Annotated in this window: 45 protein-coding genes and 2 tRNA genes (2 of these 47 running past the window's edge); 35 read left to right on the top strand and 12 right to left on the bottom strand. The window is 65.7% G+C overall.

The features are described 5' to 3' along the window. The 4 genes from C0541_RS10010 to herA form a co-directional block, all read left to right on the top strand. Nucleotides 1-468, top strand: partial view of a hypothetical protein gene (locus C0541_RS10010; RefSeq protein ID WP_115048203.1) — the 3' portion only. It extends 255 nt beyond the left edge of the window; 468 of the gene's 723 nt are visible here — the last part of the coding sequence; its start codon lies beyond the left edge, outside the window; the stop codon is at nt 466-468. Further along, nucleotides 461-1873 (top strand): XVIPCD domain-containing protein, encoded by a 1413-nt coding sequence (locus C0541_RS21680; protein WP_115048004.1) that lies wholly within the window; start codon nt 461-463, stop codon nt 1871-1873. The genes C0541_RS10010 and C0541_RS21680 overlap by 8 nt, the downstream gene beginning before the upstream one ends. Nucleotides 1874-1953: 80 nt before the next feature. Beyond that, the gene (locus C0541_RS10000) at nt 1954-3252 is read left to right on the top strand and encodes an SIR2 family anti-phage-associated protein (RefSeq protein WP_115048002.1); all 1299 of its coding nucleotides are present in this window, start codon (nt 1954-1956) and stop codon (nt 3250-3252) included. Further along, nucleotides 3249-5015 (top strand): anti-phage-associated helicase HerA, encoded by a 1767-nt coding sequence (gene herA / locus C0541_RS09995; RefSeq protein WP_104605737.1) that lies wholly within the window; start codon nt 3249-3251, stop codon nt 5013-5015. Before C0541_RS10000 ends, herA begins: the two co-directional genes overlap by 4 nt. On the opposite strand, the gene C0541_RS09990 is transcribed toward herA, so the two are convergent. Beyond that, nucleotides 5012-5308: a hypothetical protein gene (locus tag C0541_RS09990; RefSeq protein ID WP_115048000.1), complete on the bottom strand. Its 297-nt coding sequence runs from the start codon at nt 5306-5308 to the stop codon at nt 5012-5014. The genes herA and C0541_RS09990 overlap by 4 nt on opposite strands. Nucleotides 5309-5574: 266 nt before the next feature. On the opposite strand from C0541_RS09990, the gene C0541_RS09985 reads away from it, so the two are divergent. Then, complete coding sequence (locus C0541_RS09985; RefSeq protein WP_115047998.1) at nt 5575-7170, top strand: MobA/MobL family protein; 1596 nt, start codon at nt 5575-5577, stop codon at nt 7168-7170. Between the two features lie 50 nt (nt 7171-7220). On the opposite strand, the gene C0541_RS09980 is transcribed toward C0541_RS09985, so the two are convergent. From C0541_RS09980 to C0541_RS09965, 4 genes are all read right to left on the bottom strand, one after another. Continuing rightward, nucleotides 7221-7562: a hypothetical protein gene (locus tag C0541_RS09980; protein WP_115047996.1), complete on the bottom strand. Its 342-nt coding sequence runs from the start codon at nt 7560-7562 to the stop codon at nt 7221-7223. Between the two features lie 589 nt (nt 7563-8151). After that, nucleotides 8152-8892, bottom strand: a complete 741-nt coding sequence (locus tag C0541_RS09975) for a hypothetical protein (protein WP_065466149.1) — start codon at nt 8890-8892, stop codon at nt 8152-8154. Nucleotides 8893-9073: 181 nt separating this feature from the next. Continuing rightward, nucleotides 9074-10582 (bottom strand): site-specific integrase, encoded by a 1509-nt coding sequence (locus C0541_RS20885; RefSeq protein WP_161959993.1) that lies wholly within the window; start codon nt 10580-10582, stop codon nt 9074-9076. Between the two features lie 85 nt (nt 10583-10667). Further along, nucleotides 10668-10760 (bottom strand) — tRNA-Ser (locus C0541_RS09965). 235 nt (nt 10761-10995) lie between these two features. On the opposite strand from C0541_RS09965, the gene dnaX reads away from it, so the two are divergent. The 4 genes from dnaX to C0541_RS09945 all read left to right on the top strand — a co-directional run bounded on the left by dnaX (nt 10996) and on the right by C0541_RS09945 (nt 14529). After that, complete coding sequence (gene dnaX / locus C0541_RS09960; RefSeq protein WP_115047994.1) at nt 10996-13050, top strand: DNA polymerase III subunit gamma/tau; 2055 nt, start codon at nt 10996-10998, stop codon at nt 13048-13050. A gap of 6 nt (nt 13051-13056) precedes the next feature. Then, the gene (locus C0541_RS09955; protein WP_005913896.1) at nt 13057-13377 is read left to right on the top strand and encodes a YbaB/EbfC family nucleoid-associated protein; all 321 of its coding nucleotides are present in this window, start codon (nt 13057-13059) and stop codon (nt 13375-13377) included. A 101-nt stretch (nt 13378-13478) separates the two neighbouring features. After that, the gene (gene recR / locus C0541_RS09950) at nt 13479-14072 is read left to right on the top strand and encodes a recombination mediator RecR (RefSeq protein WP_047130396.1); all 594 of its coding nucleotides are present in this window, start codon (nt 13479-13481) and stop codon (nt 14070-14072) included. A gap of 106 nt (nt 14073-14178) precedes the next feature. Then, complete coding sequence (locus C0541_RS09945) at nt 14179-14529, top strand: histidine triad nucleotide-binding protein (protein WP_115047992.1); 351 nt, start codon at nt 14179-14181, stop codon at nt 14527-14529. A 107-nt stretch (nt 14530-14636) separates the two neighbouring features. Here the strand turns inward: C0541_RS09945 and C0541_RS09940 are convergent, their stop codons facing one another. From C0541_RS09940 to C0541_RS09925, 4 genes are read right to left on the bottom strand one after another with little or no spacing between them, the layout of a single operon-like run. Then, complete coding sequence (locus tag C0541_RS09940) at nt 14637-15170, bottom strand: Slp family lipoprotein (protein WP_115047990.1); 534 nt, start codon at nt 15168-15170, stop codon at nt 14637-14639. After that, nucleotides 15167-17119: a transglutaminaseTgpA domain-containing protein gene (locus C0541_RS09935; protein ID WP_115047988.1), complete on the bottom strand. Its 1953-nt coding sequence runs from the start codon at nt 17117-17119 to the stop codon at nt 15167-15169. Before C0541_RS09935 ends, C0541_RS09940 begins: the two co-directional genes overlap by 4 nt. After that, complete coding sequence (locus C0541_RS09930; RefSeq protein WP_115047986.1) at nt 17112-18068, bottom strand: DUF58 domain-containing protein; 957 nt, start codon at nt 18066-18068, stop codon at nt 17112-17114. Before C0541_RS09930 ends, C0541_RS09935 begins: the two co-directional genes overlap by 8 nt. 5 nt (nt 18069-18073) lie before the next feature. Further along, entirely contained in the window at nt 18074-19027 is a 954-nt protein-coding gene (locus tag C0541_RS09925; RefSeq protein ID WP_115047984.1) for an AAA family ATPase, read from the bottom strand. A 36-nt stretch (nt 19028-19063) separates the two neighbouring features. On the opposite strand from C0541_RS09925, the gene C0541_RS09920 reads away from it, so the two are divergent. The 3 genes from C0541_RS09920 to C0541_RS09910 are packed head-to-tail and all read left to right on the top strand — an operon-like array spanning nt 19064 to nt 23741. Then, nucleotides 19064-20905 carry a glycosyltransferase family 39 protein gene (locus C0541_RS09920; RefSeq protein ID WP_161959992.1) on the top strand — a complete coding sequence of 614 codons (1842 nt, stop codon included), beginning with the start codon at nt 19064-19066 and terminating at the stop codon, nt 20903-20905. An 8-nt stretch (nt 20906-20913) separates the two neighbouring features. Next, a complete protein-coding gene (locus tag C0541_RS09915; protein WP_161959991.1) occupies nt 20914-21909 on the top strand; it encodes a glycosyltransferase family 2 protein in 996 nt (331 codons plus the stop codon). Next, on the top strand, nt 21909-23741 hold the full coding sequence (locus tag C0541_RS09910; protein ID WP_115047980.1) for a hypothetical protein: 1833 nt from the start codon (nt 21909-21911) through the stop codon (nt 23739-23741). The genes C0541_RS09915 and C0541_RS09910 overlap by 1 nt, the downstream gene beginning before the upstream one ends. A gap of 106 nt (nt 23742-23847) precedes the next feature. Here C0541_RS09910 and C0541_RS09905 read toward each other — a convergent pair whose 3' ends face one another. Then, a complete protein-coding gene (locus C0541_RS09905) occupies nt 23848-24423 on the bottom strand; it encodes a Maf family protein (protein ID WP_115047978.1) in 576 nt (191 codons plus the stop codon). 108 nt (nt 24424-24531) lie between these two features. Between C0541_RS09905 and C0541_RS09900 the strand changes: the two genes are divergently transcribed. The 14 genes from C0541_RS09900 to C0541_RS09835 all read left to right on the top strand — a co-directional run bounded on the left by C0541_RS09900 (nt 24532) and on the right by C0541_RS09835 (nt 35800). Continuing rightward, on the top strand, nt 24532-25041 hold the full coding sequence (locus C0541_RS09900) for a YceD family protein (protein ID WP_047130404.1): 510 nt from the start codon (nt 24532-24534) through the stop codon (nt 25039-25041). Nucleotides 25042-25138: 97 nt separating this feature from the next. Then, nucleotides 25139-25333 carry a 50S ribosomal protein L32 gene (gene rpmF / locus C0541_RS09895; RefSeq protein ID WP_003483870.1) on the top strand — a complete coding sequence of 65 codons (195 nt, stop codon included), beginning with the start codon at nt 25139-25141 and terminating at the stop codon, nt 25331-25333. A 90-nt stretch (nt 25334-25423) separates the two neighbouring features. Then, a complete protein-coding gene (locus tag C0541_RS09890; protein ID WP_115047976.1) occupies nt 25424-26401 on the top strand; it encodes a beta-ketoacyl-ACP synthase III in 978 nt (325 codons plus the stop codon). A gap of 60 nt (nt 26402-26461) precedes the next feature. Next, nucleotides 26462-27244 carry a serine/threonine protein phosphatase gene (locus tag C0541_RS09885; RefSeq protein WP_115047974.1) on the top strand — a complete coding sequence of 261 codons (783 nt, stop codon included), beginning with the start codon at nt 26462-26464 and terminating at the stop codon, nt 27242-27244. Nucleotides 27245-27348: 104 nt separating this feature from the next. After that, nucleotides 27349-28293 (top strand): ACP S-malonyltransferase, encoded by a 945-nt coding sequence (gene fabD / locus C0541_RS09880; protein ID WP_115047973.1) that lies wholly within the window; start codon nt 27349-27351, stop codon nt 28291-28293. 82 nt (nt 28294-28375) lie between these two features. Then, nucleotides 28376-29119: a 3-oxoacyl-ACP reductase FabG gene (fabG, locus tag C0541_RS09875; RefSeq protein WP_115047972.1), complete on the top strand. Its 744-nt coding sequence runs from the start codon at nt 28376-28378 to the stop codon at nt 29117-29119. 156 nt (nt 29120-29275) lie between these two features. Then, entirely contained in the window at nt 29276-29515 is a 240-nt protein-coding gene (gene acpP / locus C0541_RS09870; protein WP_002814322.1) for an acyl carrier protein, read from the top strand. Nucleotides 29516-29656: 141 nt separating this feature from the next. After that, nucleotides 29657-30892 carry a beta-ketoacyl-ACP synthase II gene (gene fabF, locus C0541_RS09865; RefSeq protein WP_115047970.1) on the top strand — a complete coding sequence of 412 codons (1236 nt, stop codon included), beginning with the start codon at nt 29657-29659 and terminating at the stop codon, nt 30890-30892. Nucleotides 30893-31067: 175 nt separating this feature from the next. Then, the gene (locus C0541_RS09860) at nt 31068-32423 is read left to right on the top strand and encodes an aminodeoxychorismate synthase component I (protein ID WP_115047967.1); all 1356 of its coding nucleotides are present in this window, start codon (nt 31068-31070) and stop codon (nt 32421-32423) included. A gap of 60 nt (nt 32424-32483) precedes the next feature. Then, nucleotides 32484-33548, top strand: coding sequence for an endolytic transglycosylase MltG (mltG, locus tag C0541_RS09855; RefSeq protein ID WP_115047966.1), 1065 nt, complete (start codon nt 32484-32486; stop codon nt 33546-33548). After that, nucleotides 33545-34504 (top strand): DNA polymerase III subunit delta', encoded by a 960-nt coding sequence (locus C0541_RS09850; RefSeq protein ID WP_115047964.1) that lies wholly within the window; start codon nt 33545-33547, stop codon nt 34502-34504. Before mltG ends, C0541_RS09850 begins: the two co-directional genes overlap by 4 nt. Next, nucleotides 34501-34854, top strand: coding sequence for a PilZ domain-containing protein (locus C0541_RS09845; protein ID WP_115047962.1), 354 nt, complete (start codon nt 34501-34503; stop codon nt 34852-34854). Before C0541_RS09850 ends, C0541_RS09845 begins: the two co-directional genes overlap by 4 nt. 238 nt (nt 34855-35092) lie before the next feature. Next, nucleotides 35093-35167, top strand: a tRNA-Val gene (locus tag C0541_RS09840). Nucleotides 35168-35473: 306 nt separating this feature from the next. Beyond that, nucleotides 35474-35800, top strand: a complete 327-nt coding sequence (locus C0541_RS09835) for a hypothetical protein (RefSeq protein WP_115047960.1) — start codon at nt 35474-35476, stop codon at nt 35798-35800. Between the two features lie 207 nt (nt 35801-36007). Here C0541_RS09835 and prpR read toward each other — a convergent pair whose 3' ends face one another. Further along, nucleotides 36008-37609, bottom strand: a complete 1602-nt coding sequence (gene prpR, locus C0541_RS09830) for a propionate catabolism operon regulatory protein PrpR (protein WP_115047958.1) — start codon at nt 37607-37609, stop codon at nt 36008-36010. Nucleotides 37610-37755: 146 nt separating this feature from the next. Here prpR and prpB point away from each other — a divergent pair, with 146 nt between their 5' ends. Both prpB and prpC read left to right on the top strand, forming a co-directional pair. Continuing rightward, nucleotides 37756-38652 (top strand): methylisocitrate lyase, encoded by an 897-nt coding sequence (gene prpB, locus C0541_RS09825; RefSeq protein ID WP_115047956.1) that lies wholly within the window; start codon nt 37756-37758, stop codon nt 38650-38652. 75 nt (nt 38653-38727) lie between these two features. After that, on the top strand, nt 38728-39882 hold the full coding sequence (prpC, locus tag C0541_RS09820; RefSeq protein ID WP_115047953.1) for a bifunctional 2-methylcitrate synthase/citrate synthase: 1155 nt from the start codon (nt 38728-38730) through the stop codon (nt 39880-39882). 119 nt (nt 39883-40001) lie between these two features. On the opposite strand, the gene C0541_RS21040 is transcribed toward prpC, so the two are convergent. After that, on the bottom strand, nt 40002-40208 hold the full coding sequence (locus C0541_RS21040; RefSeq protein ID WP_115047951.1) for a hypothetical protein: 207 nt from the start codon (nt 40206-40208) through the stop codon (nt 40002-40004). Between the two features lie 53 nt (nt 40209-40261). Between C0541_RS21040 and acnD the strand changes: the two genes are divergently transcribed. From acnD to C0541_RS09775, 7 genes are all read left to right on the top strand, one after another. Continuing rightward, nucleotides 40262-42904 (top strand): Fe/S-dependent 2-methylisocitrate dehydratase AcnD, encoded by a 2643-nt coding sequence (gene acnD / locus C0541_RS09810; protein WP_115047949.1) that lies wholly within the window; start codon nt 40262-40264, stop codon nt 42902-42904. Nucleotides 42905-42972: 68 nt separating this feature from the next. Beyond that, nucleotides 42973-44172, top strand: coding sequence for a 2-methylaconitate cis-trans isomerase PrpF (prpF, locus tag C0541_RS09805; protein ID WP_115047947.1), 1200 nt, complete (start codon nt 42973-42975; stop codon nt 44170-44172). Between the two features lie 458 nt (nt 44173-44630). Continuing rightward, nucleotides 44631-46847: a TonB-dependent receptor gene (locus C0541_RS09800; protein WP_115047945.1), complete on the top strand. Its 2217-nt coding sequence runs from the start codon at nt 44631-44633 to the stop codon at nt 46845-46847. Nucleotides 46848-46953: 106 nt separating this feature from the next. Further along, nucleotides 46954-47919, top strand: a complete 966-nt coding sequence (locus C0541_RS09795; protein WP_115047943.1) for a nucleoside hydrolase — start codon at nt 46954-46956, stop codon at nt 47917-47919. A gap of 622 nt (nt 47920-48541) precedes the next feature. Further along, nucleotides 48542-53419 carry an alpha-2-macroglobulin family protein gene (locus tag C0541_RS09790; RefSeq protein ID WP_429001344.1) on the top strand — a complete coding sequence of 1626 codons (4878 nt, stop codon included), beginning with the start codon at nt 48542-48544 and terminating at the stop codon, nt 53417-53419. 693 nt (nt 53420-54112) lie between these two features. Next, entirely contained in the window at nt 54113-54580 is a 468-nt protein-coding gene (locus tag C0541_RS09780; protein WP_115047936.1) for an REP-associated tyrosine transposase, read from the top strand. A gap of 854 nt (nt 54581-55434) precedes the next feature. Next, nucleotides 55435-57671, top strand: partial view of a TonB-dependent receptor gene (locus tag C0541_RS09775; RefSeq protein WP_115047934.1) — the 5' portion only. It continues 985 nt past the right edge of the window; the window shows 2237 of its 3222 coding nt (coding positions 1-2237); the start codon lies at nt 55435-55437; its stop codon lies beyond the right edge, outside the window.

Below are 57671 nucleotides of genomic sequence, written 5' to 3'. Positions count from 1 at the left end.
CAGGCGGGTCCCGCGTTGACCGCCCCCACGCTGACCAACGCGCTGGCTCAGTTGGCGCAGGCTCTTCGCTCCCAAGCCGACACGGCTCCAGGAGCTGTTGAGCAGGCCATGGGATTGAAGTTGCCTCCTGATGGCAAGGGGCGACGCTATGGGGTCAAGGGCGCATTAGGGCAGGGTGGCTATGAGTTGGCAGTCTGGAAGCCTTACGCCAAGCACCCTGGACACTTGATAGAAGTATCGGTCAACCCGCCTGGCTCATGCGAACTCACCATGGACGCGGTGCAAGCCCCATTGCTGTCGGCGGGCTTTCGGATGACCAAGCCAGGTTTTGGTGACGACCATCGGATCATGTTCGACAAGCAGGCCGGCCAGAACCTTGGGGTCTACATCGCCGTCAAGACAGACAACCGCAACGATCCCCACTGTGTTTTGAGAGTGACCTTCGAGTTGGAGCCAATCGATGGTTGATCCACGTGTCGAGCAGCTGCTCAATGAAGTAGAGAAGCAATCCGGGTTGCCGCCTTCGGCTGCTCGGGACTTTCGCGAGGCTGTCGAAACCTCTCCATATCTTGCGTCTGCGATGGCCCAGGCCATCGAGAGCGGCAGTTTGCGTCACCTGTCGGTGTCAAACCGGCCGAACGAGGGCGGGCACTACGACGCGAGCACGGGCACGGTCAACGTCAGTGCGGATGTATTCCAGAGGACCAAGCAATCGGATCGCGTGGATTTGCTGACGGGTGTGTTGGGGCATGAGACCGGGCACGCACTGATGGCCAAGTCGGCTGAGCAATCGCGATACAAGCTTGCCTACGGCATCGATCAAGCCCTTAGAGAGGGAGCCCAATACGGTGAGCCGGTGGTGGATGTCACTCCTCTAGCCAAGGAATATCTTGCCTCGGCTCGCCGGGACGAGGGTCTGGCAGAGTTGATGAGCATGAACTCTGTGGCGAGCCGGGTGATCACGACCACCGGCGAAGTCAACCAGAAAGTTCTGCTTCGTCGGCTGGACCCCACGACTGCCTGCGTCACCAACGATCAGTTGGAGCCCGGCGTCCGGCTGGATGAGCATGGGTTGCAGCGCACGCAGGGCCGTATAGAGAGTCCCGCCGTGGAGGCGGTAGCGGAATGTCATTTTGACAAGGGTGGAAGCACCTTGGGCCACAAGGGCACCTCGGCCTATCAGGCCTACTATACGGCTTACGCCATCGGTGCTGGCGCAGACATCTGGAAGGATCGTGCGAATGTCACGGCGCAGCCGATGCCTAAGTTGGGCTACAACCTGCAGGAGCTGGGGGTGAGTGCTCAGCAAGCCGAAGATGCGGGTGTTGACCTGGGTGGGGTGGGCAAGACGTTCGGATTTGCAGACACCTCCCAGGGACAAGTGCGTCCAGTGGAGGTGCAGCAGTTAGGCGCAGGTAATAGCAATCGGCCTGAGTTGAAGGCAGAAAATGATATCCAGCCGCAGCAGATTTTGGCCGACAACGCCGCTCATCCCGACCATCAGACTTATGCCCGCATCCGTGACTGGGTCAAAGGAACTGGGAACTGGAACGACGAGGAGAGCCGCAACGTGTCGGCGTCGCTCTACAAGCAGCAGACCGAAGACCCCTTGCTGAAGCGTGTGGACCAGGTCACTGGGGGGCTGGGGAAGGACGGGGCCCACAACGTCTTCGCGGTCTACGCCCCGCATGGGATGGGAGTCGCGCCAATCTTCCATGCCCATGTCGATGGACGCGATGCCTCCCAGCAGCCGGCCCAGCAGAACCTTCAGCAGGCCGAGGTCATCAAGCAAGACCAAGTGCGTCAGCAGCAGATGGAGCAGACCCAACAGCAGACAACGCAGCAGGAGCAAGGACCGCGCATGACGATTTAGCGGGAAAGCTGGATGGAACGATATGCAAGAATTTCGATTGAAGTTGTCGGTTGGCGAAGACTCAACGAACAGGGGGCGGCATGAGCATAGTTGCGTATCGCGGCGGGAAGCAGATCACTGACGAGATAGAACTTCAGGCTTATCTCGCTTCTCTGTTGAGGTTAGAAAACGTCGGTTTATTGCTCGGAGCCGGAGCCTCATGCTCTGCCGGTGGTCAGACGATGAGGATGCTGTGGACCAGCTTTTTGCTCGGCAATAAGGCCGAGGCTGATTGGCTTCTGTCCCAGAAGTTCATCAATGACGACGAAAGGAGGTTGCTGCCCCTGCCACCTCCGCCCCTGCCACCTGGAGTTACTCCAGATCCACCCGCACTGTCCAATGCGGTCCCAGTCACAAGCCTGCCAAACTTCGAAGTCCTTCTGGATAAGCTTGAGATTGCCATCCTTGAGTGGAGAAGACAGTCAAGTCCTGAACTTACGCAGGCTGAAAAGACGAGAGCAGCGCTTTTTAGAGCTGTCGTAAGCGCTGCGAAGCTAAAGGAAGATTGGTGGAAATCGCCTCTGGGTGCCGACTTGGCCAATGAGTTGGGAGCCCATCGCTCGATTCTTCAGAAGCTAGTCGCCGCGCGCCAGCCTGGCCAGCCGGCGCCATGGGTCTTCACGACCAACTATGACTTGGCCATCGAGTGGGCAGCGGAATCGGTAGACCTTCAAGTCATCAACGGCTTCTTAGGTGTGCATAGCCGCCGCTTCTCGCCCCAAAGCTTCGACCTCGGGTTCCGCAATGCCCAAGCCAAGGGAGAGGCCCGTTTCGGCGTTTACAACATCTACTTGGCCAAGCTCCACGGGTCATTGACCTGGAAGGAAGTTGACCACAGTTTGTATGAGGTATCGGCCTCCGAGGCTTGGCGCGACATCTACAAATTTTTGGAACGCGTCGATGACACGTTGAGTTACTTGGTCCTGCCACGTGCCGCGAAATATCTCCAGACCGTGGGTTATGTCATGGGCGAACTTCTGCGACGATTCGCGGAGTTTATGGCTCGCCCGCAGACGGCTCTCATCATCAGTGGCTATGGATTCGGCGACGAGCACATCAATCGGCTCATTCGTTCCGCCTTGCTCAACCCCACGCTCCAAGTGGTCGTCTACTTGCCTGAGTTCAAGGGTGACCCAGCTGATTCAGACCTCCCGCTAACCGTGCGGAGATTGCTCGCCCTGCAAACCCCGCGCTTGACTATCGTGGGTGGCGGCAGCAGGGCCTTCACCAGTGCTTTGGCGGCCGACCTTCCTGACCCCACTATCTATGACCAGGAACTGGCGGAGTTGCGTAGAAAGTTGATGCCCGAGAAGCCCGACGTGGAGGACGATGAGCTATGAGGAGCCGGCAGGCCATCGGCTACGTTGTCCAAATCGACGGCGTGGACATCACGCTGAACCTCATGGATGTCCATCGCGGCCAGTTGGCAGCCCATGCGCACGGGGTCTCGGTTGTCACTGAAGTGGGAAGTCTTCTCGGGATTGAATCCGGCGGCCGACTATTGGTGATGAAAGTTCAGTCCTTGTCGTTTGCTGAGCCCAAAGAGGTTCATCGGTTTGGGCTCTCGGGAACATCGGTTGCTTCCGAGCCATTGCGTCATCTCACCGGTTTGGTGGTGGGTCGGCTGCGGCGTGACATGGGAAAGCTGGCTTTCGTGTCGGACTCGCTTTCCTCGCCTTCGCTAGGCGCTGAGGCCTATCCGCTCACTGACGAAGAGCTGTCTTCGATCCTGCGTAGCTCTGTAGCCTCGCCGGCAGACATTCACTTGGGGGATGACCTCCGGGGGGGCGGCCGTCTGATGGTGGACCTGGAGAGTTTGGTTTCCAGGCATGTCGCGGTGCTTGGCAGTTCAGGGCAAGGCAAGAGCTGCTTTACGGCTGCGGTGCTCCAGCAGGTCGCCAAGATGCCCAAGGCGCGGGTGGTCATCTTCGATATCAATGGCGAATACGAAGACGCTTTCCCTGCTGCCAACTATCCGCCGGGAGCCATCAAAGTCACCCGCATTGGCGGGTCAGATCCGAATAGCTACCGTATCCCTTATTACGCGTTAGGTCGCTTGGGCCTGCAACGCTTACTGTTGCCCAGCGACAAGACCCAGCGGCCCGCGTTGACGTTTGCCTTGGATCATTTGAATAAGGTCAGGTGGTTCCCTACTGGTGGGGGTGCGGGCCTGGCGGCAGATACGCAAGCTTCGCTGTTCGATGACTGTCGGAGCGACCGCGTAGTCCAGGCACAGGCGATCATCGGTGACCTGCGTGCCGGAACGCCGCCCTTAGCTGCCTCATGGCCTCCCATGCAAGCGCTCGGCCCCCTGATTGCTGACAGCCACGCCATTGCTCCAAGCAACAGGGGCCCGGAGCGCAACGCGTGGAACTACGGCAACATCGCTCCGCTTATCACGCGTATCGCTCGCTTTGTTGACGATGACATGTTCAAGGATGTGGTCAAGGTAGATGGTGGGGCAGGCTGTGGTGGCCCGCTTAGCTGGCACAACGAGGCCAGTGCAGTTGTCGAACGATTGTTCGGCGGCGACGAAGTGGATTGGCGTGTGCACATCGTTGACCTCCGTCGCGTATCGCACGACCTGACGCCATTTGTCCTAGGAGCCGTCTTGGAGCTTTACGCGTTTGAGCTCTTCAGGCGCGGACAGGAGAACAAGCGGGAAACGCTGTTGGTATTGGAGGAGGCGCACCACTATCTGCGGCAGATGGGGATAGGCGATGAGGCCGTAAACAATGCTCTGGCTTATGAGCGTCTTGCCAAGGAAGGGCGGAAGTTCGGACTGGCGCTCTGGCTTAGCACCCAACGACCGTCGGAAATATCTCCGACCGTTCTTTCCCAGTGCAATACGTGGGTGTCTTTCCGGCTGTCTTCGGAGAAGGACCTTTCTGCCATCCAGTCTGCGAGTGAATGGGCGGACAAGCGGGAAGTTCGACGAATTGCTGGTCTCGCCCGACAAAATGCCTTGGCCTTCGGTGGCAGCTTGCAGATGGCGACGCTGATTAAGGCACCAACGGCGAATCCTCTACCGCGCTCAGAAGACGGTCGCTTCAATCAATGGGTTAGTGATGATGAAGATATAGACGATGACGATATCCTTTAGATGTGCGGGTTTATGGGGTGATCAGCATTCCCCGTCGTGATTGTAGATGTCATCGCACGCCTGCTCATGTGGCTGCGCAGAGCGGCTGTTATTTCGGAGTCATCCAGCGATTCAGCCCCTACAAGGAACACGAGCTCTGCGATTCGAACGCGTCGCTTGGCTTGTTCGCGCATTTCAGCTTCCTTCTTCTTCGATTCTTGCCTTTGGTTAACTAAAAGCCGCTTCGCTTGAAGCTGAGCCAGTCGTTCCGTCGCACGTTGAATTTGGCCTTGATAGTGATGGGTGGTGGTCATGCTTTTCTCCTGTCTCGTAGAAATGAGTCAAGCAGGAAAATGGCTTGCGTCAAGTTTCGGTCGGTCTCGAATTTTTCCCGGTGCGAAAATCTAAAAGATCTGAAAGACAAGACTTGAAAGAAAGAAGCAAGAGCGCACCTAGGTGTCACATGGTGACACGTGCGCAAGGGTCTTCGCCCCTTGAACCCCAAGCGCCGAGGGCGCTTGCGAAAATCCAAAGCCGAGGCATAAACCAAGCAACCCCACTGCTTCGGAGTCGCCGCCTCATGGCCATCTACCACGCCAACGTCAAGACGTTTAGTCGCGCCAAAGGACATTCGTCCATCGCAGCGGCCGCCTATCGTGCCGGCCTGCTGCTGGAGGACGCGCTCACCGGCATGCGCCACGACTACCGCCGTCGCGACGGCGTGGTCGAAACGCACTGCATCGCTCCCGAGGACGCGCCCGATTGGGCCCTGGTCCCCGCTGAGCTCTGGCCGGCGGCGGAGGCGGCAGAGCGTCGCAAAGATTCGACGGTCGCACGGGAGTTCGAGTTCGCGTTGCCGCACGAACTCGATGACCTCCAGCGCTCCGAGCTGGCCGTGGAAGTCACCCGCGCCTTGGTCGATCGCTACGGCTTCGCGGCTCAGGCCAGCATCCACAGCCCCGGCAGCAAGGACGGCTTGAACTGGCATGTCCATGTCCTGGCAACGACGCGGCGCATGGGGCCGGACGGTCTTACGGACAAAACCAAGGAACTGGACGGCGGGCCATCGGGACGTGTCGAGGTGCAGTGGGTGCGCGAACTCATCGCCTCCACCATCAACGCCCATCTCGAAAAGGCAGCGCTTGAGATTCGGGTGGACCACCGCAGTTTGGAAGCACAGGCAAGCGACGCCCTGGCGCGTGGCGACCTGGCCGCGGCTGCCATCCTGTCCCGCGAGCCCACCAAGCACGTCGGCAAGAACGGCACCGCCCTGGCCCGGCGCGGCCAGCCTTCGGAGCGGTTCGAGGCCAACCAGCTCATCGCAAAGACCAACGAGACGACGTTTATGAAGCTGGTTGCTGCGTTCGAGCAGGAGGGGCGCGCCATGCCGGTGCCCGACGGTCACAGCCAGGCTCAGGCCGAGCGCGAGGCTCGCCGACCTTCTGATGTGCTGTCCTTGCCGCTCGGGCCTGGGACAGGGCACATCGAGGTGTCCCGCAGCATGGCGACGATTGCCCGTGGGCTAGGACTGATGGAGGCGGAGGAGGCCAAGCCGTCGCGCGAGCCACGTTCGGTCTCCGAGCTCGCGGAGGAGGCCAGCGACGAATGGGGAGTGGCTGTTCAAGCGGATCCCCGCTTGGCTCAAACGCTCCAAGCAACCCAGCGCCTGTTGCAGTGGATCAGGCAACGCGTGACTGCCTTCGCTGAGGAGGCCCGGCTACGCCCGGACCTCAACGAGCTACTGCGGCGGTTGCGGCGCTTCAAGGCAGCGACCATGAAATTCGCCCGGCGGCTATTGGCCGTGCGTCGAGCGGAGAAGCTGCACCACATGGCCGAGAACTCATGGAGCGACTTCGTTGCGAACAATCCCGAGCCCGGTCCGTCGTGGATGCAGGGGGAATGGAAGCAGCGGCGCGGGCGCCGACTCGGCACCCTCGAAGCCCGAGCCACAGAGCTGGCCGATGCAAGGGCCAGGGTGACCCCGGAGGAACAAGCCCTCTGCGAGAGAGAGGCGTCGGCCAGCGCGGCGCACCTCGAGGCCTGGAGCCGGGACATGCTCCAGCGCTATCCCCTCCAGCTCGACATGGCGCCCAAGCCGGATAGGACCCGTCCAAGCCCTGCCGTCGACGCACCTCCTGTGCCTGTCTACGTTCCCAAACCGCCGCGCTTCCACTGAAACCAAAAAGCCCCGCAATGCGGGGCTCAATCTTTGCTGCGCCTTGCGAATCAGTGCAGTGTCGGGCGCTTTTTATTGCGCACTGGATCCAGCTGTGTGTCTTTGGGCGTCCGGCCTACGCGCCATTCGTCTATCGATGGGAGCTCCCGAACGATGACGGCCTCCCGCGTGCGCACGGCCTGGGATGGCTGGGGAGGGGCATGCTCCAAGGATTGGGCGGCGGCGCTCCCACCTGGCGGCTTCTTCTGGCTGTAGACAATCAGTTCGCCGGCGGACGCCCAGGCATTGCAAACATTCCGTTGGCGCACCAGCGGCTCGTCAGAGAGCGTTTGACTCATCAGCCCGGCGAGCAAGTGGCCGGCAATTTCGAGTTGTTGGGGATGGGTGGTCATGAAAACTCCTGCGTGTGGGGAAGTCCTTATCCAACCAAGAATCGCCATTTGCGCAAGAGCTCGCTTCGAGCCTTGCTTCACAAAATTGAATACGGGCAAAAATTCGATAGCTGCTATGTCATTTGACGACTAGAGGTGTTGCGAATTCGACCTGGCTTCTCGTCTTTAGCGCAGGGGGGCAGGCACGCAACTTAGGCAGAGCAAGGGAAGCAGTTCAGCCGGGTCGGTGAGCTCCGGTTTGTTCGCGATACCAACCAGCCGCCGGCCTCCTCCCGTTGCGTGGTCAGCAGGGTCATGGCTTCGACCAAGAATCTTGGATGCCGTTTGGGCAGTGGAATGGGGCTTTTGTTTTGCTCGGCGCGTCTCCAGGCTCGGGCTTCCTCGTAAGCCGAATTCGGCTCCGTAAGTTACCCCTCAAAAGAACCCAGAGGTGCCTTTCAAGGGCGCCCCTTCTTCATCCCTGGTGGCACGCTATCGAACACATGGATTGGTTCCCTTGTTGGTGGCCGGACAATCTGGGTCTGCTGCGTAGCCGGTCGCTGCTGAGGTGCTGGCTTCGGCGGCGGCGGTTGGCTGGGAGGCTTATTGCTCATAGATCATCAAGTCCAAAATCGTGATCCTTCTGCGGAAATTTCTCATTGATGACCATCGGGTCTCGGACTGGTGGGCGTTTGATGTCCTTGGCTGTCGTAGATGGCAACGATGCAGGGCTATTGGCGGGCTTCTCAGGTTTGCTGGGGGTAATCACTTTCTTAGCGTCCTTTAGCGATTTTGGTGCGACGTCATCCGCCGGCTTTGTTGGGGAAAGGCTGAAAAATACTCCAGCGAGCATGAGGGAGCCAACGCTGGCGATAAGGAATCTGTGCCCAAGCGCGATCCACTCGGCCTTCTTCTTATTTTGGATTGAGTTATTCGACGCGGATTTCGCGTAGGTCTGGTCAAGATGGTAGTAGAACTCGCGCCGCGCCTCCTGTTCGGCTCTTGATTTTGTGATGCCAAGCCCCCGCCACTTCTCCCTATACTCATGCTCGAAATGCTCACGGTCGCCCAGCCATTCAAGCATGTCCGGGGCATGGGAGTATTTGTAACGGACTAGGGACTTGGCAAGGCAGAACAGATTGCAGAGCAGCAGCACTGCCGTTACAGCCAGGGCAATAGAAAGGCCGAGCTTGGACGCTGGATGTTCGATGTCTACCGACCTTGCCATCGTAAGGGCACCGCCAGCCACAACAGTTAGGATGCCTACGGGAAGCGAAAGGCTATTATTCAGGGCGTCTCGACGCTGCAGCTCCCAGAGGTGGTGATCTTTGAACGTCGTGTCCCGGTCCATTGGTTTAGTCCTGCGAACCCGAAGCCAGCTCGAGCTCGGATAGTCTCTAAGTTGGCCTGAGTTTATACGACCATGCGGCTGATATATGCGCCCATGAGAAGGGTGCGCCCCATGATCTTCGGGTTGACGATATTGCAGTCCAGAAGAATGGCCACACGTGCCTCGTGCGGAGCAATGCTCATCAACCAGCCTTTCGTTGCTTTGAGGAGCTGGACTGCGGGGCCATCAGAGCGCGAAGGGCCGATATATTTAGCCCATAAGCAAGCACGGCTAGCCCCGGCGACACACCCCGGAGTCCGTCCAGCTTCTCCTTGGGGGTAAAGGCTCGGCTGTAGGTCACGTGGTGCTCGTCGTCCAACTCGTGGCCGACTAACTGAGCCCGGAGCTCGGACACCACGCCCGCGCCCTGCAGCTCTTGGATCAGGGTTTTGCGGAGCGAGTGGAAGCCGCGCTTGGCCGTGGGCCAGTTCTTGCCCACCTCGGTCAGGTGCCGGCTGAAGGCTTTGGAGATCCAGTTCCCCTGGCCGTTCTTGGCATCGGCTTTGGCCGCCGGGAACAAGCGCTCCTGACCTTGGTCTCGCGCCTGCTGGACCCAGTCCAGGAAACCAAGGGCCAGCAGGTCGGGATGGATAGGCACCGTCCTCAAGCTCACGTCCGTCTTTACCTTCTGATGCTCTCCCTCATCTGAAATCTGGATGCAAGGGATACCGCCGTCCTCCACCACATCGGCGGTCAGGAGTTGGCCGACCTCCGAAGCACGGGCGCCGGTATACAGACCAATGAGGGAGGCCCATCGCGCGGACAGGGGCAGGGGCTCAAAGGCCGCAGGCGCAAACAAGGCCTGGACCTGGTGGGCGTCGTAAGCCTTGAAGCCAAACTTCCGCCTGGCTCGCTTCTCCCTGGTGGAGTAGCTCACGTGCCCGGACGCAGGGTTGTCGCCCCGAGGGTAGTGGCCGGAGGCTTGGGCCCATTCGAAGAACCCGCCCTTGCCGCCGATGTAGGACTGCTTGTTGGTGAGCGTGGGTGTAGAGGCTCCCTTCTCTCGCATGTCCTGATACCAACGCGCCAGGTCTGAGCGGGTGATCGTGTGTAGCTTGGTCTTCTCGCCCAGGAAGCTGGTCAACAGCTCGATGGCGGTCCGCTTGATGGTCCAGGTCTTGGGCAAGGTGCTGCCCTTGAGGCTGTTCAGCCAGGCGTCTCGGGCCTTCCCGAGCGTGATTGATTCGATGGCGGGCTTCGTCGTCCGCCGTGGCGTCGGGAGGGGCGGCACGTGCTGATGAATCAGCTCCCCCAAGGCGCTGGGCTGAGGCGCCGTGAGCGCCATGAGTTGCTGGTAAAGCGTGACGTCCTCTGGGCTGTCGATCTGCCATTGCTCGGTGATCGACCCATCCGCCGAGCGCGTCCGATTCAGCGTCAACTCCTGTGGGCGTTCGGTGCCGGTCAGGCGCGCCAGAAGCGCGTCCAAGTCGTCGTCTTGGCTTTGCATGCGTCGGTCCCTCAACACAGTGAAGACCTGAGCATACCGGGCAGCAAGGGTCAGCGCGCGCAGTCGGGCCTCCCGCATGTCGTAAGTGTGGAGGGTGCGTTTGAAGGTTTGGCGACCCACGACGGGCTGCAAATCGACAGGCACACGCTGTCGATACGACCAGAGGCCGGAGGGGGCTCGAACGAGATGATGAGGAATGCGCATGGGCGTCGTGTGTTCCGACTTGCGCAGCTGTAGCCAGTTTTTACGCTAACAAAAAACCCCTGATTTCTCAGGGGTTTGCGTATTCTGGCGGAGAGAGGGGGATTCGAACCCCCGAAGCGCGGTTTAGACGCTTACACACTTTCCAGGCGTGCTCCTTCAACCACTCGGACACCTCTCCGTACCTGCCGTGCGACCGGGTCGTCGGCAGGAGCGGGATTCTAGCCGTCGCGGGCGCCATTAACAAGGTAAGTGATCCGTCAGGACAGGATGGCGTTGCCAATGTGGCTGCCTGGCCGGTCTTCAACGGCTCCACGGCGGCCCGCCGGTCGTGGAGACGGTGGGCACGACGGCCGCTGAACGATCCACTTGACGCGCCGTGGCACAATATCGGTTCAGAGGAAGCTGGTTGCCCGATGTCTTATCTCGTTCTTGCCCGCAAGTGGCGCCCGAAGCGTTTTGCCGAACTCGTAGGCCAGGAACACGTGGTCCGCGCGCTCAGTAACGCGCTCGACAGTGGGCGGGTGCACCACGCGTTCTTGTTCACCGGCACCCGCGGCGTGGGCAAGACCACGATTGCGCGCATTTTCGCCAAGTCGCTGAACTGCGAGACCGGCACCAGTGCCGATCCGTGCGGCCAGTGCCCGGCCTGCCTGGATATCGACGCCGGCCGCTATATCGACCTGCTGGAAATCGACGCCGCGTCCAACACCGGCGTGGACGATGTGCGCGAGGTGATCGAGAACGCGCAGTACATGCCCTCGCGCGGCAAGTTCAAGGTCTATCTGATCGACGAAGTGCACATGCTCTCCAAGGCGGCGTTCAATGCGCTGCTGAAGACGCTGGAAGAGCCGCCGGAGCACGTGAAGTTCCTGCTGGCCACCACCGATCCGCAGAAGCTGCCGGTGACCGTGCTGTCGCGCTGCCTGCAGTTCAACCTCAAGCGGCTGGACGAGGACCAGATCCAGGGCCAGATGACCCGGATCCTGGCCGCCGAGCAGATCGAATCGGATCCGTCGGCGATCGTGCAGCTGTCCAAGGCCGCCGACGGCTCGCTGCGCGATGGCCTGTCGCTGCTCGACCAGGCCATCGCCTATGCCGGCGGCGCACTGCGCGAGGACGTGGTGCGCACCATGCTCGGCACGGTCGATCGCACCCAGGTCGGGGCGATGCTGCAGTCGCTGGCCGATGGCGACGGCGCGCGGCTGATGCAGGTGGTTGCGGCGCTGGCCGAATTCTCGCCCGACTGGAGCGGCGTGCTGGAGGCGCTGGCCGAGGCCTTGCACCGCATCCAGGTGCAGCAGTTGGTGCCGTCGGTGGCCTTTGTCGGCGATGGCATCGATCCGACCGCCTATGCCGCGCAGCTGCGCCCGGAAGTGGTACAGCTGTGGTACCAGATGGCGCTCAACGGCCGTCGCGATCTGTACCTGGCGCCGAGTCCGCGCGCCGGGTTCGAGATGGCGGTGCTGCGCATGCTGGCGTTCCGTCCCGCTTCCGCGGTGCCGGCTGGCGGCGCTGACGACGGGCGCGGTGCGAATGCCGGTGGCGGTGTACGTCCGGTGCCGGCTGGTGGGCAGGTTGCCGCATCGCAGGCCCCATCTGCGGCGGTTGCGTCCGCTGCGGTGACCAGGCAGGTCGACGCGGGTGACGTCACTCCCGCCCCCGTCGCGGCAGAAGCGGTTCGCCCGGCAACGCCATCGCCCGCAGCCGCCGTGGTTGCTGCAGCGCCTGCACCGGTTGTCGTGCTTCCTGCACCGACGGCGTCTTCGGATGCATCTGCGTCAGCGGCCTCGACGCGCAACGACGACACGCCGCCCTGGGCGATGGACGATGCGCCGGTGCGCGCCAACACCGCACCCGTCGCTGCGGCGACGCCCGTGCAGGCGCCGGAGGCGGCAATGTCGCCGCCCGCAGCAGCCGATGCGGCATTGCCTGCGGTGGTCGCCCCAGAAGCTGCCGTGGCGGTTCCAGCCGCCGCCGTGGCGCCTGCACCCGCTGCACCCGTGGCGATGCCATCTGCGGCCGTACCTTCCGTACCGGCGCCGGCAACCGATTCGTCGGTCGTGCTCGACGACGGCCGCATCGCCGACGCCGAGCAGTGGCTGGAGCTGGTCACCCGCAGTGGCCTGAACGGCCCCTCGCGACAGCTCGCTGCCAATGCCGCCTTCATCGGCCATCGCGACGGCGTGCTGCGTCTGGCGCTGGCGCCGGGCTTCGAATACCTCAATTCCGAACGTTCCATCGCCAACCTTGCGCAGGCACTCGCGCCCGAGTTGGGAAACACGCCACGCATCGTCATCGAAACCGGCAATGCCGATGTCGAGACCCTGCACGAGCGGGCCAATCGCCAGAAAGGCGAGCGCCAGAGCGCGGCCGAAACAGCCTTCATGAACGACCCGAATGTGCAGCAGCTGATCCAGCAGCAAGGCGCGCGGGTCGTCCCCGATTCCATCCGCCCTTACGACGAGTAACGACACATGCGTGGGAACATTGCCCAATTGATGCAGCAGGCGCAGAAGATGCAGGAAAACCTGCAGCGCGCCCAGGAAGAACTGGCCAAGCTGGAAGTCACCGGCACCGCCGGCGGCGGCATGGTCAGCGTGACCCTGACCGGCGCCAAGGAGTGCCGCAAGGTCCGTATCGACCCGAGCATCCTCTCCGACCAGGAAATGGCCGAGGACCTGATCGCCGCCGCCTTCAACGATGCTTCCAACAAGATCGACGCCGAGTCCAAGGACCGCATGGGCTCGGCCACCGCCGGCATGCAGCTGCCGCCGGGCATGAAGTTGCCGTTCTGAGCGAGGGGATTCGGGAGTCGGGATTCGGGATTGGCTAGAAGCGGGATCTTGCTTCTGCATGTGCCAATCCCGAATCTCCAATTCCCAATCCCGGCCATCCAATGTCCTCTCTCCTCGAACAACTGATCGAGGCCTTCCGGGTGTTGCCGGGTGTGGGCCAGAAATCGGCGCAGCGCATGGCCTACCACGTGCTCGAACGCGAGCGCGAGGGTGGGCGCCGTCTGGCTGCCGCGTTGGCCAATGCGGTGGAGAAGGTCGGCCATTGCGTGCAATGCCGCGACTTCACCGAGTCGGAGATCTGCGCGATCTGTGCCAGCAGCAGTCGCGACCGGCAGCAGCTGTGCGTGGTGGAATCGCCGGCCGATCGCCTGGCGATCGAACACGCCACCGGCTACCGCGGGCTGTACTTCATCCTGCAGGGCCGGCTGTCGCCGCTGGACGGCATCGGCCCGCGCGAGCTGGGGCTGGACCGGCTCGGCGAGCGTCTGGCCGCCGGTGAAGTCACCGAAATGATCATCGCCACCAATGCCACCGTGGAAGGCGAGGCGACCGCGCATTACCTGGCGCAGCTGGCCCGCCAGCATGCGGTGCGCCCGAGCCGGCTCGCGCAGGGCATGCCGCTGGGCGGCGAGCTGGAGTACGTGGATCGCGGCACCTTGTCGCATGCCTTTGGTACCCGCAGTGAGGTGCTTTGAGCGCCGTGATTGGGGAGTCGGGATTGGGGATTGGTAAGAGCGAAAAGCGGAGGCATGCGCGGTAAGCTCTTGCCAATCCCCACTGACCAATCCCCAATCCCCTCCCATGTCCGACACCATCTTCGGCAAGATCATTCGTCGCGAAATCCCGGCCAGCATCGTCTATGAAGACGACGAGGTGCTGGGCTTTCAGGACATCGCACCGCAGGCGCCGGTGCATGTGCTGTTCATTCCCAAGCAGCACGCCATTCCCACGCTGGACGATGTGCCGCCCGAGCAGGCGTTGCTGGTGGGCAAGCTCGCACTTGCCGCAGCGTCGTACGCCCGCGCGCAGGGACTGGCGCAGGACGGCTATCGCATCGTGATGAACTGTCGCGAGCATGCCGGCCAGACCGTGTTCCATATCCACCTGCATCTGCTGGCCGGCGCGCCGCTGGGACGTTTCGGCACGCCCTGACCTCATTGCGCGTGCGGGCACGTCAGCGCCTGTTCGTGCAGCGGTCGCATACAAAGGCGCCGCTCCCTGGGAGCGGCGTCTTTGCGTGTCACTGACTCAGCAGCCGGTCACCACCAGCCGCGGCCCCAGCCCCAGCCACCGCCCCAGCGCGGACCCCACGGGTCGCCCCACGGGCCGTACGGGTAGGCCGGCACCACGTCCACTTCGCGCACGACCGGCCACAGGTAGACCACGTCGGCATTGACCTTGGGCAGCTTGTAGTCGTACTCGCCGATCTTGGTGGTTTCGTAGCCTTCGATCTTGCCGATGAAGGTCACTTCGCGGCCCGGCTCGAACACGGCCGGGTCGTAGAAGCCCGAGCGGCAGGCCAGGAAGCGGCCATCGCTGGCGTCCACGGCGTTACGGTCCGGACGGCCGCTGGCATTGAGCGGGCGCGAGATCAGCTCGAAGCAGGTCTGGCCCTGGCTCGGCGTGGTCTGAATGATCTTGCCGCCCCAGCGCACCGAGGTGCCGACCTGGGCGCTGGCGGTGGAATCGCTCGGGCTGACCGTGGGGAACTGCCCCTGCAGCGGCTTGGGCGCGGTGGCGCAGGCGGCGAGCCCGAGCACGGCGACAATGGGAAGGAGAAAGCGGGTACTCATGAGGAAGCTCCGGTTCGCGGGCGATGCTGCTGCAGATCTTTGAGGAGTGAGGCGCTGTCCGAATCAGCGCCAGCGTAGCGCGCGGCAGCGAAACGTTGGCTGAGTGCCAACAATGCCGGATCCGGGTGTGAACGGGTGACACGCTGCGCCCAGGCGAGGGCCGGTTCGTGCGGTTCGCGGGCCAGGCCGAGCTTGCCGTAGCGGCGGCCCAGGCGATGCCAGGCGCGCAGCAGCGGGTCGCGCTCACGCTCGCCGCGCGCCAGCAGCCAGCCCATCCAGGCAAGTGCGCTGGCCGCGAAGATGCCGAAGATGGCGGCCAGTTGCGAGGTGTCCAGGCGATCGATGCCGAACGGCTGCAACAGCCGCTGCTGGCGCTCGGCATCGAAGGACAGCACCAGGTCGTTCCAGCCGCGGCGCAGCAGGTCGCTGACCTGGCCGAGGCTGGCCCACATGCCGAGCTGGGCGAAATTGTTGCCGCCGCCGACCTGCACGCGGTCTTCCAGCGTGTCGTAGATGCGTTCCGGTGCCACCGCGGCGGTGGGGTCCACCCGCACCCAGCCGCGCCCGGCCAGCCAGACCTCGGCCCAGGCATGCGCATCCATGCGCCGCACCACCCAGTAATTGCCGAAGCCGTTGTAGGCGCCGCCGGCATAGCCGGTGACCACGCGCGCCGGGATGCCGGCCGCGCGCATCAGCACCACGAACGAAGAGCTGAAGTGCTCGCAGAAACCGGCCTTCTGCTGGAACAGGAATTCATCCACGCTGTTGCGGCCGAGCAGCGGGGTGTCCAGGGTGTAGGCGAACTCGCGGGTGATCCACTGCAGCGCGCGCTGCACCACGGCATCGTCGTTGCTGCCGGCCTCGCTGCGCCATTGCCGTGCCAGCGTGAGCGTGCGTGGATTGAAACCGGGCGGCAGCGCGAGTGCGCGCTTGCGCAACTGGTCGGGCAGGTCGGCGTCGAAGCGGGCCGGTGGCGCCGACTGCAGCTCCCAGCGGGTCAGTGCACTCAAGGGCCGCTGGGCGAACAGTTCGTAGTCGGGCGACAGATCGGCATTGGCCACTGCTTGCGTGGGCAGGTCCAGCGACACCAGCTGGCGACGGTCGGTGGGCTCGTAATCCAGGCGATAGCGGTAGCTCCGCGGCCCGGCGGTGACCGTGGCGGGTTGGCCGCGGCCGGTCCAGCGTGCGCGCTGCCAGGTCCGGCCGTCGAAGTCCCACATCACCGGCCCGCGCCAGTAGCGTTGTTGCGGCGGTGGCGCCGTGCCGGTGAACTGCACACGCAGCGCCGGGCTGTCGTCGGCCATCAGGTCGATCCATTCACCCGGCGCCATGCTGTCCGACAGGCCGGGCCGCGACAGCGCGCGCTCGGGCACGCCCCACAGCGGGGAGCTCAGGCGCGGCAGCAGCCAGAACGTGGCCAGCGCCAGCGGCACGCCGATGGCGACCAGCTTGCCGATGCCGCGCAACTGCATCCGCAGCGCAGGCGTGGCGGTGCGGTGTTCCTCGTCGGCCAGCCGCTGCATGCTCAGCAGCGCGCTCATCACCGCCAGCAGCGCCAGCCCCATCGTCGCCGGCCCCTGGTCGAGCAGAAACGCCGCAAACGGGGCGAACAACGCAAAGCCGAGCAGGCTGCGCGCATCGCGCAAGGTGCGCAGCTCGGAGGCCTTGATCGCCAGCATCGACGCCAGCACCGCGCAGCCGGTGTCGCGGCCGAAGCGCATGCCGATCTGCCAATACACCGCGCCCAGCATCGCCACCACCAGCAATAGCCGTACCGGTGCCATCACGGTGTTGCGCCAGCTCAGCACGCCGACCATCACGGCGGCCACGGCAATGGTGCCGGCGAGCAGTCCCGGCAACTGCAGCAGCAGCGGCGCCAGTGCCAGCCAGCTGGTGACCAGTACCCAGCCGCGGCTGGCCTGGGTGATCGGGACGGACGGCTCAGTCATGGGGAAGCAGGGCCAGGGCGCGCAGACACAGGTGATGGTGCGCCGGACCGTGCCCAGGCCCCAGCGCTGGCTGGCCGGGCAGCAGTAGCCGGTAGCGCCGGCCGTCGCGCTCGGCCAGGTTGACCCAGCGCGCCAGCCGCGCAATGCGGCGCTCGTACGGCAGCGCGTTGAGCGTGCGCCAGTCCAGCGTGACTTCGATGCCCAGGGGTTGCTCGTACTCGCGCACCAGCAGGCTGTCGCGACGCGCCGAGTGCTTCCAGGAGATCGTACGTGGCGCGTCGCCGGCGCGATACGGGCGCAGCTGGTGCAATTCCTCGCCTTGTGGGTGCAGGCGGGTCTGGTTGGGCGAACCGGCGCCCTCGGGCAATGCCGGGCCCTGTTCCTCGGGCCTGGGATAGGCCAGCAGCGGCGTTTCCGGCCAGACCCACGACCAGGCGCGCACCAGCCCCAGTGGCTGGGTGCTGGACAGGCGGATGCGTTCGAGGTCCTGCCAGCCGCGCCGCTCGGTGGGCACCGACAGGTCGACCTCGGCCATGTCGTGCGCCAGCAACGCGCAGTAGCCGCTGCTGTCCCGATGATCCAGGCGCAGCCCGCGCCGTGCGCGGGTGTCGCGACGTGCCAGCGACACCCGCATGCGCAATGGCTCGCCGGCGACCACCGGTTCGGCCGACACCGCCTCGATGCGCAGCGCCGACAGCTGCAGGTGCGCCATGATGCTGCTGGCAATCCCGGCGGTGGCCAGCAACAGGGCCAGCAGCAGGGCCGGGTTGTTGTTGTAGTTCAATGCGCCCAGCAGCATCGCCAGCAGCAAGGCGGTGACGAACAGCCCGAAGCGCGTCGGCAGCACGTAGATGCGCCGCCGGTCCAGCACGATCGGCAAGGCCTCCGCGCCGCGCGGACGCGCCAGCAGGCTGAGGCGGCGGCCGATGCCGCGCACGTGCGCACGCACCGGGATCAGTCCACCGGCACGCTGTGCAGCAGCGCCTTGGCCAGCGCCGGCCCGGACGAGGATTCGGCTTCCGGCACCAGCCGGTGGCCGGCCACGGCCACGAACAGCGCCTGCACGTCTTCCGGCAGCACGTGCTCGCGCCCGAGCAGCAGCGCATAGGCCTTGGCCGCACGCAGCAGCGCGATGCCGGCACGCGGCGACAGCCCCACGCGCACCCCGGCATGCTGGCGGCTGCGCAGCAGCAAGGCCTGCACATAGCCGATCAGCGCGTCGCTGGTATGGATCTGTCCCACCACCGTACGCAGCGCCACCACGTCGGTGTCGCTGAGTTGCGGCGCCGCCTGGGCGATCAGTTCGCGCCGGTCCACGCCCGACAGCAGCGCACGCTCGGCATCGGCGCTGGGATAGCCCAGGCTGAGCCGCAGCAGGAAGCGATCCAGTTGCGAATCCGGCAGCGGGAAGGTGCCGGACAGGTCCACCGGATTCTGCGTGGCGATCACGAAGAACGGCTCCGGCAATGCATGGGTGACGCCATCGAGGGTGACCTGCTGTTCGGCCATGGCCTCCAGCAGCGAGCTTTGCGTGCGTGGCGGGGCGCGATTGATCTCGTCGGCCAGCAGCACGTTGGTGAACACCGGGCCCGGATGGAACTGGAACTGGCGCGAGGCGGCGTCGTACACCGACACGCCCAGCACGTCTGCCGGCAGCAGGTCGGAGGTGAACTGCACGCGCTGGAAGCCCAGCCCCAGGCTGGAGGCCATGGCGTGGGCGAGGGTGGTCTTGCCCAGGCCGGGCAGGTCTTCGATCAGCAGATGTCCGCCGGACAGCAGTGCCACGAACGCCAGGCGCACTTCCTGCGCCTTGCCCAGCAGCAGCGAATTGACCTGGTCTTGTGCACGCCGCAGCGATTGGCGCAGCGCATCGGTTAGCATTTCCGTGGAACGCAGCGGTATCGACATCACAATTCCGTAGGTGGAAGAAGAGTGCACAGGGCAATGCAAGGGGACCAACGCGCACATCGCACCTTCGTGATCCTGTGGACACTGGCGACGGCCGTCAAGCTGTTGATCGCCGCGCGGCTGCCGCTGTTCGTCGACGAGGCGTTCTACTGGCAGGAAGGCCAGCATCTGGCCGCCGCGTATTCGGATCTGCCGGGCATGACCGCCTGGCTGGCGCGGCTGGGCGTGGAACTGGGCGGGCATCACCTGCTGGCCCTGCGGCTGCCGTTTCTGGCCATCGCCGCGCTGATTCCGTGGTTGATCGCGCATATCGCCACGCGCTGGTTCGGCTCCACGCTGGGCTGGCAGGCCGGCAGCCTGACCTTGCTGATGCCGCTGTCGGCCACGCTGGGCATCCTGGCGGTGCCGGATGTGCCAATGGCGCTGGCGGCGGTGCTGTGCATGGATGCCGGCGCGCGGCTGCTGCGCGAGGTCGATGCCACCAGTGCGCTCGAGCTCGCCATCGGCCTGGTGATCGGTGCGCTCAGTCACTACCGTTTTGCCGGGGTGATCGGGGTGGGCTGCATCGCGCTGCTGTGCATCCCGCAGGGGCGCGTGGTCATGCGCGACCCGCGCATCTGGATGGCGCTGACGCTGGGTGCGGTGAGCTGGCTGCCGCTGCTGTTCTGGAACACCGAGCACGACGAGGCCGGGCTGCGTTTCCAGCTGGTCGACCGGCATCCGTGGCGTTTCCAGGTCACCGGGCTGTGGTTCCTGCTGATACAGGCGGTGCTGGTGACCCCGCCGCTGGCCTGGGCGATGCTCAAGGTCGGCCTGGCCGGCACGCGTGCCGGTGGCGGTTCGCGGGCGCAATGGCGTTATTTCGGCCTGCTGGGCGGGATTTCGACGGTGGCGATCTTCGTGCTCGGCTTCTTCAGCGATGCCGAGCGGATCAGTTTCCACTGGCCGCTGCCGGGCTACCTGGCCTTGCTGGTCGCGGTGCCGGTGATCCTGATGCGTTGGCCGCATGCGCTGCGTCGCGCGGTGTGGGTGATCGCGCTGCTCGGCACCCTGGGGGCGTATGGCTATTACCTGGCGGTGTCGGTGCCGTCGGTTCGCGCGCATGCGGCCGGTGAAAAATACTATCCGCGCAACTTTGCCGGATGGCAGGATCTGGCGCGTGCGGTCAAGGCCCGGCTGGCGCAAATGCCGCCGGGCACGCGCGTGCTGGCGGAAAATTTCAAGGTCGGTGCCGAGCTGGGCTTCCAGTTGCACGATGCCAATGTCGAGGTACTGCGTGCGGAGTTGAACGACAAGCACGGGCGCAGCGCGCAGCTGCAGCAGTGGGGGCTGCTCAGCGATGGCACGCGCAATGGGCCGCGGCTGCTGGTGCTCTCGCCCAGCGATCAGCGTTATCGCGACCTGCTGAAGCGCTATCACGCCATCTGCGACATGGTCGGGCCGCTGCCGCCGCCCAGCGTGGTGTCCACCGATCACGGCTACCAGCGCTTCCTGCTGTTCGCGTTGCCGGCGCAACGCCGGCCTGGGCCATGCATCGCGCCGGCGATGGCCTGGATCGATACGCCGCTGCCGGACGTGCAGGTGTCCGGGCAGGTGCAGGTGCGTGGCTGGGCGTTCAAGGACGGCGTCGGCCTGTCGAATGTGGAGCTGCTGCTGGACGGGCGTCCGGTTGCGCAGGCCGAGTACGGCACGCTGCTGGATGTGCGCCCGTACTGGAAGATCTCCACCGACCCGCAGCATCCCAATGTCGGTTTCAGCGCCACCTTCGACACGCATGCGCTGTCGCCGGGCACGCACTGGCTGGGACTGCGCCTGCACGGCCACGACGGCAGCGTCGAGGACTGGTGGGAACAGCCCATCACCGTTTCCACACCCTAGATCACGCAATGACCGATGCCATGACTGTTGTTCCTCCCGTGCCTGTGCCCGGGATCCGAATCGCCGTGCTGGTGCCCTGCCATAACGAGGCGGCGACGGTCGCCGCGGTGGTCGGCGCGTTTGCCGCGGCCTTGCCGGGCGCGGCGATCCATGTGCTGGACAACAATTCCAGCGATGCCACCGCGACAGTCGCGGCGGCGGCGGGCGCGCAGGTGAGTCGCGTGGCCTTGCAGGGCAAGGGCAACGTGGTGCGGCGGGGCTTTGCGGATGTGGAGGCCGACATCTATGTGCTGGTCGATGGCGATGCGACGTACGATGCGGCTGCCGCACCGGTGCTGGTGCGCAAGCTGATCGACGAGCGGCTGGACATGGTGGTCGGGGCGCGCCGCGATCAGCAGCAGGCCGCGTACCGGCCCGGTCATCGCGTCGGCAACGTGTTGCTGACGCGTTGCGCGGGGCTGCTGTTCGGTCGCAGTTTCGACGACATGCTGTCCGGCTATCGCGTGTTCTCCCGGCGCTACGTCAAATCCTTCGCTGCGCATGCGCACGGATTCGAAACCGAAACCGAACTGGCCGTGCACGCATTGCAGTTGCGCATGCCGGTGGCCGAGGTCGAAACCGCCTACGGCGTGCGCCCGGAAGGCTCGCAAAGCAAGTTGAACACCTGGCGCGACGGCTGGCGCATCCTCACCACCATCGCCAAGCTGTTCAAGGCCGAGCGGCCGTTGTTGTTCTTCTCCATCGGCTTTGTGCTTAGCGCCACGTTGTCGATCGTGCTGGCGATTCCGTTGTTCGAAACCTACTTCCAGACCGGGCTGGTGCCGCGGTTTCCCACCGCGATCCTGTGCGTGGCGCTGATGCTGCTGGGTTTCCTGCTGCCGGCGTGCGGGTTGATCCTGGATACGGTCACGCGCGGGCGCGTCGAGGCCAAGCATCTGGCGTATCTGGCCGAGCCGGGCGTCGCCACTGTTGTCGCGTCGCGCGCGCGCGGAGCTGCGCGCTGATGGCATCCATCGCGACCTCGGCGTCGGTCGGCCGGCGACAGCGGCTAGTGCACTGGGCCGATCGCCATTTCGGCTTTCATTCGCCACGCCAGATCGCCGCGACGGTGGGTGTGGTGGTGTTGCTGGGGGCGCTGCTGTCGCTTGCTCTGGGGCAGGACGCCAACTGGGACCTGCGCAATTACCACCTCTATATCGGCGATGCCTGGACGCACGATCGGCTGGGCGTGGATCTGGCGCCGGCGCAGATGCAGAGTTACTTCAGCCCATTGCTCGATGGCGTGCATGCCTGGCTGATGCTGCAGCTTCCCGGGCCGGTGGCCGGGCTGCTGCTGGGTGCCTTGCACGCGGCGGTAGTCGTTCCGTTGGCGGCAGTGGCATGGCGGGTACTGGCCGGGCAGTCGCGGCGCGCCCAGTGGGCGCCGCTGCTTGCAGTGGCCGGCATGTGCAGCGCGGTGTTTCTGTCCGAACTTGGCGGCACCATGGGCGATACCGCCAGCGCGATCCCGCTGCTGGCAGCGTTGGCGCTGGTCCTGTCGACGCAAGCACGGGCGCGGCAGGGTGCGCACGCCGTGCCGCGATGGGCCATCGCCGGCGCACTGCTCGGTCTGGCCGTGTCGCTCAAGCTCACCAATGCGCTCTACGCGCTGGCCCTGGTGCCGGCGGTCCTGTGCGATGGTGGGCGGATGCGCTCGCGTGTGCTGGGTTTGGGTGTGCTGTCCGGCGTTGCGGCGCTGGTGTTGCTGCTGATCGCCGGGCCCTGGTATTGGCAGGTCTGGCAGCACCTGGGCAATCCGTTGTTTCCGCAGTTCAACGGCGTCTTCAAATCGCCGCTGGCGCAGCCGGTCTCGATCGCCGATGTACGTTGGTTGCCGCGCAGCCTGGGCGAGCAGCTGATCTGGCCGCTGCTGTTTACCTTCAAGCCGCAACGCATTGGCGATCTCGGTCTGGTGCAGGCGGGTTGGGCCGTGCTGTATGCGGTGGCGTTGGTCGCTGCAGGGCGCCGGTTGCTGCGCCGACCGGTGCGGCAAGCCGGGCTGGATCGTTCGGCCCTGGTCCTGCTGGTGTTCTTCGGCGTCGCCTATACGCTGTGGCAGGCCATTTTCAGTATCCATCGCTACCTGGTGGTGCTGGAGCTGCTTGCGCCGTTGGTGCTCTGGATCGTGTGCCGGCACGTATTCGCCGTACGCGCCGATCGCAAGGCGGCCTGGTTGATCGGGCTGTGCGCCCTGGTCGCGGTGGTCGGGTGGAAGGATTGGGGGCACGAAGCCTGGGCCCGCGACAGCTTCCAGGTGCAGCAGCCGGTGATGGATGAACCTGCTGCTTCTACCGTGTTGCTGGTCGGCGACGAGCCGCAATCCTGGCGGGTGCCGCTGCTTCCGCGGCAGGCGCGCTATATCGGTGTAGCGACGAATATCGCCGAGACCGACCAGTACCGGCAGCGCGTGCGCACGCTGATTGCCGAGCGGCCGCAGCTCTACGCCATGCTGGGCGCGGCGCGCGACAAGCAGCAGCTGCGGATCGACCGGATGAATCGCTGGGCGCAGCAGCTGGGATGGAGCGTGCAGCCACAATGCACGCGCCTGCGCTGGTTGATCGCGCGCGGCCTGCGTGCCGAGCTGGATGCATCGCAGCCGGGTCGCTGCGTGCTCACTGTTGCCAGGGGCAGGGCGCTGGACATTGCCGACGCAGACCGCGCCGTGCGCGAGGCCGCGCAGCAGCGCCTGGCCGCGTACGGGCTGACGCTGGATCCGGCCCGTTGCCGCACGCTGTCTTCGCATGTGGGGCAGGCCGCCTATCCATATCAGTTCTGCACGCTGGCTCGGCCCGATTAGGGCCGCGTGCAGCCCGAATTCGCCTGCATGGATGCCGGGATTGGGGATTTTTGTGGTGCCTGATCTCTGCGTGGGCGGCCTTTTACGCTTGGCCGCACTGCACCTCTTACGGGATCTGCAACCCTGCCTGCCGCAGCAGCCGTGCCAGCGCGATCAGTGGCAGGCCGACCAGGGCGGTGGGGTCCTGCGAGCGAATGGCGTCGAATAGGCTGATGCCGAAGCCCTCGCACTTGAAGCTGCCGGCGCAATCCAGTGCGGGCTCGGCGGCCAGGTAGCGATCAATTTCGGCGCGCGTCAGCGGGCGCACCTGCACCTCGGTCAGATCCAGCGCGTGCGTGGTGCGGCCAGGGCCGACCAGGCTCACTGCCGTATGGAAGCGCACCACGCGCCCGGACATCGCCGTCAGCTGCGCATGCGCCCGCTCCAGCGTGCCCGGTTTGCCCAGGGCCTGGCCCTCCAGGTCGGCGACCTGGTCCGAACCAATCACCCAGGCGTCGGGCGCCTGCGCGGCCACCGCCGCCGCCTTTTCCGCGGCCAGCCGACTGGCCAGCGCGTCCGGGGCCTCCCCGGGGTGCGCCTGCTCGTCGACCTCCGGCCGGGCGGTGGTGAAGTCCAGTCGCAGCCGGCCAAGCAGCTCGCGCCGATAGACCGAGGTGGAGGCAAGAATCAGGCGTGGCATCATGGGGCGCTGCGTCGGACGGGTAGGGGAGTCTGCCAGCCTTGGCGCCGCCAGGTGCGTGAATAGGGGCATTTGACAGGGCGTCGGCGGATCTTTAACATTCTGCGGCTTATGTCCGCGAACGTACCCGAAATGCTGGATGCTTGGCGGATGGTCGCAGCGCGCAGGCGCTTCGATGGCCGCATCCCGCTCTCTGCGATGACCCGCCTGCAAGGCAGCCTGGTCGATACCGAGGGCGAGTGTGTCTACTCGCTCCAGTTCGATCAGGACAGCCTGTTGAAGGTCGCCTACGTCGAGCTCAGTGTCGATGTCGAGCTTCCGCTGGCCTGCCAGCGCAGCCTGCAGCGTTTCCTGTATCCGGTGCAAATCAGGCAGCGTCTTGGTTTGATCCGTGACGAAGCCGACGAAGCGGCGTTGCCGGCCGAGTACGAGGCCTTGCTGGTGCCGGAAGATGGCATGCTGCGGGCCGCAGACCTGGTCGAGGACGAGCTGGTTCTGTCGATCCCGGTGGTGCCGATGGCGCCGGGCAGCGAGGCCGTCGAGGCCGAGTGGGTTCCGACCCAGGAAGAGCAAGACAAGGCCAGTCCGTTTGCGGCGCTGGCAGCGTTCAAAAAACAGTAACCGCCGCTGTGAAGGGCGGAAAGACAGGTCGGCGCGGGCGTGAAGCGTCCAGTTCGACTCGACAGACAAGTTATCGAACTTAAGTTGGAGCAATCCCATGGCTGTGCAGAAATCCCGAGTTACCCCGTCGCGTCGCGGCCAGCGTCGTTCGCACGATGCCCTGACCGCCAAGCAGCTGTCGACCGATCCGACCAGCGGCGAGATCCATCTGCGCCACCACATCACTGCTGACGGTTACTACCGCGGCAAGAAGGTGATTGCGACCAAGTCGTCGGCCGTCCAAGAAGATTGATTCGTGGCACCCGGTGCGTTCGACGCCGCCGGGTGACCCTCGCTTCTTCCGGAGCCGCCGACCACCGCGGCTCTTGCAACAGGGAACAGTATGAGCAAGCGGATCTATTCCAGAATCGCGGGCACGGGTAGCTATTTGCCCGAAAAGGTGTTGACCAACGACGACATGTCCAAGATCGTCGACACCAGCGATGAATGGATCTTCTCGCGCACTGGTATCCGTGAGCGTCACATCGTCGCCGACGACCAGACCACCAGCGACCTGGCGTATTTCGCCTCGCTGAAGGCGATGGAAGCGGCCGGCGTCACCGCCGACGAGATCGACTTGATCGTTGTCGGCACCACCACCCCGGACCTGATTTTCCCGTCCACTGCCTGCCTGCTGCAGGCGCGGCTGGGCAATGTCGGCTGCGGCGCCTTCGACGTCAACGCGGCGTGCTCTGGCTTTGTCTATGCGCTCAGCGTGGCCGACAAGTTCGTGCGCAGTGGCGACGCCAAGACCGTGCTGGTGGTGGGCGCAGAAACCCTGACCCGCATCGTCGACTGGACCGATCGCACCACCTGCGTGCTGTTCGGCGACGGCGCTGGCGCGGTCGTGCTCAAGGCCGACGAAGAAACCGGCATCCTCAGCACCCATCTGCATGCCGACGGCAGCAAGAAGGAGCTGCTGTGGGATCCGGTTGGCGTCTCGGTGGGCTTTGGCGAAGGCAAGAACGGCGGCGGCGCGTTGCTGATGAAGGGCAACGACGTGTTCAAGTACGCAGTCAAGGCGCTGGATTCGGTGGTCGACGAGGCCCTGGCGGCCAATGGCTACGACAAGCACGACCTGGACTGGCTGATCCCGCATCAGGCCAACCTGCGCATCATCGAGGCCACCGCCAGGCGGCTGGATCTGCCGATGGAGCAGGTGGTCGTCACCGTGGACCGCCACGGCAATACCTCCTCGGCCTCGGTGCCGCTGGCGCTGGACGAAGCGGTGCGCTCCGGCCGCGTGCAGCGTGGTCAATTGCTGCTGCTGGAAGCATTCGGCGGCGGATTTACCTGGGGCTCGGCGCTGCTGCGCTACTGAGTCCGGCAGGCAGTGCCGCGTCCGTCGGTGCTGCCTGGCAGCATCAGGGACGGGCCCGTCATGGCAGACCCCATCGTCATCGCCGGACAGCGCGTCTGGCTGAAGCAGTACCGCCGCCACAACCGCGCGGTCTCGCTTGGAGTACTCAACTTCGTCGCCTGCCGCTGGGGCCTGGACGCCTTGCGTCCACCGCCGCATCGTGGCGGCGATGCCGCGCGCGATCTGGAAGCGCGCCGGCTCGGCGAACTGCAGGCGCAAGCGGTCAATGTGCCGCGCGTGGTCGGTTGCGGGCAGGCGGCCCTGCTGCTCAGCGACAACGGTCGCTCCTTTGCCAGCTGCCTGCGCGAGGCCGACGCGCCCGGGCGCGACCGCCTGATCGCGCTGGCAGTGGCCGCCATTGCCGCTGCCCACCGCGATGGTGCGTATTTCGGCCAGCCGCTGCCGCGCAACATGACCTTCGACGGGCAGGCGGTCGGCTTCATCGATTTCGAGGAAGACCCGCTGGAAGTGATGGACCTGGCGCAGGCCCAGGCGCGCGACTGGCTGGTGTTCGGCTACGGCGTAGCCAGGTACTACCGCGGCCGCCGCGCGGTGCTGCAGCGGTTGATGACGGGCGCCTTCGATGCGGCCGGCCCGGCGGTGGCGGCGCATGCGCATGCGGTGACCGGGCGCCTGCAGCGGTTTGCGCAGCTCACCGGCCGCCTGGGCCGCCCTGCCGCGGCGCTGGCGCGCGCCATCCTGGCCATCCGCGCGGCAACCTCGCTCGGCGTCGTGCTGGTGCTGGTGATGTGCGTGGACTGGCTCGCCGATGGCGACATGGATCTGCTCGATGTCTTGCTGTAAGTGTGCCGGCGGTCGCGCTGGCCAGGCCTTGCATACGCGGCAGTACAGACGCCGGGACGATTTCGCACGTATCATCCCGGCTCGATTTTTGTAGGCAGCAACGCGTGACCGAATCCACTCTCGCCTTCGTGTTTCCCGGCCAGGGCTCGCAGTCCCTAGGCATGCTGGCCGAACTGTCCGAACTGCACCCGCAGATCCGCGAAACCTTCGCCGAAGCCTCCGAGGGCGCCGGCGTCGACCTGTGGGCCCTGTCCCAGGGCGGCCCGGAAGAGATGCTCAACCGCACCGAATACACCCAGCCGGCCCTGCTGGCTGCGGGCGTGGCGGTGTGGCGGTTGTGGAATGCGCAGCGCGGGCAGCGCCCGGCGGTGCTGGCCGGGCACAGCCTGGGCGAATACACCGCGCTGGTCGCTGCCGGCGCGCTGTCGCTGCACGACGGCGCGCACCTGGTGCGGCTGCGTGGTCAGTTCATGCAGGCCGCCGCGCCGGCCGGTGTCGGTGCGATGGCGGCGGTGCTGGGTGCCGAGGATGCGCTGGTGCTGGAGGTCTGTGCCGAGGCGGCCGGCAGCCAGGTGGTGGTGCCGGCCAATTTCAATTCGCCCGGCCAGATCGTGATCGGCGGCGATGCGGCGGCGGTGGACCGCGCGCTGGCCTTGCTGGCCGAGCGCGGCGTGCGCAAGGCAGTCAAGCTGGCGGTGAGCGTGCCCTCGCACACGCCGTTGATGCGCGATGCGGCCAACCAGCTCGCCGAAGCAATGGCCGGCCTGAGCTGGCACGCCCCGCAGATTCCGGTGGTGCAGAACGTCGATGCACGGGTGCACACCGGCAGCGAGGCGATTCGCCAGGCGCTGGCCGAGCAGCTGTACCTGCCGGTGCAATGGACCGGCTGCGTGCAGGCATTGGCCGCCCAGGGCATCACCCGGATCGCCGAATGCGGCCCCGGCAAGGTGCTGAGCGGGCTGATCAAGCGTATCGACAAGCGCCTGGACGCCCGTGCGCTGGCCACGCCTGCCGATTATGCCGGCGCGATCGAGGCGTGGACGCACTGATTCGACGCACCTGCCGGCCCTGCCGGCAGCCCTCACCGTTCGCGGCTGCGGTCGCGACCTCCCCACTCGAGGAACAGCATTCATGAGCAAGCCCCTGCAGGGCGAGATCGCCCTCGTCACCGGCGCCAGTCGCGGGATCGGCGCGGCCATCGCCGTCACGCTGGCCGCCCAGGGCGCCACCGTGATCGGCACCGCGACCTCTGCCTCCGGCGCTGCGGCGATCGGCGAGCGCCTGGCCGCCCAGGGCGGCCACGGCCGTGAGCTCGATGTCACCGACGCGGCGGCGGTCGACGGCCTGATCGATGCGATCGGCAAGGAATTCGGCCCGATCTCGATCCTGGTCAACAACGCCGGCATCACCCGCGACAACCTGTTGATGCGGATGAAGGACGACGACTGGCAGGCGATCATCGACACCAATCTGACCAGCGTGTTCCGCACCTCCAAGGCGGTGATGCGCGGCATGATGAAGGCGCGCAAGGGCCGCATCGTCAACATCGCCTCGGTGGTGGGCGTGACCGGCAATCCCGGCCAGACCAACTACGCCGCGGCCAAGGCCGGCATCATTGCGTTCTCCAAGTCGCTGGCCAAGGAGATCGGCTCGCGCGGGGTCACCGTGAATGTGGTGGCACCCGGCTTCATCGATACCGACATGACCAAGGCGCTGCCGGACGAGGCCAGGGCCGCCTTGCTGCAGCAGATCGCGCTGGGCCACCTGGGCCAGCCGGACGACATCGCCAACGCGGTGGCGTTCCTGGCCGGCCCGAGTGCCGGTTACATCACCGGTGAGACCCTGCACGTCAACGGCGGCATGTACATGCCGTGAGCGTGCGGCGCCGGGAGGCGCTAAGTGGCTGATCGGCCGGGAATTGTGATGCAATGCAAGGCTCGGTCGCTTCCACTACACTATCCAACGCGGCCATCGCAGCGGCGATGGCGTTTTTTTCGTACCACCACTACTCCATCTGGAGCGATATCCCCAATGAGCACCATCGAAGAACGCGTCAAGAAAATCGTCGTCGAACAACTCGGCGTCAAGGAAGAGGAAGTCACCACCAGCGCATCGTTCGTCGATGACCTGGGTGCCGACTCGCTGGACACCGTCGAGCTGGTGATGGCGCTGGAAGAAGAGTTCGAGTGCGAGATCCCTGACGAAGAGGCTGAGAAGATCACCTCGGTCCAGCAGGCGATCGACTACGTCAAGGCTCACGTCAAGAGCTGATGCGTTGTTCCTGGCTGCGGCGGCGTGCGTCAAGCCGTTGCTGCGTCAGACATTCCATGGGGCCGCTGATGCGGCCCTGTGTTTTTCGAGCGTCATCCGCAAACCGCAAGCACCGTCCGTTCCGTGGTGAGGAGATCTGCAATGAGTCGTCGTGTTGTCGTTACCGGCATGGGCATGGTGTCGCCGCTGGGCAATGATCTGGCCACCAGCTGGGATGGAATCATCCACGGGCGCTCAGGCATCGGCCCGATCACGCAGATCGATGCCTCGCAGTTCACCACCAAGATCGCCGGCGAGATCAAGAATTTCGATCCCACGCTTTTTGTGTCCGCCAAGGACGTCAAGAAGATGGATTCGTTCATCCATTACGGTGTCGGCGCCTCGTTCATGGCGCTGGACGATTCCGGCCTGGAAATCGACGAAAGCAATGCCGAACGCGTTGGCGCCATTCTCGGCTCCGGCATCGGCGGGCTGCTCGGTATCGAAGAGCAGACCATCAAATTCCACGAGGGCGGTGCGCGCAAGATTTCGCCGTTCTATGTGCCCAGCACCATCATCAACATGCTGCCGGGCCAGGTGAGCCTGATCAAGGGCCTCAAGGGCCCGACCTTCTCGGCGGTGTCGGCCTGCGCCACCTCCAACCATTCGATCGGCACCGCGATGCGCATGATCCAGCACGGCGACGCCGACGTGATGCTGGCCGGCGGCGCCGAGCGCGGCTCCTCGCCGAGCTCGGTCGGCGGCTTCTGTGCAATGAAGGCGATGTCCACCCGCAACGACGACCCCACCGCTGCATCGCGTCCCTGGGACAAGCAGCGCGACGGCTTCGTGCTGGGCGACGGTGCCGGCGTGCTGGTGCTGGAAGAGTACGAACACGCCAAGGCGCGTGGCGCGCGCATCTATGCCGAACTGGTCGGCTTCGGCGCCAGCTCCGATGCCTTCCACATGACCGCGCCCAGCGAGGACGGCGAGGGCGCGGCGCGCAGCATGGTCGCGGCCATGCGCGATGCCAGGCTCAACCCCGAACAGATCGGTTATCTCAACGCGCACGGCACCTCCACGCCGCTGGGCGATCTGGCCGAAACCCTGGCAATGAAGCGCGCGCTGGGCGAGCACGCCTACAAGACCATGGTCAGCTCGACCAAGTCGATGACCGGCCATCTGCTCGGCGCGGCCGGCGGCGTGGAAGCGATCTTCTCGGTGATGGCGCTGCACACCGGCATCATCCCGCCGACCATCAATCTGGAAGAGCCCGGCGAAGGCTGCGACCTGGACTACGTGCCGAACGTGGCACGCGAAGTGCAGGTGGACGCGGTGATGTCCAACGGCTTCGGCTTCGGCGGCACCAACGGCACGCTGGTGTTCAAGCGCGTCTGAGCCGGCGCGTCTGCGCTGTCGCGCGGCGCATCATGCAACAGTCCCTGGCCGCCGCATGCGCTGCGTGCGTGCGGCCAGTGGACGGTGTCGGTTCGACATATCCCTGATCCAGTCATTGCGCGCGCCGCCTTTCTCAGGGGTGGCGCGCTTTCGTATCCCACGCCACCCCGGACCGATGACGCTCACCCGATCACTGCACGCGGACATCGACCTGCTGGCGCTGCACCGGCTGGCGCCGCAGCGCTATCCGGCGCTGCTGGAATCCACCGCCTCCGGCACCGAGCACGGGCGCTGGGACGTGCTGTTGCTGGCAGACGGCGCCAGCCTACGGCTGGATCCGGACGGGCGCACGCGCGATGGCGATGGGCGGGTGATCGACAGCAATTTCCTGGACGCGCTGGACGCCGCCTGGCACGCAGAACGGGTGCCGCGCGATGCGAGCAGCGCATGGCCGTTTCGTGGCGGTTGGGCGGTGTTGCTGGATTACGAACTGGCCGCGCAGGTCGAACCAATCCTGCAGCTGCCTGTGCGCACCGACCGCCTGCCGAGCGCGCTGGCCCTGCGTGCGCCGGCGGCGGTGTTGCGTGACCGCGTGGAAGGGCGCTGCATCGCGCTGGCCGAGCCGGGCCGCGCCGATCTGCTGGCCCGCATCGTCGAGGACATTGCCGCCTGCGCCGAGTTGCCGCCGTTGCCTGCGTGGGCCGGGCCGGTGGCTGTCGAAGAAGATCCGCCGGAGCGTTTCACCGCTGCCGTGGAGCGCGTGCTCGATTATCTGCGCGCCGGCGATGTGTTCCAGGCCAATATCTCGCGCGCCTGGCACGCGGCGTTTGCCGCGGCGGTCGATCCGGCGGCGCTGCATGCGCGCCTGCGCGCGGCCAATCCCGCTCCGTTTGCCGGTCTGTTCGTCGCGGCAGGACGCGCGGTGGTGAGTTCCTCGCCGGAGCGGCTGGTGTCGGTGCAGGGCGATGTGGTGCAGACGCGCCCGATCGCCGGCACCCGCGCGCGCTTTGCCGGCGACGACGATGCCGCACGCATCCGCGAACTGGTCGGCCATCCGAAGGAGCGCGCCGAGCACGTCATGCTGATCGACCTGGAACGCAACGACCTGGGACGCATCTGCGCACCGGGCACGGTGGTGGTGGACGAGCTGATGGGCGTGGAAAGCTACGCGCATGTGCACCATATCGTCAGTAATGTACGTGGCCGTCTGCGCGACGAGGTCACCCCGGGCGAGGTGATCGCCGCGGTCTTTCCCGGCGGCACCATCACCGGTTGCCCGAAGGTGCGCTGCATGCAGATCATCGCCGAGCTGGAGCAGACCGCGCGGGGCGCCTACACCGGCGCGTTCGGCTGGCTCAATCGCGACGGCGACATGGACCTGAACATCCTGATCCGCACCGCCGAGGTGGCCGGCAACCAGGTCTGCTTCCGCACCGGGGCCGGCATCGTGGTGGACTCGGACCCGCAACGTGAGCTGGACGAAACTCGCGCCAAGGCGCGTGGCGTGCTGCGCGCGATCGAGCGGACATGAGCGCTTCAACGGGACATCACCGGTGCGCGGTATCCTGCGCGGCGATGGAGCAATGACGAGGTGGGTGTGGCGGTGACTGGCAAACGCGGATGTCTGGCCGTGCTGGGCACGGCATTGCTGCTTGCAGCGCTACTTGCGATTGCCGCGCTGGTGGCATGGCGGCATTACCTGCACTTTGCTCAGACGCCGGTGAGCGCGAGTGCGCCCAGCGTGGTGATCGCGCCCGGCGATTCGCTCAAGGCCACGCTGCGCAAGTTGCGCGCCGCCGGCGTGGCGCAGGGCACCGATCTGGAATGGCAGCTGCTCGCGCGCCAGGTCGACGCGGCCGGCAAGCTCAAGGTGGGCGAATACGCGCTGGCGCCGGCGCTGTCGCCGCGCGAGCTGCTCGAGCGCATGCGCCAGGGCCGGGTAATCCAGTACCGCTTCACCATCGTGGAAGGCTGGAATTTCCGCCAGCTGCGCGCCGCGATCGCCGCTGCCACGCCGCTGCACCAATCCATCGCTGCGCTGGACGATGCGGCGTTGATGGCGCGGCTGGGGTTCGCCAACCAGCACCCGGAAGGGCGCTTCCTGCCGGAAACCTATCTCTACCAACGCGGCGACAGCGATCTGGACGTGCTCAAGCGCGCCCACCTCGCGATGGACACCGCACTGGCCCAGGCCTGGGCGCAGCGCGCTGCCGATCTGCCGCTCAGCTCGCCGGAACAGGCGTTGATCCTGGCCTCGATCATCGAAAAGGAAACCGCGCTGGGCTCGGAGCGTCCGCTGATTGCCGGCGTGTTCCTGCGCCGCCTGCAGCTGGGCATGAAGCTGCAGACCGACCCCACCGTGATCTACGGCATCGGCAGTAGCTACGACGGCAACATCCGCCGCCGCGACCTGACCACCGATACGCCCTACAACACCTATACCCGCACCGGCCTGACCCCGACCCCGATCGCCATGCCCGGCCGCGAGGCCTTGCTGGCGGCAGTGCGTCCGGCACCAGGGAATGCCCTGTACTTCGTGGCGGTCGGCGATGGCACCGGTGCGCATGTGTTCTCGGCCACCCTGGCCGAACACAACGCGGCGGTGGCGCGTTACCTGCAGCGTCGCCGCCTGCCACAACCGGAGCCCACTCCATGACCACTGCGTTCTCGCCCTGGCAGCAGCGTGCCTACGACCAGACGCTGGCGGTGCTGGACGCCGGCCGGCTCGGCCACGGCCTGCTGATCTGCGGGCCGGATGGCCTGGGCAAGCGTGCGGTGGCCCTGGCGCTGGCCGAGCACGTGCTGGCCAGCGCGCCGGACCCGGCGCTGGCGCAGCGCAGCCGGCAGCTGATCGCCGCCGGGACCCACCCGGACCTGCAGCTGATCTCGTTCATCCCCAACCGCACCGGCGACAAGCTGCGCACCGAGATCGTGATCGAGCAGGTGCGCGAGATTTCGCAAAAGCTCTCGCTGACCCCGCAGTACGGCATCGCCCAGATCGTGATCGTCGACCCGGCCGATGCGATCAATCGCGCTGCCTGCAACGCGCTGCTCAAGACGCTGGAAGAACCCTCGCCGGGGCGCTACCTGTGGCTGATCAGCGCACAGCCGGCGCGCTTGCCGGCGACCATCCGCAGCCGCTGCCAGCGCCTGGAATTCAAGCTGCCGCCCGCGCACGAGGCGCTGGCCTGGCTGCTGTCGCAGGGCGTCGACGAGCGGGCTGCACAGGAAGCGCTGGATGCCGCACGCGGTCATCCGGGACTCGCGGCGCAGTGGCTGCGCGAGGATGGCCTGGCGGTGCGGCGTGCGGTGGCGCAGGACCTGGAACAGATCGCCAGCGGGCGCGCCAGTGCGGTAGAGGTTGCGCAGCGCTGGACCAACGACGGCCAGGGCGATCAGCGTTTGCGGCATGCGGCCGACCTGGCGTTGGCACAGGCATCGGCCGGCTTGACCGATCCATCGCGGTTGCACAAGCTGGCGACCTGGTTCGACGCCGCCAATCGCACCCGCGACCTGCTGCGCACCACCGTCCGCGCCGATCTGGCAGTGACGGAATTGTTGCTGGCCTGGCGCGAGGGAGAGCGCCAGCCACGTTCTAGGGGAACTCGATGAGTGCAATGAATGCACGCCAGGGCATTTTGTCGCTGGCGTTGAAGGACAAGCCGGCGCTCTACAGCGCCTACATGCCGTTCGTGAAGGGCGGCGGCATCTTCGTGCCCACGCCCAAGCGCTACATGCTCGGCGACGAGGTCTTCCTGTTGCTGACCCTGCCCGATTCCAGCGAACGCCTGCCGGTGGCCGGCAAGGTCGTCTGGACCACCCCGGCCGGTGCGCAGGGCAACCGCGCCGCCGGCATCGGCGTGCAATTCCCGGACGGCCAGGAAGGCGAGAGCGTGCGCAACAAGATCGAGACGCTGCTGGCGGGATTGACGACCTCGGACAAGCCGACGCATACGATGTGATGCCGGTGCCGGTGCCGGTGCCGGTGCCGGTGATCGCAGCCGTGTTGGACGCGGGGCATCGAAGCTGTGTAACGGGCGTTGGAATGGCGCCGAATCGAACGCTGCGTCATCGCTGCCAGCTCGCGGAAATGCCGCGCCCGGTCACCGGAACGGGGTTTTTTCGACCGCATCATCACCGCAGTGGATGAACCTGTTGACGATTGCCGCAGCTGCCCTATAATGTGCGGCTCGCGTCACCGGGCGGTTAGCTCAGCGGTAGAGCATTGCCTTCACACGGCAAGGGTCACAAGTTCGAACCTTGTACCGCCCACCATCGAAATCCAGCAGCAGCAAGGGTTTCAACGCGAGAAGAAGAGCCGGCCATGCGCCGGCTTTTTTGTTGTCCTGAAGGCGCTCCTGCAACCGCCTTGGGCGTCTGGCCCGGTTGAAGTGATGGGACCAGCCGATGCCGTCAAATCGCAGGTGTCGCTGCTATCCGTGCGAGTGGGATGCAGGGCCCGTTGATCCCAACGACTTGTTCAAGTCGCTGACAGGCGTGTTCATCCGGTTGTGCCTGCTTGTTGCAGGCGCAGGAACGAATCGCCATCCTGCAGTCCCCCGCGTTGAAGAAGGAGTGGCGATGAAGGCGCTGCTTGGAAATGCTCTTGTTGCGATGCTGTTGTTGGCCGGCTGTGCCCGCGATGTGGGCGAGCAGTACGTGGGCAGGTGGGTCAACATGACGTCGGAGAAGAATGTGCTCAGCATCGAGCACAACGGCGAGAGCTTCATCATCCGCGATACCACGCCGGCGCTGCTGGGTGGCGGCGTCAGGACGAAGAATCATCCGGCGATCTTGAACAAGGGTGTGCTGCAGGTGTCCGGCGTCGATGGCACCGTCAATTACGCAATCGACCAGGCGACCGGTCACCTGAGCACGGGCGATACCGAGTACACGCGGGTCAAGTGATCGTTGCGCGCTCGCTCGATGGACGAGTGCTGGGCAGCGGCGTGGCGTGTGCGGCCGGATCAGCTCGCCGACGTCGCGGCGCCCCTGGCGTGTGGATCGCATCGCATGCCCTGTTGCCGCTGGGCGCGAGTCTTGCGCCGTAAAGCGTGGCGAATCAGGTCAGCGTCTGCAGCCTGACCAGGTGAGGCCGGAACCCGCCCCTGCATCTCAATCGCGCGATGCCGACGCATGCGCCTGCATCCAGCGCCACAAGGTGGTACGCGAGACGCCGAGCGCCTGTGCGGCGAGGGCGCGGTTGCCGTTTGCGCGATCGAGCGCCGCGCGGACCGCTGCTGCGGTGAGTTGCATGCGCGAGGTTGCAAGATCGCTGTGTTCGGGCGCCGCCACGCTGTCGCCAATGCGTATGTCGAACAGCTCAGGTGCCCAGCGTTCCAATTGATCCAGGTCCAGGCTGTCGCGCGGGTGTGCCTTCCAGTGGATGCACAGGCGTTCGACCAGGTTGCGTAGTTCGCGCACGTTGCCCGGCCAGGGGTGCCGTTGCAGCCGCTGCAGCGCTGCCGGAGACAACGGCGACGGCAGCGCGCCGAGTTGATGGAAGTAATGCGCCAGCAATAGCGCGATCTCGTCGGGGCGGTTACGCAGTGGCGGCAGGCCGATGCGTAGCGCTGCCAGGCGATAGAAGAGGTCGCGACGGAAGCGTCCTTGCTCGACCAATGCCTGCAGCGGTTGCAGGCTGGCGGCGACCACGCGCACGTCGACGGCGACCGGCAGGGTGGCGCCGACCCGCAGCACTTCGCGCTCTTCCAGCACGCGTAGCAGGCGTGTCTGCAGCGGCATCGGCAGTTCGCCGATCTCGTCGAGAAACAGCGTGCCGTCCTGCGCGGCTTCGATCAGGCCGACATGGCCGCCGCGGCGTGCGCCGGTAAAGGCGCCGTCGCTGTAGCCGAACAATTCGGCTTCGAGCAGCGCCTCGCTGATGGCGCCGCAATTGATGGCGACGAAGCGGCCGCGCCGGCGGCTGCCGGCATGCAACTGGCGTGCGACCAGTTCCTTGCCGGTGCCGGTCTCGCCGCTGATCAGCACGGTGCCCGGATGCGGGGCGTACAGCTGCACCAGCTCGCGCACCTGCGCGATTGCGGCATCGTCGCCCAGCAGTGCGTCGGTGCGCCGCACCCGGCGCGTGCCGGTGCGGCTGGCAGGGCGATCGTTGCCGGGTGCGCTCCCCAGCGCGATGGCGTGTTCGAGTGCCAGGCGGACCGAATCGGCCGAATACAGCAGCACGCCCGGCAGGCCGGCCTGCTCGGCGAAATCGATCGCCATGCCGGTGCCCACGATGACCTGAATGCCGCCGGCGCGCAGGTCGGCGATGCGGTCGCGCGCGTCTTCGGCGGTGACGAAGCGGCGGTGCTCGATGTCCAGATCGAAACTGTCCTGGAATGCGCGAAACGAGGGCACGTCGGTGGCATGGGTGACCACGCCGATACGTGGGGCGATACGGCGCGCACGCGCCAACGCTTCCATCAGGTCGAAGCCGGTGGCCTGGATCGGTGCCAGCGGCAGTGCGAGCCGGCTGCGCAGGTAAGCGGCGTTGGAGCCGCCGGCGACCAGCACGTCGCAGCGCTCGCGGCGCAGGCGCTGGCCGATGACGTCCACTGCATCGGCAAAGCCGAGGTTGACCTGCTCGATGCGTGCGCGCTGGTCGAATTCGGGGATGACATCGGCCAGCAGGCCGGTCAGGCGAGAGACGCTGACGGTCCAGATAACGGGGAGAGCGGCTTCCGTCGGCTCGGTAAATCTGGGGCTGGGCATTGGTGATGTCGCGTTGCAACGGTGTTGCATCGTGTTCGATGCGTTGCAATGTTGCAACATTTACCCAGGGGTGGGCCAATCGGATCAACGGCTTGCCGTTGGCATGCCCCTTGCGCTGTATCCCCCATCCCACACCAGGAACCGCCATGACGTCATCGCCCACCGCTTCCGCCGGCACGCGCTTCCGCGCCGCGCTGGCCGCCGAATCGCCGCTGCAGGTGATCGGCGCGATCAATGCCAACCACGCGCTGCTGGCGCAGCGCGCCGGCTATCAGGCCATCTACTTGTCCGGCGGTGGCGTGGCGGCCGGTTCGCTGGGGCTGCCGGACCTGGGCATCAATACGCTGGAAGACGTGCTGATCGATGTGCGCCGCATTACCGATGTCTGCGCACTGCCGCTGCTGGTGGACGTGGACACCGGCTTCGGGCCGAGCGCGTTCAACATCGAGCGCACCATCAAGTCGCTGATCAAGGCCGGCGCGGCCGGCTGCCATATCGAAGACCAGGTCGGCGCCAAGCGCTGCGGGCATCGGCCGGGCAAGGAGATCGTCAGCCAGGCCGAGATGGTCGACCGGGTCAAGGCGGCGGCCGATGCCAAGACCGATCCGGCGTTCTTCTTGATCGCGCGGACCGACGCGATCCAGATGGAAGGCGTGGATGCGGCGATCGAGCGCGCGATCGCCTGCGTGGAGGCCGGTGCCGACGGCATCTTTGCCGAGGCCGCGTACGATCTGGAGACCTACACGCGGTTTGTCGATGCGGTACGCGTGCCGGTGCTGGCCAACATCACCGAATTCGGCAAGACGCCGCTGTTCACGCGCGACCAGCTCGCGCAGGCAGGCGTGGCGATCCAGCTGTTTCCGCTGTCGGCGTTCCGTGCGGCCAACAAGGCGGCCGAAGCGGTCTACACCGCGATCCGGCGCGATGGGCATCAGCAGGCCGTGCTGGACAGCATGCAGACGCGTGAAGAGCTGTACGAGCGCATCGGCTACCACGACTACGAGCAGCGCCTGGACGGCTTGTTTGCACGCAAAGGCGCATGATCGCGCCTTGCTGCGTGCAGGTTCGGCCATTTCATCCGTGACACCGCAACACGACACCGTTTGGGAGCGCATCGCATGAACGACACCGTCAATCCCGGCTTCAAGCCGAAGAAATCCGTCGCCCTGTCCGGCACGGCTGCAGGCAACACTGCGCTGTGCACGGTGGGTCGCAGCGGCAACGATCTGCATTACCGCGGCTACGACATCCTGGACCTGGCCACCACCAGCGAGTTCGAGGAAATCGCTTATCTGCTGGTGCATGGCAAGTTGCCCAATAGTGGCGAATTGCGTGGCTACAAGGCCAAGCTGCGCTCGCTGCGCGGCGTGCCGGCAGCGGTGAAGACAGCGCTGGAACAGCTACCGCCATCGGCGCATCCGATGGACGTGATGCGTACCGGCGTGTCGGTGCTGGGCTGCCTGCAGCCGGAAAAGGACGATCACAACCATCCGGGCGCGCGCGACATCGCCGACAAGTTGATGGCCTCGCTGGGCTCGATGCTGCTGTACTGGTACCACTACAGCCATAACGGCAAGCGCATCGAAGTGGAAACCGACGACGACTCGATCGGTGGGCACTTCCTGCATCTGCTGCACGGGTTTGCGCCGAAGGAGTCGTGGGTGCGTGCAATGCACACCAGCCTGATCCTGTACGCCGAGCACGAGTTCAACGCGTCGACGTTTGCGAGCCGCGTCATTGCCGGCACCGGCAGCGATATGTACAGCGCCATCGCCGGTGGCATCGGCGCCTTGCGTGGGCCCAAGCATGGCGGTGCCAACGAAGTGGCCTTCGAGGTGCAGAAGCGCTACGACACGCCGGATGAGGCCGAGGCCGATATCAAGGCGCGTGTGGAGCGCAAGGAAGTGGTGATCGGCTTCGGGCACCCGGTCTATACCGTGTCCGACCCGCGCAACAAGGTGATCAAGGAGGTGGCGCGCGAGCTTTCCGAGGCGCAGGGAAGCCGCAAGATGTACGACATTGCCGAGCGCCTGGAGAGCGTGATGTGGGACATCAAGAAGATGTTCCCTAACCTGGACTGGTTCAGTGCGGTCAGCTACCACATGATGGGCGTGCCGACGGCGATGTTTACGCCGCTGTTCGTGCTGGCGCGTACGGCTGGCTGGAGCGCGCACGTCATCGAGCAGCGCATGGACGGCAAGATCATTCGGCCTTCTGCGAATTACACGGGCCCGGAGGATCAGGTGTTCGTGCCGCTGGATCAGCGTTCCTGAAGGCTGCTGCCTGCGAGCGGCCCTCATCCGCCCTTCGGGCACCTTCTCCCGCGTTGCGGGAGAAGGGAGCGTGGCGAGCAGCGCGTGGTGACTAGCAATATGAGCATCTGCAATAGCGCTCACAACCACAACCACAACCACAACCACAACCACAGCCACAGCCACAGCCACAGCAACAGCCACAGCAACAGCAACAGCAACAGCAACAGCAACAGCAACAGCAACAGCAACAGCCACAGCCACAGCCACAGCCACAGCAAAAGCAACGACCACGACAGCAATAGCAGCACCAGTAACAGCACCAGTAACAGCACCAGTAATAGCACCAGTAATAGCACCAGTAACAGCAGACCCCGCCCGCTTTGTGATATCGCCAGCCATGAACAGCCAGTACCGCAAGCCCCTGCCGGGCACCTCGTTGGACTATTTCGATGCACGCGCCGCCGTGGATGCGCTGCGACCCGGCGCCTACGCAACGTTGCCGTATACCGCGCGCGTGCATGCCGAAAACCTGGTGCGGCGTGCGCAGCCACAGATGCTGGAGGCCTACCTGCGCCAGCTGATCGAGCGCAGACGCGACCTGGATTTTCCCTGGTTTCCGGCGCGCGTGGTCTGTCATGACATCCTGGGGCAGACTGCGTTGGTCGACCTGGCCGGGCTGCGCGATGCAATCGCCGAGCAGGGGGGCGATCCGGCCCAGGTCAACCCGGTGGTGCCGGTGCAGTTGATCGTCGATCACTCGCTGGCGGTGGAGTATGCCGGCTTCGACAAGCAGGCGTTCGCCAAGAACCGCAGCGTGGAAGATCGCCGCAACGCCGACCGCTTCCACTTCATCGAGTGGACCAAGCGCGCGTTCGAGAACATGGAAGTGATTCCGCCGGGCAACGGCATCATGCATCAGATCAATCTGGAGAAGATGTCGCCGGTGATCTACACACTGGACGGCGTGGCGTTTCCGGATACCTGCGTGGGCACCGACAGCCACACCCCGCACGTGGATGCGCTGGGTGTGATCGCGGTGGGCGTGGGCGGGCTGGAGGCGGAAAACGTGATGCTGGGACGTGCCTCGTGGATGCGCCTGCCCGACATCATCGGCGTGGAATTGCTGGGCCGGCCTGCGCCCGGGATTACCGCTACCGACATCGTGCTGGCCTTGACCGAGTTCCTGCGCCAGCAGCGCGTGGTCGGCGCGTACCTCGAGTTCTATGGCGCCGGCGCCAGCGCACTGACCATCGGCGACCGCGCGACCATTTCCAATATGACGCCGGAGTTCGGTGCGACGGCGGCGATGTTCTACATCGACCAGCAGACTATCGACTACCTGCGCCTGACCGGCCGCGAAGACGCGCAGATTGCGCTGGTGGAAACCTACGCGCGTCAGACCGGCCTGTGGGCGGACGATCTGGGCACCGCGCAGTACGAGCGCGTGCTGCAGTTCGATCTATCCAGCGTGGTGCGCAACATGGCCGGGCCATCCAATCCCCACAAGCGCGTGGCGACCAGTGAGTTGGCGCAGCGCGGTATCGCGGGGCAATGGGACGAGGTGCCGGGACAGATGCCCGATGGCGCGGTGATCATTGCTGCGATCACTTCCTGCACCAATACCTCCAACCCGCGCAATGTCATCGCCGCCGGCCTGCTGGCGCGCAATGCCAATGCGCGCGGGCTGACCCGCAAGCCGTGGGTGAAGAGTTCGCTGGCGCCGGGGTCAAAAGCGGTGCAGCTGTATCTGGAAGAAGCCGGCCTGTTGGGCGAGCTGGAACAATTGGGTTTCGGCATCGTCGCGTTTGCCTGCACCACCTGCAACGGCATGAGTGGCGCACTGGATCCGGCCATCCAGCAGGAGATCATCGACCGCGATCTGTACGCGACCGCGGTGCTGTCGGGCAACCGCAACTTCGACGGGCGCATCCATCCCTACGCCAAGCAGGCGTTCCTGGCCTCGCCACCGTTGGTGATCGCCTATGCCATCGCCGGCACGGTGCGCTTCGATATCGAAAAGGATGTGCTGGGCATCGACGCCGATGGCGTGGCGGTGACGCTCAAGGATCTGTGGCCCACCGATGCGGAGATCGATGCGGTGGTGGCGCGCAGCGTCAAGCCGGAGCATTTCCGCAGCGTCTACGACCCGATGTTCAAGCGTAGCGTGGGGCAGGGCAGCAGCGTCAGCCCGTTGTACGACTGGCGGCCGACCAGCACCTACATCCGTCGCCCGCCGTACTGGGAAGGCGCGCTTGCCGGTGTACGCAGCTTGCAAGGCCTGCGTCCGTTGGCGGTGCTGGGCGACAACATCACTACCGACCATCTGTCGCCGTCGAATGCGATCCTGGCCGGCAGCGCGGCTGGCGAGTATCTGGCGCAGATGGGCGTGCCGGAAGAGGACTTCAATTCCTATGCCACCCATCGCGGCGACCACCTCACCGCGCAGCGGGCCACCTTTGCCAACCCCAAGCTGGTCAACGAAATGGCGGTGGTCGATGGACAGGTGAAGGCAGGCTCGCTGGCGCGGCTGGAACCGGAAGGCCAGGTGCTGCGCATGTGGGAGGCGATCGAAACCTACATGACGCGCAAGCAACCGCTGATCATCATTGCCGGCGCCGATTACGGCCAGGGCTCCTCGCGCGACTGGGCCGCCAAGGGCGTGCGGCTGGCCGGCGTGGAAGTGATCGTGGCCGAAGGCTTCGAGCGGATCCACCGCACCAACCTGATCGGCATGGGCGTGTTGCCGCTGGAGTTCAAGCCGGGCAGCGATCGCAAGACGCTGGGCATCGACGGCAGCGAAACCTTCGATGTGGTCGGCGAGCGCACACCCGGCGCCACGCTGACGCTGTCGATCCATCGGCGCAACGGCGAGCAGGTGCAGGTGCCGGTCATCTGCCGCCTGGATACCGCCGAGGAAGTGTCCATCTACGAGGCGGGCGGCGTGCTGCAACGGTTTGCGCAGGATTTTCTTGAGAGCCGGGAATCGGGAGTCGGGAGTCGAGATTTGTTGAAAACGACATCAGCACCGCAAGCGCACTAGCGTCCATGGCCCTTGCCGTGGGTCTGCAACCCAATCCCCATTCTCCAACCCCCAATCCCGGCCCTCCCATGACCCATCTGCCCCAACTCCGCATCCCGGCCACCTACATGCGTGGCGGCACCAGCAAGGGCGTGTTTTTCCGCCAGCAGGATCTGCCCGCTGCCGCGCAGCAGCCCGGGCCGGCGCGCGATGCGTTGTTGCTGCGCGTGGTCGGCAGCCCCGATCCGTATGCCAAGCAGATCGATGGCATGGGTGGGGCGACCTCCAGCACCAGCAAGGGCGTGATCGTGTCGGCCAGTGCGCATGCCGGGCACGATGTGGACTACCTGTTCGGGCAGGTATCCATCGACAGCGCGTTCGTGGACTGGAGCGGCAACTGCGGCAACCTGTCGGCAGCGGTGGGGCCATTTGCGATCGCCAACGGCCTGGTCGATGCCGCGCGGGTGCCGCGCGACGGCGTGGCGACGGTGCGGATCTGGCAGGCCAATATCGGCAAGACCATCGTGGCGCACGTACCGATGACCGATGGCCAGGTGCAGGAAACCGGCGACTTCGAACTGGATGGAGTGACCTTTCCGGCCGCCGAGGTGCAGCTGGAATTCCTCGACCCGGCCGACGCTGCCGAAGGCGAGGGCGGCGCGATGTTCCCCACCGGCAGGCTGATCGATCAGCTGGAGGTTCCCGGCCTGGGCACGATCGCCGCGACGCTGATCAATGCCGGCATCCCGACCATCTTCGTCAATGCAGGCGACCTGGGCTACACCGGTACCGAGTTGCAGGAGGCGATCAATGGCGATGCGCGTGCACTGGCGATGTTCGAGACCTTGCGCGCGCACGGCGCGTTGCGGATGGGCCTGATTGCGCAGGTGGAAGACGCAGCAACGCGGCAGCACACCCCGAAGGTGGCGTTCGTCGCGCCACCGGCCGATTACACCGCCTCCAGCGGCAAGCCGGTGCGGGCGGCCGAGATCGACCTGCTGGTGCGCGCGCTGTCGATGGGCAAGTTGCACCACGCCATGATGGGCACCGCGGCCGTCGCCATCGGGACAGCCGCGGCCGTGCCGGGCACGCTGGTCAATCTGGCTGCCGGCGGCGTGACGCGCACGGCGGTGCGCTTCGGGCACCCGTCCGGCACCTTGCGGGTCGGCGCCGAGGCGCAATCGATCGACGGCCAGTGGCAGGTGACCAAGGCGCTGATGAGCCGCAGTGCGCGGGTGCTGATGGAAGGCTGGGTGCGGGTGCCGGGTGATGTTGCCTACGTCGAGTGAGTGATGCAGCAGGCAACGCGTGGTGATTGCCCGGATGCAGGTTGCACACGCGTCTGGTCCAGAGACGCGCCTGCGCGTTGTCTACGGAGCCTCGGTAGGTCGCCAATAGGCTGCGTGCTGCACGGAAGTCGTGAGGCCGTCGCACGTGCTTTCCGTCTCGGCGGCGCATTGGCGCTTTTTAAGCGTCAGGAGGATTGGGAACGCCTCGTCGCGCTCCTACCCAGTGAAATCCCGCCGCTCGACCTATGCAAACCGCCGCTCCGGTGAGCATCGCGCACTGAGACCAGGCACGCCCCAACGCGCAAATTGCATCGCCGTGTTGCATAAATTCGAACGCCTTTTCGAATTCCGAAAACTTTTTCGCACGCGCTCTGCCAAATTTGTGTAAATCGTGTTAATTCTGTTGCAACGCGGCATGCAGATCAGGCCGCTCCGCCAACCGAATCCGGAGTCATCCCATGTCCGCCAGCCGGTCGCTCAAGATCAGCGCGCTCGCCGTTGCCGTCGCTTCCCTTCTTCCGCTTCATGCCGCTGCCCAGCAGGCGCCCGGCGACGACGGTGTCGTGCGCCTGGACGCGGTCAAGGTCACGGTCGAGCGCCGCTCGGAAGATTCCAAGGACGTGCCGGTCTCGGCATCGGTGCTGCGTCCGGAATTTCTGGATGCCATCTCCACCAGCGGCTCGGATATCCGCGTGCTCGCCGGCAAGGCACCCAGCCTCAACATCGAATCGTCCAACGGCCGGGTGTTTCCGCGCGTGTACATCCGCGGCTACGGCAACACCGACTTCAATACCTACGCCTCGCAGCCGGTGTCGTTGATCTATGACGACGTGGTGCAGGAAAACGCATTCCTGAAGGGCTTCCCGATCTTCGATCTGGAAGGCCTGGAAGTGCTGCGCGGCCCGCAGGGCACGCTGTTCGGCCGCAATACGCCGGCCGGCGTGGTCAAGTTCAACTCGGTCAAGCCGGCCATCGGCGCCAATGACGGCTACGCCAGCCTGTCCTACGGCACCTACGGCACGATGACGCTGGAAAGCGGCCTGAGCATCGCCATGGGCGAGCATTGGGCGGCGCGTCTGTCCACGTTGGGCCAGCGTCGCGACGACTGGGTGGAAAACCGCGACGGCCGCGACCTGGAAGGCTATACCGACTCGGCCGTGCGCCTGCAGCTGCTGTACCAGGCCAGCGACGATTTCAGCGCCTTGTTCAACGCCCATGCGCGTCACCTGGACGGCACCGCACGGCTGTTCCGCGCCAACATCATCCAGCCCGGCACCAACCAGCTGGTGGACGGCTTCGACGAAGAGAAGTCCTTCATCGACGGCGCCAACACCCAGGAACTGCAGACCTACGGCGGCAGCGCCAACCTGACCTGGGATCTGGGCGACATCGCGCTGCACTCGATCACCGCCTACGAAGGCATCGGCAAGTACTACAGCCGCGGCGACATCGACGGTGGCTTCGGCGCGGTGTTCGCACCGCCGTCGGGCCCGGGCGCGATTCCGTTCCCGGTGGAAACCGCCGGCGGCATCAAGAGCCTGGACCAGTACAGCCAGGAACTGCGCGCCGAATCGCAGTACGAGGGCCCGCTCAACTGGCAGGCCGGCCTGTACTACTTCCACGACGATGTGGAAGGCGAGAACTACACCTACAACACCTTCAGCGGCGGCGACCTGGCCAGCTACCAGCTGACCCGCCAGCGCAACACCTCGTGGGCGGCGTTCGGCTCGTTGAACTATGCGGCCACCGATCGGCTGAACCTGCGCGCCGGCATCCGCTACACCTACGACAAGAAGACCTTCGACGTGCTGGCGCTGGACCGGGTCACGCTGGTCGAGCCGTCCAGTGGCGAGACCGACAACTCCAAGGTCACCGGCGACCTGGCGGCCACCTTCGCCATCAACGACGACGTCAACGTGTACGCCCGTGCGGCACGCGGCTTCCGCGGCGCCAGCTTCGGCGTGCCCTCGGGTACCGCGCCGCTGACCGTGGCCGAGCCGGAGACGGTGGATTCGTTCGAGATCGGCATCAAGTCGGATCTGTTCGACAACCGCGCGCGCCTGAGCTTCGACATCTACGATTTCCGCGTCAAGAACCAGCAGCTCACTGCGGTGGGCGGCACCTCCAACGACGTGCGTCTGCTCAACGCCGACAAGACCAAGGCGCGCGGCGCCGAGTTCGACTTCGAAGCGCTGCTCACCCAGAACCTGCGCGTCACCGCCGGCGGCGCCTACAACTGGACCCGCATCGACGACCCGTCCCTGTCGGTGGGTGTGTGCCGCACCTGCACCGTGACCGACCCGCTCAATGCCGCCGGCCGCGCGCTGATCGACGGCAACGATCTGCCGCAGGCTGCCAAGTGGATGGCCAACGCCACGCTGCGTTACGGCATCCCGATGGGCGACGACGGCGAGCTGTTCTTCTACACCGACTGGTCCTACCGCAGCGAAGTGAACTTCTTCCTGTACGACTCCCGGGAGTTCACCGGCCAGCCGCTGGTCGAAGGCGGCGCCAAGATCGGCTACAACTGGGGCGCGGGTGCGTACGAGCTGTCGGTGTTCTGCCGCAACTGCACCAACCAGATCCGCGTGACCGGTGCGATCGACTTCAACAACCTCACCGGCTTCATCAACGACCCGCGCATCGTCGGTGCGCAGTTCCGCGCCAATTTCTGATCGGCGTGGTGGTGTAGCACGATTGAACCGCCGGCTATGATGCCGGCGGTTTTTTTATGGCGGCAGGAGTAGGTGCATGCAGCGCAGATGGCGAAACATGGGGTGGATGCTGGGGCTGTGGTGCGCGTCGGCAGTGGCGTGGGCGCAGACGCCTGCCGTGGCCGCAGGGCAGGCACCGCCAACACCCACATCCACCGAGTTGCTGGTGGTCTCCACCGATATCGGCGACGACATCGACGATGCGTTTGCGCTGGGGCTGTTGCTGCGCAGCCCGCAGCTGCGCGTGCTGGGCATCGCATCGGCCTGGGGCGATACCCGCTTGCGCGCGCAGTTGCTGCAGCGCCTGTTGCAGCAGGCCGGACGCAGCGAGATTCCGTTGGCGGTGGGTGCACGCACCACCAGCGCGATTCCCTTCAGCCAGGCACGCTGGGCCGCGAAAGGGCAGCTGCCGAGCGGCTTGCCCGATGCGGCGGCGATGATCCTGCAGCAGGCGCGCCTGCATCCGGGCGAGGTGACCTTGCTGGTGCTGGGGCCGATGACCGACGCCGCACTGGCGCAGCAGCGCGACCCGGCCGGCTTTGCCAAGCTCAAGCGCATCGTGGCGATGGGCGGCTCGGTCCGCGTTGGCTATGGCAAGTCGGCGTATCGGCCGGCCAGTGCGCCGGCGCCGGAGTACAACATCCTCGCCGATGTGCCGGCGGCGCAGCGGGTGTTTGGGGCCGGCGTGCCGATCGTGCTGCTGCCGCTGGACGCCACCCAGGTTCCGCTGGAAGAGCCCGAGCGCATCGCGCTGTTTGCACACGGCGACGGACTCACCGATGCGCTCACCCAGCTGTACTACCAGTGGCGCAACACCGACCAGCCCTGGGCCAGCGCCACGCCGACCCTGTTCGACGCGGTGCCGGTGGCCTGGCTGCTGCGCCCCGACCTGTGCCCGACCACGCCATTGCATCTGGAGGTCGATGCGCAGGGGTACACCCGCGAGGGCAAAGGCACCGCGAACGTGCAGGCCTGCCTGCGCGCGGACAAGCCGGCGTTGATCGAGATGTACATGCGACAGCTGCTGCGCTGAGACCCGGGCCGCGACATTGCCGGCACGCGCCTGCGCAGGTGGCGCTGTCGGTACTATGCCGGGCCATGGTCAGGCACGGCGGCGTGAATCGTCCCTCATCCGCCTCCGGGCACCTTCTCCCGTCAACGGGAGAAGGGACGTCTTGAGCTTCGTGGTTTGACTGGTCTGGCTGGTGTGAGCGTTCGTAATGGCGTGAATCGTCCCTCATCCGCCCTTCGGGCACTTTCTCCCGTCAACGGGAGAAGGGAGCGTCATGAGCTTTTTGGGGCTGCTGGTACGGCTCAAGTGTCGAAACAGCTTCCGCGGGTGCGAGGCAGGCGAGCCGACGAACAGGGACACACGTCGCTTGCTCGAATGCAGCGACTCGACGCGCGGTGCCAAGCATTGCGCCGTCCATCCATCCATTCCTGGTACTCCTTCTCCCGCGTGCGGGAGAAGGTGCCCGAAGGGCGGATGAGGGGGCCGTTGACTGTCCGAGGCTGTCGCAAAACGCATGGCGCGATCCCTGTGCTGCCGCGCGGCGCATGCAGGTCAGGCGCGTCGCTATACTGGCCGCCTCAGTCATGGGATTGCACGAATGGACAGCCGGGAATCAGGGATGAGGGCGTCGGGCATGCGGCGCATGTTGCTGTGGGTGGTATTGCTCAGCGTGGCGATCGGCGCGGTGGCGTGCAAGCGCAACGAGAGCGGCCAGCTGCCCGCCGCCAGCGGCGAGGCGATCAAGGCCGACAGGCAGGCGATCACCGGGTTTGCGCTGGCGCGCGCCTATCCCGACCAGACCAGCGACGGGCTGTCGCTGGCGCTGGAATTCTCGCGGCCGCTGGTCGGCACCCAGGACTTCGATGCGCTGGTGCGCTTCGAGGAAAAGGTCGGCACCGGCGACAGCAGCTGGACGCTGTCCGACGACGGCAAGACGCTGCGCTACCCGTACGTGGAAGCGGCCAAGGACTACACCGTGCTGGTCGACGCCAACCTGCTGGCCGCCGACGGCAGCCGCCTGGGCAAGCCGCTCAAGCAGAAGGTCTACACCGGCGCGCTCAAGCCGGTGGCCGGGTTCGCTTCGCAAGGCAGCGTGCTGCCGGCGCGTGAAAGCCGCGGCCTGCCGGTGGTGTCGGTCAACGTGCCGGAAGTGGACGTGGAGTTCCTGCGCGTGCGCGAGAAGTCACTGCCGGCCTTTTTCCAGCAGTTCCAGCGCGGCGGCCGTCGCGGCAGCTGGGAGCTGGAGAACGACTACAACGACAAGCAGCCGCTGTCCAAGCTGGCCGAGCCGGTGTACGTCAATCGTTTCATTCTGGGCGGCAAGCAGAACGAGCGCGTGCTGACCTACCTGCCGACGCAGGACATCAAGGAACTGCAGGAACCCGGCCTGTACTTTGCGGTGATGAAGCGCGCCGGCAGCTTCGAGAACGAACAGGAGACCGCGTTCTTCACCGTCAGCGACATCGGCCTGCACACGCGCGCCTACAAGGACAAGCTGTTCGTGCACACCGCCTCGTTGCAGAGCGGCCAGCCGATCAAGAACGTGGACGTGCGCATCCTCGATGCCAAGGGCGAGCTGTTCCTCAAGGGCGCCACCGACGGCAACGGCAATGCGCTGCTCAACTACACGCTCGATGCCGGCCACGTGCTGGTGGCGCGCAGCAAGACCGATATCTCGGTGCTGCCGTTCAACCAGCCGGCGCTGGACCTGAGCGAATTCGCGGTGGCCGGGCGGCAAAGCGCATGGTTCGACGTGTTCGCCTGGGCCGGCCGCGACCTGTATCGCCCCGGCGAGACCATGCGCGTGTCGGCGATCCTGCGCGACAACGACGGCAAGCCGACCAAGCCGCAGCCGGTGTTCCTGCGGCTCAAGCAGCCGGACGGCAAGACCTTCCGCGAGACCAGGCTGCAGCCGGGCGAGCAGGGTTACTTCGAATTCGCCCAGCAGATTCCGGTCGACGCGCCCACCGGCCGCTGGCAGGTGGAATTCCGTACCGATCCGGCCAGCAAGGACGCCGTGCAGGGCATGACGGTGCGCGTGGAAGAGTTCCTGCCCGAGCGCATGAAGCTGGACCTGGATGCCGCGCAAAAGACCCTGAGCGCCGGCCAGCCGTTCAGGCTGGTCGCCAATGCCGCGTATCTGTATGGCGCGCCAGCCGATGGCAACCGCTTCACCGCCAAGCTGGCGGTCAGCGTCGAGCAGCATCCGCTTGAGTCCTTGCCGGGCTGGTTCTTCGGCGACCCCACGCTGGAGCTGCCGCGCGACGCCGGGGACGTGATCGATACCACGTTCGGCAGCGACGGCATCCTGCGCGAAGACATCGCGCTGCCCGCCGAAGCCAAGCCGGTCAGCACGATTGCCGCGGTGGTCTCGGGCAGCGTCTACGAGACCGGCGGGCGCACCGTCACCCGCACCGTCAAGCGCGTGTTGTGGCCGGCCAAGGCGCTGGTCGGCGTGCGCCCCTTGTTCGACGACAAGGACGGCACCGATGCCAACGGCACCGCGCGCTTCGAACTCACCCGCGTGGATGCCGATGGCAAGCCGCAACCGGCCAAGGGCCTGAAGGCCACGCTGGTGCGCGAGCTGCGCGACTACCACTGGAACTACACCGACGACCATTGGGATTACGACTTCACCCGCCGCTTCGAGAACAAGGACACGCGCACGCTGGATGTGGGCAGCGGCAATGCCAAGCTCGATTTCCCGGTGGAATGGGGCGAGTACCGCCTGGACGTGTTCGACCCGGCCACCGGGCTGACCACGCGTTACCCGTTCCGCGCCGGCTGGAGCTGGAACGACGAAAATCGCGGCCTGGACGCGCGCCCGGACAAGGTCAAGCTGGCCTTGGACAAGACCGCCTATCGCGCCGGCGACACGCTCACCGTCACGCTGACCCCGCCGCATGCCGGCAAGGGCGTGCTGCTGGTGGAAAGCGACAAGCTGCTGTACGTGCAGGACATCGACGTCAAGCCGGGCAGCACGTTCGACATTCCGGTCACCGAGGCCTGGGAGCGCCACGATGTGTATGTCACCGCGTTGGTGTTCCGCGGCGGCAGTGCACCGAGCAAGATCACCCCGGCGCGCGCGGTGGGCGTGGCGTATGTGCCGATGGACCGCAAGGCGCGGCGCGTGGCGGTGGGCCTGGCGGCACCCAGGCAGATGCGCCCGGAGCAGGCCTTGCCGGTGACGGTGAGCGTGCCGGAGCTGGCCGGCAAGGCCGCACACGTGACCATCTCGGCGGTGGACGTGGGCATCCTCAACATCACCCGTTTCCCGGTGCCCGATGCCAATGCGCAGTTCTTCGCGCAGCGTCGCCTCGGCACCGATGCCTACGACATCTACGGGCGGGTGATCGAAAGTTTCGAAGGCGCCAGCGGCAAGCTCAAGTTCGGCGGGGACATGGCGCTGGAAGCCTTGCCGCAAGCCAAGCGCCCGACCGCGCGCGTGCAGACCGTGGACCTGTTCTCCGGCTCGGTGAAGCTCGATGCCCGTGGCAATGCGCGCGTGCAACTGCCGGTACCGGATTTCAACGGCACCTTGCGGGTGTCGGCCTTGGTGTATTCGGAGACGCGGTTCGGCAATCAGTCCATGGAAACCGTGGTGCGCGCGCCGATCCTGGCCGAGGCCAGCATGCCGCGCGTGATGGCGCCGGGCGACCGCAGCACGGTGACGCTGGATGTGCAGAACTTCACCGGCAAGCCGGGCGAGTTCAATGTGCGCGTCGAGGGTGTTGGCCCGTTGGCCATTGCCGAGGCGGCGCGCAGCGTCAAGCTCGGTGTGGATGCCAAGCAGACGTTGAGCTTTCCGCTGAGCGCCACCGAAGGCTATAGCGTGGCCAAGGTGCGCGTGCGCGTGGACGGCAACGGCTTCAAGGCCGACCGCAGCTACGACCTGCCGGTGCGTGCCGGTTGGCCGCAGGTGTTGCGTGCGCAGACGCGCGTGCTCGATCCGCTGGCGCCGATCAGCCTGGACAGCGGCTTTGCCGATGGCCTGATGGCCGGCTCGGTGACCGCGCGCATGGTGGTCAGCCCGCTGCCGCCGATTCCATTCGCCAGCGCCCTGCAGGGTGCGTTGGACTACCCGTACGGCTGCGCCGAGCAGACCACCAGCAAGGGCTACGCCGCGCTGTTGCTCGACGACGCCACCGCCCGGGCGTTGGGCACCAAGGGGCTGGAGGCGGGCAAGCGCCGCGAGCGCATGGAAGGCGCGTTCGGTCGCCTGGCTTCGATGCAGATCGCCAGCGGGCATTTCTCGATGTGGGGCGACGACGGCTACGTCAATCCGGGCCTGACCCCGTACATCGCCGAGTTCCTGCTCGATGCCAAGGACGCCGGTTTTGCGGTGCCCGACAACGTGCTGCAGAAGGCGCTCAATCGGCTCAGCGAGGACCTGCTGTCCGGTGGCAACGAGTTCTACGGGCAGGATCGCCGCGATAGCCTGAAGTTCGCCAACCAGGCCTGGTCCGGCTACGTGCTGGCACGCGTCAACCGCGCCCCGCTGGGCACGCTGCGTGCGCTCTACGACAACCAGCGCGACAAGGCGCTGACCGGTTTGTCGCTGGTGCATCTGGGCGCGGCGTTGTCGCTGCAGGGCGACACCAAGCGTGGGCAGGCGGCGATCAAGGCCGGTTTTGCCAAGGACAGCAGCGAGCGTCCGTCGTACTTCGCCGATTACGGCAGCGCGATCCGCGACGATGCCTTGATGATGGCGCTGTTGCACGAGCGTGGCCTGTCCAGGCCCGAGTACGACACCCGCGCTGTTGCGCTGGGCCGTGCGCTGGATGCACGTCGCGCCACCGGCTGGCTGTGGCTGAGCACGCAGGAGCAGGTGGCGCTGGCGCGCTTGGGCAAGGCCTTGATGGTCGGGCAGGGCAAGCAGGTGTCCGGCACCTTGACTGTTGGCGGCGAGACGCAGGAGATCGCGCCGGCGCGCCTGTTCGGGCGCAGTTTCGACAGCGCCGCCCTGGCGCGCGGCGTGCAGTTCGCACCGCAGGGCGAGGCACCGATGTACGCCAGCCTGGAAGTGGCCGGCATCCCGCGCAGCGCGCCGGAGCCGGACACGCGCACCCTCAGCGTGGAGCGCAGCTGGTACACCACCGACGGCAAACCGTGGACGCCGCGTGCATTGAAGGAAGGCGAAGCGTTGATCGTGCGCGTGGCCATTACCGCCAACAGCAACATGCCCGACGCACTGCTGACCGACCTGTTGCCGGCCGGGCTGGAGATCGAGAACTTCAATCTCGGCGATGCCAAGCAGTGGGCCGACGTGGTGGTGGACGGCATCGGCATCAGCGAGCGTTCCAGCGCCGCCGACGTCAAGCACGAAGAGTTCCGCGACGACCGGTATGTGGCCGCGCTGGCGCTGTCCTCGGGCAGCAAGGCGCAGCTGTATTACCTGGTGCGCGCCGTCACGCCGGGCACCTACACGGTGCCGCCCTCGTTGGTGGAAGACATGTACCGCCCCGAGCTGCGTGGCGTGGGGCGCAGCACGCCGGCGACAATGACGGTGGTGCAGCCGTAAGCCATCAACGTAGGAGCGCGCTGGCGCGCGATGGGGCCTTCCCAGGAGCGCCCCATCGCGCGCCAGCGCGCTCCTACGGTTGGGAGTTTTCTCACCGAAGCGAGCGTCTCACTGCCCTGCAAGCGCTTGCGTGGGTGGGGCAGCATGCAACGATGAACAACCCCATGTCGCCAGGACATCGCGCGCGACGTCGTGGCCGGCGCTCGCTCGCACGTTGCTGCTATCTCCTCACTGTCACAACCTGCCAGCGCGCTCCTACGGTTGGGAGTTTTCNGGTGGGGCAGCATGCAACGATGAACAACCCCATGTCGCCAGGACATCGCGCGCGACGTCGTGGCCGGCGCTCGCTCGCACGTTGCTGCTATCTCCTCACTGTCACAACCTGCCAGCGGCGAACGGAGTGCAGCCGTAAGCCATCAACGTAGGAGCGCGCTGGCGCGCGATGGGGCCTTCCCAGGAGTGCCCCATCGCGCGCCAGCGCGCTCCTACGGTTGGGAGTTTTCTCACCGAAGCGAGCGTCTCACTGCCCTGCAAGCGCTTGCGTAGGTGGGGCAGCATGCAACGATGAACAACCCCATGTCGCCNGGAGTGCCCCATCGCGCGCCAGGGCGCTCCTACGGTTGGGAGTTTTCTCACCGAAGCGAGCGTCTCACTGCCCTGCAAGCGCTTGCGTAGGTGGGGCAGCATGCAACGATGAACAACCCCATGTCGCCGGGACATCGCGCGCGACGTCGTGGCCGGCGCTCGCTCGCACGTTGCTGCTATCTCCTCACTGCCACAACCTGCCAGCGGCGACGCGTGTTCGACGATTTTCAGCTGGCCGCATCAGCGTGCCGCGCCTTCATCGCCGCGGTACCGAAAGATGCCTCGTTGCTCGCCTGGGTGCTGATGCCGGACCATGTCCACTGGCTGGTGCAGTTGGGAGATGTGACGCCACTGGCGCGGACGGTGTCATGCATGAAGGCCGCGAGCACGCGTGCAGTCAATGAGCAACGCGGGGTGCGCGCTGCGGTCTGGACGCGTGCCTATCACGACCGCGCCTTGCGCAAGGATGACGATCTGCGCATCGTGGCTCGCTACCTGATCGCCAATCCGCTGCGCGCCGGGCTGGTTGACCGGGTTGGCGCCTATCCATTCTGGGATGCCATCTGGCTCCCGTAGGAGCGCGCTTGCGCGCGATGCGGCGTTACCGGGAACGCCTCATCGCGCGCAAGCGCGNCACAACGGCTCGGCGCGCATCCATTCTGGGATGCCATCTGGCCCCTGTAGGAGCGCGCTTGCGCGCGATGGGGCGTTACCTGGAAAGCCGCATCGCGCGCAAGCGCGCTCCTACGCCGGCAGAGTCGCTGCTGCGCATGTGGGGACATCGCTGCGCGCTGTCTTCGATGCGATGCGCGTGACATGCAAGGGTTGTGACTGGCCACGCTGGCGTGCTTTCCCGACGGCGCGGCGTCTTTACNATGCGATGCGCGTGACATGCAAGGGTTGTGACTGGCCACGCTGGCGTGCTTTCCCGACGGCGCGGCGTCTTTACCTCGTCGCCACTCCGCTGCGCCCCTGGCCGGCACAACGGCTCGGCACTCATCTATTCTGGAATGCCATCTGGCTCCCGTAGGAGCGCGCTTGCGCGCGATGGGGCGTTACCGGGAACGCCTCATCGCGCGCAAGCGCGCTCCTACGCCGGCAGAGCCGCTGCTGCGCATGTGGAGACATCGCTGCGCGCTGTCTTCGATGCGATGCGCGTNGGCCGGCACAACGGCTCGGCGCGCATCCATTCTGGGATGCCATCTGGCCCCTGTAGGAGCGCGCTTGCGCGCGATGGGGCGTTACCTGGAAAGCCGCATCGCGCGCAAGCGCGCTCCCACGCCGGCAGAGCCGCTGCTGCGCATGTGGAGACATCGCTGCGCGCTGTCTTTTTGATGCGGTGTGCGTGACATGCAGGGGTCATTTTGACTGGCTACGGTGGCGTGCTTTCTCACCGGCGCGGCGTCCTTGCTGCGCGACCTAGGGATTCCATGCAGCGCTCCGATTCGTACCGTTTGCACCTGTCCGTTCTTGCCGTGGCCGTTGCGGCATGCTCGCCTGCTTCGCAGGCATGGGCCACCGCGCGTGCGGGGATTCCAGTTGGCGCCCCCGCGGAGGCGTCTTTGGCGGCTATGGCCACGATCGCGAGCGCGAGCGCATTAACGAGCGCAGGTACGGCTACAGCCATCGCCATCGCCTCAGCTACAGCTGGTAACGGCGAGGCAACCAAGTCCGTTGCTGACGTTGCCACTGCAAAGCGACGTCCTGCATTGCCAGTAGATGCATCTGCAGATCCCATCGACGCTGCAGCGACAGACCCTGCCTCGGCCGCATCACCCGTATCGTTTCAAGCCGATGCAGCCAATAGCGACGCACCGGCCACCATCCGCAGGACCGATTCCATCGACGCCGCAGCGACAGCCCCCGCTTCGGCTGCATCACCTGTATCGTCGCAAGCCGATGCAGCCAATAGCGATGCACCGGCCACCACCAAAGCCGGCGTGCAGACCCTCGACGCCATGCAGGTCACCGGTGTGCGTCGTGCCAATGCCGCGGCGGTGGAAAGCAAGCGCGCGGCGACCAACATTACCGATGTGATCAGCGCCACCGATGTGCGTGCCTTGCCCGACAGCACCATCGTCGAAGCGCTGCGCCGCGTGCCCGGCCTGTCGGTACTGCCGGCCACGGATAACGAGCATCCGCGCGACGAAGCGGCCACACCGGTGCTGCGCGGCCTGGGCCCGTCCTACAACAACGTCACCATCGACGGGCTGACCATCGCCTCGCCTGGCACGCCAAACGGCACGCTCGGTTCGATCACCCGCGGCGTGCGTCTGGACCTGCTGCCGGCGTCGATGGTCAGCGAGCTGCAGGTGGTCAAGACCTTCACGCCCGATCTGGATCCCAACGCCACGGGCGGCGCGATCAACCTCAAGACGCGCAGCGCGTTCGAAAATGGCGGCAAGCCGTTCTTCAGTGCCGAAGCCGCGCTTGGCCACGCCAACGATGTCGGCAAGCCGCGCGATCAGGACGACCCGGGGTATCGCTTGAACGCCACCGGCAGCCGCACCTTCGGTAGCGAGCAGCAGTACGGGGTCACGCTGTCGGCCAACTACCAGACGCTGAGCAGCTACACCGAAACCCATATGACCACCGACACGGTGCATTACGGGTTCTACGACACCAACGGCGTGCTGCAGACCGGCGCCAATCTCGGCAATGGCTGGGCGGTGCCGCAGCAGGACAAATACTGGTACGTGCAGAACCAGCGCGACCGTTACGGTGTCACCGGCAAGTTCGAAGTACATCCCAGTGCCGCGCTCGAGGCCTATGCAACGGCCGGTTACTATTATTTCAAGGACAACATGGAGCGCAACGAGGTCATCATCGACCCGCGCAACCGTGGCCGGGTGTTCAACCAGACCGCCAGCTCCGGCAGCTACCCCGGTGGCGACATCGAAGTGGGCTATTCGAACCAGATCGTCACCACGCGCACCAAGGTCGCGCAGCTGGGCACGATCTGGCGGCCCACCGACCGGCAGCAGTTCTCCGCGCGCGGTGCGTGGTCGGATGCGACCTACGACGAGCCGATCCGCATGATCAAGTACGCCACCGGTATTACCCGCGCCGCGCCGGTCCCGGTGGGCCAGACCGGCAGCGGCGTGACCATCAACGCCACGCCCAATTACGCATTCAACTACGACACCTCCGGCTTCGACCAGCGCTTCGGCGTGTCGCCGCAGGCCTACAACGACCTGGGCAACTACAGCCTGTCGTACTGGCGTCCGGACTACAAACGCACCGCGGCCGACCGCATCCTCACCGGCCGGCTCGATTACGGGTTCAACCAGGGCGAGAGCGATCAGGGCATCGGCTTTGCGGCAGGCGTGGCGTACACCACCGACAAACCGTCCTACGATATCTATCGCGTCGAGTACCAGCCCAATACCAGTGCGCCGGCGTTCGGCCTGGCCGATGTGGCAGGCACCGGCAGGGCGCCGATGCGCTATGCCGGCCTGAACCTGATCACCATCGATCCCGACAAGGCCAATCGCGCGTTGGCCGCCACGCCGCTGAGCGCGTTCAACAGCACCGACCAGCAGGCCTTCAGCAACCAGGACAACTTCACCCATACCGAAAAGACCGTCGGCAGCTATGGCCTGGTCAGCTACCGCAGCGAGCGCTTCAACGTGCAGGGCGGCCTGCATTTCGACAGCACCAGGCTCGA

This window comes from Xanthomonas arboricola (assembly GCF_003353015.1).
Classification (GTDB): Bacteria; Pseudomonadota; Gammaproteobacteria; order Xanthomonadales; family Xanthomonadaceae; genus Xanthomonas; species Xanthomonas arboricola_E.
The sequence above is the reverse complement of the archived record's forward strand: the minus strand, read 5'-3'. Positions and strand labels throughout refer to the sequence as shown.

What these genes read in the sequence shown, in the direction of transcription:
- C0541_RS21680 (WP_115048004.1), top strand. Translation starts at nt 461, where the DNA reads ATGGTTGATCCACGTGTCGAGCAGCTGCTCAATGAAGTAGAGAAGCAA.
- C0541_RS10000 (WP_115048002.1), top strand. Translation starts at nt 1,954, where the DNA reads ATGAGCATAGTTGCGTATCGCGGCGGGAAGCAGATCACTGACGAGATA.
- herA (WP_104605737.1), top strand. Translation starts at nt 3,249, where the DNA reads ATGAGGAGCCGGCAGGCCATCGGCTACGTTGTCCAAATCGACGGCGTG.
- C0541_RS09990 (WP_115048000.1), bottom strand. Translation starts at nt 5,308, where the DNA reads ATGACCACCACCCATCACTATCAAGGCCAAATTCAACGTGCGACGGAA.
- C0541_RS09985 (WP_115047998.1), top strand. Translation starts at nt 5,575, where the DNA reads ATGGCCATCTACCACGCCAACGTCAAGACGTTTAGTCGCGCCAAAGGA.
- C0541_RS09980 (WP_115047996.1), bottom strand. Translation starts at nt 7,562, where the DNA reads ATGACCACCCATCCCCAACAACTCGAAATTGCCGGCCACTTGCTCGCC.
- C0541_RS09975 (WP_065466149.1), bottom strand. Translation starts at nt 8,892, where the DNA reads ATGGACCGGGACACGACGTTCAAAGATCACCACCTCTGGGAGCTGCAG.
- C0541_RS20885 (WP_161959993.1), bottom strand. Translation starts at nt 10,582, where the DNA reads ATGCGCATTCCTCATCATCTCGTTCGAGCCCCCTCCGGCCTCTGGTCG.
- dnaX (WP_115047994.1), top strand. Translation starts at nt 10,996, where the DNA reads ATGTCTTATCTCGTTCTTGCCCGCAAGTGGCGCCCGAAGCGTTTTGCC.
- C0541_RS09955 (WP_005913896.1), top strand. Translation starts at nt 13,057, where the DNA reads ATGCGTGGGAACATTGCCCAATTGATGCAGCAGGCGCAGAAGATGCAG.
- recR (WP_047130396.1), top strand. Translation starts at nt 13,479, where the DNA reads ATGTCCTCTCTCCTCGAACAACTGATCGAGGCCTTCCGGGTGTTGCCG.
- C0541_RS09945 (WP_115047992.1), top strand. Translation starts at nt 14,179, where the DNA reads ATGTCCGACACCATCTTCGGCAAGATCATTCGTCGCGAAATCCCGGCC.
- C0541_RS09940 (WP_115047990.1), bottom strand. Translation starts at nt 15,170, where the DNA reads ATGAGTACCCGCTTTCTCCTTCCCATTGTCGCCGTGCTCGGGCTCGCC.
- C0541_RS09935 (WP_115047988.1), bottom strand. Translation starts at nt 17,119, where the DNA reads ATGACTGAGCCGTCCGTCCCGATCACCCAGGCCAGCCGCGGCTGGGTA.
- C0541_RS09925 (WP_115047984.1), bottom strand. Translation starts at nt 19,027, where the DNA reads ATGTCGATACCGCTGCGTTCCACGGAAATGCTAACCGATGCGCTGCGC.
- C0541_RS09920 (WP_161959992.1), top strand. Translation starts at nt 19,064, where the DNA reads ATGCAAGGGGACCAACGCGCACATCGCACCTTCGTGATCCTGTGGACA.
- C0541_RS09915 (WP_161959991.1), top strand. Translation starts at nt 20,914, where the DNA reads ATGACCGATGCCATGACTGTTGTTCCTCCCGTGCCTGTGCCCGGGATC.
- C0541_RS09910 (WP_115047980.1), top strand. Translation starts at nt 21,909, where the DNA reads ATGGCATCCATCGCGACCTCGGCGTCGGTCGGCCGGCGACAGCGGCTA.
- C0541_RS09905 (WP_115047978.1), bottom strand. Translation starts at nt 24,423, where the DNA reads ATGATGCCACGCCTGATTCTTGCCTCCACCTCGGTCTATCGGCGCGAG.
- C0541_RS09900 (WP_047130404.1), top strand. Translation starts at nt 24,532, where the DNA reads ATGTCCGCGAACGTACCCGAAATGCTGGATGCTTGGCGGATGGTCGCA.
- rpmF (WP_003483870.1), top strand. Translation starts at nt 25,139, where the DNA reads ATGGCTGTGCAGAAATCCCGAGTTACCCCGTCGCGTCGCGGCCAGCGT.
- C0541_RS09890 (WP_115047976.1), top strand. Translation starts at nt 25,424, where the DNA reads ATGAGCAAGCGGATCTATTCCAGAATCGCGGGCACGGGTAGCTATTTG.
- C0541_RS09885 (WP_115047974.1), top strand. Translation starts at nt 26,462, where the DNA reads ATGGCAGACCCCATCGTCATCGCCGGACAGCGCGTCTGGCTGAAGCAG.
- fabG (WP_115047972.1), top strand. Translation starts at nt 28,376, where the DNA reads ATGAGCAAGCCCCTGCAGGGCGAGATCGCCCTCGTCACCGGCGCCAGT.
- acpP (WP_002814322.1), top strand. Translation starts at nt 29,276, where the DNA reads ATGAGCACCATCGAAGAACGCGTCAAGAAAATCGTCGTCGAACAACTC.
- fabF (WP_115047970.1), top strand. Translation starts at nt 29,657, where the DNA reads ATGAGTCGTCGTGTTGTCGTTACCGGCATGGGCATGGTGTCGCCGCTG.
- C0541_RS09860 (WP_115047967.1), top strand. Translation starts at nt 31,068, where the DNA reads ATGACGCTCACCCGATCACTGCACGCGGACATCGACCTGCTGGCGCTG.
- C0541_RS09850 (WP_115047964.1), top strand. Translation starts at nt 33,545, where the DNA reads ATGACCACTGCGTTCTCGCCCTGGCAGCAGCGTGCCTACGACCAGACG.
- C0541_RS09845 (WP_115047962.1), top strand. Translation starts at nt 34,501, where the DNA reads ATGAGTGCAATGAATGCACGCCAGGGCATTTTGTCGCTGGCGTTGAAG.
- C0541_RS09835 (WP_115047960.1), top strand. Translation starts at nt 35,474, where the DNA reads ATGAAGGCGCTGCTTGGAAATGCTCTTGTTGCGATGCTGTTGTTGGCC.
- prpR (WP_115047958.1), bottom strand. Translation starts at nt 37,609, where the DNA reads ATGCCCAGCCCCAGATTTACCGAGCCGACGGAAGCCGCTCTCCCCGTT.
- prpB (WP_115047956.1), top strand. Translation starts at nt 37,756, where the DNA reads ATGACGTCATCGCCCACCGCTTCCGCCGGCACGCGCTTCCGCGCCGCG.
- prpC (WP_115047953.1), top strand. Translation starts at nt 38,728, where the DNA reads ATGAACGACACCGTCAATCCCGGCTTCAAGCCGAAGAAATCCGTCGCC.
- acnD (WP_115047949.1), top strand. Translation starts at nt 40,262, where the DNA reads ATGAACAGCCAGTACCGCAAGCCCCTGCCGGGCACCTCGTTGGACTAT.
- prpF (WP_115047947.1), top strand. Translation starts at nt 42,973, where the DNA reads ATGACCCATCTGCCCCAACTCCGCATCCCGGCCACCTACATGCGTGGC.
- C0541_RS09800 (WP_115047945.1), top strand. Translation starts at nt 44,631, where the DNA reads ATGTCCGCCAGCCGGTCGCTCAAGATCAGCGCGCTCGCCGTTGCCGTC.
- C0541_RS09795 (WP_115047943.1), top strand. Translation starts at nt 46,954, where the DNA reads ATGCTGGGGCTGTGGTGCGCGTCGGCAGTGGCGTGGGCGCAGACGCCT.
- C0541_RS09790 (WP_429001344.1), top strand. Translation starts at nt 48,542, where the DNA reads ATGTTGCTGTGGGTGGTATTGCTCAGCGTGGCGATCGGCGCGGTGGCG.
- C0541_RS09780 (WP_115047936.1), top strand. Translation starts at nt 54,113, where the DNA reads ATGAACAACCCCATGTCGCCGGGACATCGCGCGCGACGTCGTGGCCGG.